The organism is Izhakiella capsodis (genome assembly GCF_900115045.1).
GTDB lineage: Bacteria > Pseudomonadota > Gammaproteobacteria > Enterobacterales > Enterobacteriaceae > Izhakiella > Izhakiella capsodis.
This window is the reverse complement of sequence record NZ_FOVC01000002.1, coordinates 440,167-497,837: the sequence shown is the minus strand read 5'-3', so window position 1 is coordinate 497,837 and position 57,671 is coordinate 440,167. Positions and strand designations below refer to the sequence as shown.

54 protein-coding genes, 1 tRNA gene and 1 pseudogene (1 of these 56 running past the window's edge) are annotated in these 57,671 nt (G+C 50.6%); 11 read left to right on the top strand and 45 right to left on the bottom strand.

All coding sequences use genetic code 11. The features are described 5' to 3' along the window. From ispG to trmJ, 15 genes are all read right to left on the bottom strand, one after another. Positions 1-413: the beginning of a flavodoxin-dependent (E)-4-hydroxy-3-methylbut-2-enyl-diphosphate synthase gene (gene ispG, locus BM191_RS05685; protein WP_092876002.1), read on the bottom strand. It extends 709 nt beyond the left edge of the window; only the first 413 of its 1,122 coding nucleotides appear in the window; the start codon lies at positions 411-413; the stop codon falls past the left edge of the window. Positions 414-449: 36 nt separating this feature from the next. Continuing rightward, entirely contained in the window at positions 450-1,472 is a 1,023-nt protein-coding gene (rodZ, locus tag BM191_RS05680) for a cytoskeleton protein RodZ (RefSeq protein ID WP_092876000.1), read from the bottom strand. Further along, positions 1,462-2,196, bottom strand: a complete 735-nt coding sequence (pilW, locus tag BM191_RS05675) for a type IV pilus biogenesis/stability protein PilW (RefSeq protein WP_092875998.1) — start codon at positions 2,194-2,196, stop codon at positions 1,462-1,464. Before pilW ends, rodZ begins: the two co-directional genes overlap by 11 nt. A 96-nt stretch (positions 2,197-2,292) precedes the next feature. Beyond that, a complete protein-coding gene (locus BM191_RS05670) occupies positions 2,293-3,459 on the bottom strand; it encodes a bifunctional tRNA (adenosine(37)-C2)-methyltransferase TrmG/ribosomal RNA large subunit methyltransferase RlmN (protein ID WP_092875996.1) in 1,167 nt (388 codons plus the stop codon). A 201-nt stretch (positions 3,460-3,660) separates the two neighbouring features. Next, positions 3,661-4,092 (bottom strand): nucleoside-diphosphate kinase, encoded by a 432-nt coding sequence (gene ndk / locus BM191_RS05665; RefSeq protein WP_092875994.1) that lies wholly within the window; start codon positions 4,090-4,092, stop codon positions 3,661-3,663. Between the two features lie 603 nt (positions 4,093-4,695). After that, a complete protein-coding gene (gene sseB / locus BM191_RS05660) occupies positions 4,696-5,466 on the bottom strand; it encodes an enhanced serine sensitivity protein SseB (protein WP_092876182.1) in 771 nt (256 codons plus the stop codon). Between the two features lie 48 nt (positions 5,467-5,514). Beyond that, positions 5,515-6,801, bottom strand: coding sequence for an aminopeptidase PepB (pepB, locus tag BM191_RS05655; protein WP_092875992.1), 1,287 nt, complete (start codon positions 6,799-6,801; stop codon positions 5,515-5,517). Positions 6,802-6,932: 131 nt separating this feature from the next. Continuing rightward, entirely contained in the window at positions 6,933-7,268 is a 336-nt protein-coding gene (fdx, locus tag BM191_RS05650) for an ISC system 2Fe-2S type ferredoxin (protein WP_092875990.1), read from the bottom strand. A 3-nt stretch (positions 7,269-7,271) separates the two neighbouring features. After that, on the bottom strand, positions 7,272-9,122 hold the full coding sequence (gene hscA / locus BM191_RS05645; protein WP_092875988.1) for a Fe-S protein assembly chaperone HscA: 1,851 nt from the start codon (positions 9,120-9,122) through the stop codon (positions 7,272-7,274). A gap of 12 nt (positions 9,123-9,134) precedes the next feature. Further along, a complete protein-coding gene (hscB, locus tag BM191_RS05640; protein WP_092875986.1) occupies positions 9,135-9,650 on the bottom strand; it encodes a co-chaperone HscB in 516 nt (171 codons plus the stop codon). Between the two features lie 75 nt (positions 9,651-9,725). Then, positions 9,726-10,049 (bottom strand): iron-sulfur cluster assembly protein IscA, encoded by a 324-nt coding sequence (gene iscA, locus BM191_RS05635; RefSeq protein ID WP_092875984.1) that lies wholly within the window; start codon positions 10,047-10,049, stop codon positions 9,726-9,728. Positions 10,050-10,065: 16 nt separating this feature from the next. Further along, positions 10,066-10,452, bottom strand: coding sequence for a Fe-S cluster assembly scaffold IscU (iscU, locus tag BM191_RS05630; RefSeq protein WP_092875982.1), 387 nt, complete (start codon positions 10,450-10,452; stop codon positions 10,066-10,068). A gap of 24 nt (positions 10,453-10,476) precedes the next feature. Beyond that, positions 10,477-11,691: an IscS subfamily cysteine desulfurase gene (locus BM191_RS05625; RefSeq protein ID WP_092875980.1), complete on the bottom strand. Its 1,215-nt coding sequence runs from the start codon at positions 11,689-11,691 to the stop codon at positions 10,477-10,479. A gap of 88 nt (positions 11,692-11,779) precedes the next feature. Further along, positions 11,780-12,280: a Fe-S cluster assembly transcriptional regulator IscR gene (gene iscR / locus BM191_RS05620; RefSeq protein ID WP_092875978.1), complete on the bottom strand. Its 501-nt coding sequence runs from the start codon at positions 12,278-12,280 to the stop codon at positions 11,780-11,782. A gap of 106 nt (positions 12,281-12,386) precedes the next feature. Then, complete coding sequence (gene trmJ / locus BM191_RS05615; RefSeq protein ID WP_092876179.1) at positions 12,387-13,112, bottom strand: tRNA (cytosine(32)/uridine(32)-2'-O)-methyltransferase TrmJ; 726 nt, start codon at positions 13,110-13,112, stop codon at positions 12,387-12,389. Positions 13,113-13,571: 459 nt separating this feature from the next. On the opposite strand from trmJ, the gene suhB reads away from it, so the two are divergent. Continuing rightward, the gene (gene suhB / locus BM191_RS05610; RefSeq protein ID WP_092875976.1) at positions 13,572-14,375 is read left to right on the top strand and encodes an inositol-1-monophosphatase; all 804 of its coding nucleotides are present in this window, start codon (positions 13,572-13,574) and stop codon (positions 14,373-14,375) included. 52 nt (positions 14,376-14,427) lie between these two features. Here suhB and BM191_RS05605 read toward each other — a convergent pair whose 3' ends face one another. From BM191_RS05605 to glyA, 3 genes are all read right to left on the bottom strand, one after another. Further along, complete coding sequence (locus BM191_RS05605) at positions 14,428-15,411, bottom strand: nickel/cobalt transporter (RefSeq protein ID WP_092875974.1); 984 nt, start codon at positions 15,409-15,411, stop codon at positions 14,428-14,430. Next, entirely contained in the window at positions 15,402-16,025 is a 624-nt protein-coding gene (locus BM191_RS05600; RefSeq protein ID WP_230479530.1) for a DUF1007 family protein, read from the bottom strand. Before BM191_RS05600 ends, BM191_RS05605 begins: the two co-directional genes overlap by 10 nt. A gap of 809 nt (positions 16,026-16,834) precedes the next feature. Next, positions 16,835-18,088, bottom strand: a complete 1,254-nt coding sequence (glyA, locus tag BM191_RS05590) for a serine hydroxymethyltransferase (protein WP_092875968.1) — start codon at positions 18,086-18,088, stop codon at positions 16,835-16,837. Between the two features lie 334 nt (positions 18,089-18,422). Between glyA and hmpA the strand changes: the two genes are divergently transcribed. After that, positions 18,423-19,622 (top strand): NO-inducible flavohemoprotein, encoded by a 1,200-nt coding sequence (gene hmpA / locus BM191_RS05585; protein ID WP_092875966.1) that lies wholly within the window; start codon positions 18,423-18,425, stop codon positions 19,620-19,622. A 159-nt stretch (positions 19,623-19,781) separates the two neighbouring features. Here the strand turns inward: hmpA and glnB are convergent, their stop codons facing one another. The 5 genes from glnB to purL form a co-directional block, all read right to left on the bottom strand. Continuing rightward, the gene (glnB, locus tag BM191_RS05580) at positions 19,782-20,120 is read right to left on the bottom strand and encodes a nitrogen regulatory protein P-II (RefSeq protein ID WP_092875964.1); all 339 of its coding nucleotides are present in this window, start codon (positions 20,118-20,120) and stop codon (positions 19,782-19,784) included. A gap of 127 nt (positions 20,121-20,247) precedes the next feature. Next, positions 20,248-21,582 (bottom strand): two-component system response regulator GlrR, encoded by a 1,335-nt coding sequence (gene glrR / locus BM191_RS05575; RefSeq protein WP_092875962.1) that lies wholly within the window; start codon positions 21,580-21,582, stop codon positions 20,248-20,250. A 2-nt stretch (positions 21,583-21,584) separates the two neighbouring features. Then, a complete protein-coding gene (locus tag BM191_RS05570) occupies positions 21,585-22,298 on the bottom strand; it encodes a hypothetical protein (protein WP_092875960.1) in 714 nt (237 codons plus the stop codon). Then, positions 22,295-23,728: a sensor histidine kinase gene (locus tag BM191_RS05565; RefSeq protein ID WP_092875958.1), complete on the bottom strand. Its 1,434-nt coding sequence runs from the start codon at positions 23,726-23,728 to the stop codon at positions 22,295-22,297. The genes BM191_RS05570 and BM191_RS05565 overlap by 4 nt, the downstream gene beginning before the upstream one ends. Positions 23,729-24,351: 623 nt before the next feature. After that, positions 24,352-28,242: a phosphoribosylformylglycinamidine synthase gene (purL, locus tag BM191_RS05560; protein ID WP_092875956.1), complete on the bottom strand. Its 3,891-nt coding sequence runs from the start codon at positions 28,240-28,242 to the stop codon at positions 24,352-24,354. Between the two features lie 274 nt (positions 28,243-28,516). On the opposite strand from purL, the gene mltF reads away from it, so the two are divergent. Continuing rightward, positions 28,517-29,974 carry a membrane-bound lytic murein transglycosylase MltF gene (gene mltF / locus BM191_RS05555; protein ID WP_092875954.1) on the top strand — a complete coding sequence of 486 codons (1,458 nt, stop codon included), beginning with the start codon at positions 28,517-28,519 and terminating at the stop codon, positions 29,972-29,974. A gap of 1 nt (position 29,975) precedes the next feature. Here mltF and tadA read toward each other — a convergent pair whose 3' ends face one another. The 3 genes from tadA to murQ all read right to left on the bottom strand — a co-directional run bounded on the left by tadA (position 29,976) and on the right by murQ (position 32,622). Next, complete coding sequence (tadA, locus tag BM191_RS05550) at positions 29,976-30,464, bottom strand: tRNA adenosine(34) deaminase TadA (protein WP_092875952.1); 489 nt, start codon at positions 30,462-30,464, stop codon at positions 29,976-29,978. A 133-nt stretch (positions 30,465-30,597) separates the two neighbouring features. Further along, positions 30,598-31,236 (bottom strand): phosphatidylglycerophosphatase C, encoded by a 639-nt coding sequence (gene yfhb / locus BM191_RS05545; RefSeq protein ID WP_092875950.1) that lies wholly within the window; start codon positions 31,234-31,236, stop codon positions 30,598-30,600. 444 nt (positions 31,237-31,680) lie between these two features. Beyond that, positions 31,681-32,622 carry an N-acetylmuramic acid 6-phosphate etherase gene (gene murQ, locus BM191_RS05540; RefSeq protein WP_092875948.1) on the bottom strand — a complete coding sequence of 314 codons (942 nt, stop codon included), beginning with the start codon at positions 32,620-32,622 and terminating at the stop codon, positions 31,681-31,683. Between the two features lie 166 nt (positions 32,623-32,788). On the opposite strand from murQ, the gene BM191_RS05535 reads away from it, so the two are divergent. Beyond that, positions 32,789-33,628 carry a MurR/RpiR family transcriptional regulator gene (locus BM191_RS05535; protein ID WP_092875946.1) on the top strand — a complete coding sequence of 280 codons (840 nt, stop codon included), beginning with the start codon at positions 32,789-32,791 and terminating at the stop codon, positions 33,626-33,628. Positions 33,629-34,461: 833 nt separating this feature from the next. On the opposite strand, the pseudogene BM191_RS17070 reads toward BM191_RS05535, so the two are convergent. Further along, a pseudogene (locus BM191_RS17070) lies at positions 34,462-34,629 on the bottom strand (IS4 family transposase); the annotation flags it as partial. Between the two features lie 333 nt (positions 34,630-34,962). Between BM191_RS17070 and BM191_RS05525 the strand changes: the two are divergent. Next, on the top strand, positions 34,963-35,223 hold the full coding sequence (locus BM191_RS05525; protein ID WP_092875944.1) for a YfhL family 4Fe-4S dicluster ferredoxin: 261 nt from the start codon (positions 34,963-34,965) through the stop codon (positions 35,221-35,223). Here the strand turns inward: BM191_RS05525 and acpS are convergent, their stop codons facing one another. From acpS to rpoE, 11 genes are all read right to left on the bottom strand, one after another. Beyond that, on the bottom strand, positions 35,224-35,604 hold the full coding sequence (acpS, locus tag BM191_RS05520) for a holo-ACP synthase (RefSeq protein WP_092875942.1): 381 nt from the start codon (positions 35,602-35,604) through the stop codon (positions 35,224-35,226). After that, positions 35,604-36,332, bottom strand: coding sequence for a pyridoxine 5'-phosphate synthase (pdxJ, locus tag BM191_RS05515; RefSeq protein WP_092876177.1), 729 nt, complete (start codon positions 36,330-36,332; stop codon positions 35,604-35,606). The genes acpS and pdxJ overlap by 1 nt, the downstream gene beginning before the upstream one ends. Positions 36,333-36,411: 79 nt before the next feature. Next, positions 36,412-37,140 carry a DNA repair protein RecO gene (gene recO, locus BM191_RS05510; protein WP_092875940.1) on the bottom strand — a complete coding sequence of 243 codons (729 nt, stop codon included), beginning with the start codon at positions 37,138-37,140 and terminating at the stop codon, positions 36,412-36,414. A gap of 7 nt (positions 37,141-37,147) precedes the next feature. Next, on the bottom strand, positions 37,148-38,053 hold the full coding sequence (gene era / locus BM191_RS05505) for a GTPase Era (RefSeq protein ID WP_092875938.1): 906 nt from the start codon (positions 38,051-38,053) through the stop codon (positions 37,148-37,150). Then, entirely contained in the window at positions 38,050-38,730 is a 681-nt protein-coding gene (gene rnc, locus BM191_RS05500; RefSeq protein WP_092875936.1) for a ribonuclease III, read from the bottom strand. The genes era and rnc overlap by 4 nt, the downstream gene beginning before the upstream one ends. 112 nt (positions 38,731-38,842) lie before the next feature. Next, complete coding sequence (gene lepB, locus BM191_RS05495) at positions 38,843-39,817, bottom strand: signal peptidase I (RefSeq protein WP_092875934.1); 975 nt, start codon at positions 39,815-39,817, stop codon at positions 38,843-38,845. A 32-nt stretch (positions 39,818-39,849) separates the two neighbouring features. Then, a complete protein-coding gene (gene lepA / locus BM191_RS05490; RefSeq protein WP_092875932.1) occupies positions 39,850-41,649 on the bottom strand; it encodes a translation elongation factor 4 in 1,800 nt (599 codons plus the stop codon). A 241-nt stretch (positions 41,650-41,890) separates the two neighbouring features. Then, entirely contained in the window at positions 41,891-42,358 is a 468-nt protein-coding gene (gene rseC / locus BM191_RS05485) for a SoxR-reducing system protein RseC (protein ID WP_092875930.1), read from the bottom strand. Next, positions 42,355-43,308: a sigma-E factor regulatory protein RseB gene (gene rseB / locus BM191_RS05480; RefSeq protein WP_092875928.1), complete on the bottom strand. Its 954-nt coding sequence runs from the start codon at positions 43,306-43,308 to the stop codon at positions 42,355-42,357. Before rseB ends, rseC begins: the two co-directional genes overlap by 4 nt. Then, on the bottom strand, positions 43,308-43,952 hold the full coding sequence (gene rseA, locus BM191_RS05475; protein ID WP_092875926.1) for an anti-sigma-E factor RseA: 645 nt from the start codon (positions 43,950-43,952) through the stop codon (positions 43,308-43,310). Before rseA ends, rseB begins: the two co-directional genes overlap by 1 nt. Before the next feature lie 28 nt (positions 43,953-43,980). After that, positions 43,981-44,559 carry an RNA polymerase sigma factor RpoE gene (gene rpoE, locus BM191_RS05470; protein ID WP_092875924.1) on the bottom strand — a complete coding sequence of 193 codons (579 nt, stop codon included), beginning with the start codon at positions 44,557-44,559 and terminating at the stop codon, positions 43,981-43,983. A 460-nt stretch (positions 44,560-45,019) separates the two neighbouring features. On the opposite strand from rpoE, the gene nadB reads away from it, so the two are divergent. Continuing rightward, the gene (nadB, locus tag BM191_RS05465; RefSeq protein WP_092875922.1) at positions 45,020-46,630 is read left to right on the top strand and encodes an L-aspartate oxidase; all 1,611 of its coding nucleotides are present in this window, start codon (positions 45,020-45,022) and stop codon (positions 46,628-46,630) included. On the opposite strand, the gene trmN is transcribed toward nadB, so the two are convergent. Continuing rightward, the gene (gene trmN, locus BM191_RS05460) at positions 46,627-47,364 is read right to left on the bottom strand and encodes a tRNA(1)(Val) (adenine(37)-N(6))-methyltransferase TrmN (RefSeq protein ID WP_092876175.1); all 738 of its coding nucleotides are present in this window, start codon (positions 47,362-47,364) and stop codon (positions 46,627-46,629) included. The two genes, nadB and trmN, sit on opposite strands and share 4 nt — an antisense overlap. 132 nt (positions 47,365-47,496) lie before the next feature. Between trmN and srmB the strand changes: the two genes are divergently transcribed. Continuing rightward, a complete protein-coding gene (srmB, locus tag BM191_RS05455) occupies positions 47,497-48,828 on the top strand; it encodes an ATP-dependent RNA helicase SrmB (protein WP_092875920.1) in 1,332 nt (443 codons plus the stop codon). Positions 48,829-49,013: 185 nt separating this feature from the next. Here srmB and grcA read toward each other — a convergent pair whose 3' ends face one another. After that, on the bottom strand, positions 49,014-49,397 hold the full coding sequence (gene grcA, locus BM191_RS05450) for an autonomous glycyl radical cofactor GrcA (RefSeq protein ID WP_092875918.1): 384 nt from the start codon (positions 49,395-49,397) through the stop codon (positions 49,014-49,016). Positions 49,398-49,657: 260 nt separating this feature from the next. Between grcA and ung the strand changes: the two genes are divergently transcribed. Then, positions 49,658-50,341 (top strand): uracil-DNA glycosylase, encoded by a 684-nt coding sequence (gene ung / locus BM191_RS05445; protein ID WP_092875916.1) that lies wholly within the window; start codon positions 49,658-49,660, stop codon positions 50,339-50,341. A gap of 36 nt (positions 50,342-50,377) precedes the next feature. On the opposite strand, the gene grpE is transcribed toward ung, so the two are convergent. Beyond that, on the bottom strand, positions 50,378-50,974 hold the full coding sequence (gene grpE, locus BM191_RS05440; RefSeq protein WP_092875914.1) for a nucleotide exchange factor GrpE: 597 nt from the start codon (positions 50,972-50,974) through the stop codon (positions 50,378-50,380). Between the two features lie 122 nt (positions 50,975-51,096). On the opposite strand from grpE, the gene nadK reads away from it, so the two are divergent. From nadK to bamE, 3 genes are all read left to right on the top strand, one after another. Continuing rightward, entirely contained in the window at positions 51,097-51,975 is an 879-nt protein-coding gene (nadK, locus tag BM191_RS05435) for an NAD(+) kinase (RefSeq protein WP_092875912.1), read from the top strand. Positions 51,976-52,061: 86 nt separating this feature from the next. Further along, complete coding sequence (gene recN, locus BM191_RS05430; RefSeq protein ID WP_092875910.1) at positions 52,062-53,723, top strand: DNA repair protein RecN; 1,662 nt, start codon at positions 52,062-52,064, stop codon at positions 53,721-53,723. Positions 53,724-53,920: 197 nt separating this feature from the next. After that, a complete protein-coding gene (gene bamE / locus BM191_RS05420) occupies positions 53,921-54,268 on the top strand; it encodes an outer membrane protein assembly factor BamE (protein ID WP_092875906.1) in 348 nt (115 codons plus the stop codon). A 77-nt stretch (positions 54,269-54,345) separates the two neighbouring features. Here bamE and luxS read toward each other — a convergent pair whose 3' ends face one another. The 4 genes from luxS to BM191_RS05400 form a co-directional block, all read right to left on the bottom strand. Beyond that, on the bottom strand, positions 54,346-54,861 hold the full coding sequence (gene luxS / locus BM191_RS05415; RefSeq protein WP_092875904.1) for an S-ribosylhomocysteine lyase: 516 nt from the start codon (positions 54,859-54,861) through the stop codon (positions 54,346-54,348). Positions 54,862-55,012: 151 nt separating this feature from the next. After that, positions 55,013-56,611: a glutamate--cysteine ligase gene (gshA, locus tag BM191_RS05410; RefSeq protein ID WP_092875902.1), complete on the bottom strand. Its 1,599-nt coding sequence runs from the start codon at positions 56,609-56,611 to the stop codon at positions 55,013-55,015. A 157-nt stretch (positions 56,612-56,768) separates the two neighbouring features. Beyond that, the gene (yqaB, locus tag BM191_RS05405; RefSeq protein WP_092875900.1) at positions 56,769-57,335 is read right to left on the bottom strand and encodes a fructose-1-phosphate/6-phosphogluconate phosphatase; all 567 of its coding nucleotides are present in this window, start codon (positions 57,333-57,335) and stop codon (positions 56,769-56,771) included. Between the two features lie 258 nt (positions 57,336-57,593). Continuing rightward, positions 57,594-57,670: transfer RNA gene (locus BM191_RS05400), tRNA-Arg, on the bottom strand. Position 57,671: the final 1 nt, after the last annotated feature.

Below are 57,671 nucleotides of genomic sequence, written 5' to 3'. Positions count from 1 at the left end.
GCGTTTACGCCAATCCGAATAGGGATGTTTTTATCACGTGCACAATCTACGACCTGGCGAATGCGTTCATTATTACCAATGTTACCAGGATTAATGCGTAAGCAGTCAACGCCATACTCCGCCACTTTTAGCGCAATACGATAATCAAAATGGATATCAGCAACCAGCGGCACGTCAACCCGCTGTTTGATAAACCGGAAGGCCTCAGCTGCGTCCATGGTCGGAACCGACACGCGGACGATATCGACACCAACCCGTTCAAGAGATTTAATCTGGTTTACCGTAGCATCCACATCCGTGGTGCGGGTATTTGTCATTGACTGGACGGCGATGGGTGCACCATCGCCAACTGGCACCTTGCCGACGTAAATACGCGTTGATTTACGCCGAATAATGGGTGCTTCATTATGCATAAAGACTCTCCATAATTACTCGTAAAAAACTGGGACTCAATGAGCGCCCAGTGTCAAACGAGCAACCTGGTTGCTACGAATAAAACGACTCAAATCCACAGGCTTGCCTGCAAACTGGATACTAACCGCAGCTGGCGCACCGATTTTCAATCGATAAGGCAGTTTACCAGCGAGGCTAAGTTTGTCACCGCTGTGCTGTATGCCATTGAACAGTTTTTTGCCTGATGCATCAGTAACATCCAGCCAGCAATCGCTATTGAAATTAAGGACTAAGGCGTCAGAGATCGCATTAGACGTTGCCGCACTGACAGTTGCCGGGATATTCTGCGGCGCGTTTGCCGCAGCAGCAGCGTTATTGTTCAACGCCTGACTCGGCGGTACAACGGCCGATACGCCATTATCGCTGTTAGTGCTGGCGTCTGCAGCAGTCTGAGCCTGTGGTGCCGAAGTCTGACTGGCAACTGTTGGTGGCATTGGCGCTGAGTTTGAGCTGTCCGCTACGCTATCGGCCGCACTAGTGTTTGCAGGTGCTGAAGAAGACGCTGGCGAGCTGCTGCTGACATTACTGTCAGAAAGCGCGATTGACGGATTATTAGCGCTGCCGCCGTCATTATGCTGGCCGAGAGAGATCAGTTCCTGCTGAGCAGCCTTGTGGTTTTGCCACCACCAGGCACCCGTCAGTCCCACGATCACAAACAGCACCAGCCAGGTGAAAATCATTAACCATCCATCGCGTTTCTTACGCCGCTTGCCCAAAGAAAAACGTTGCATCGGCTCAACTTTTGCAGCTCTGACCGGTGTCTGTTTGGCGAGCATTGGCAGCAGTTCCTCTTCTGGTACGTGGACCAGTCGGGCATAGGAACGGATGTAGCCACGTATAAAAGTCGATGCCAGTTCGGCAGACGAATTGTCTTCCTCAATATCGCGAATTGTCGAAAGTTTAAGACACAGACGCTCGGCGACATTTTGCTGAGTCAGTCCCATGATTTCACGCGCTATACGCAGGCGTTCACCTGTGGATTGTACTGCTGAGTTATCTTGATTGGCTTCAGTATTCATTAGCTAAATATTGCTGGTATTGTAACGATTGTGGGAACCCTTGCGCCAACTGTACAGCGTAACGTTGAACATCACGACTGCGCCCTGCTAACGCGGCGAAACGAATCTGTAACCATAAACTCTCAGCCGTAGCCGGAGCCTGGCGCTGATAAATATCCAACAAAAGGCGGCTTTGTTCAAAGTCTCCCTGATTAAACCGTTGGCTAGCTTCGGCCAGCATCAGAGACCCTTTGTTCACATCCGCTTTTACTGCCTTAGCAAATGCCTGTCGGGCAAGTGCTAATTTTTGTGCCTTCAGATAACAATAACCTGCATTGTCGTAACTGTCTGCTCTGGCACCCATCTGGGCGCTTTGCAATGCCGCGGTAAACTGCTGTTGTGCGGCTTCATACTGCCCTAATCTGCAGAGAAACGCACCGTAATTATTAAGCACATAGCCGTTGAACGGTGCGATTTTCAGCAGCTTGCGATAACGCATCTCCGCAAGGCGGGTATTACCCTGCAACTGCGCGTAACGCGCCTGAGCAAGTTGGACCCGGTAGTCACCAGGCGACAAACGCTCAGCCTCGTCAAGATTCAGCGCGGCCGCCGATAGCGAGTTGCGTAACATTAGCGCCAATCCCAGTTGCAAACGCGTTTCAGCCAGTGCCTTGCGTTGTTCACTATGCTGACATCCATTCAGCATAGCGCAAAGCAGTATCAGTCCTTGAATTTCTTTACGCATTGCGCCTCCTGCTTTGCATTCTTGCAATAAATGCTACTGCAAAGCACCGCAGCGGCAAACACCGCTGGCCGAAAGGGGGCTAATCGTTGCGCGCTTTCAGAGCGCCTTCACAGAAATCGCTTCACCGCTCAACTTTTTGCGTATCGTACGTTTCGTACGGTCGATAACCTCACCCGCTAACTGACCGCAGGCAGCATCAATATCATCACCACGTGTCTTACGCACAATAGTAGTAAATCCATATTCCATCAACACTTTAGAAAAACGATCAACCCGACTATTCGAACTACGACCATAAGGTGCGCCAGGGAACGGGTTCCAGGGTATCAGGTTGATTTTACAAGGGGTATCTTTCAGCAACGCCGCCAGCTCGTGAGCCTGATCGGTACTGTCGTTTACGTGATCGAGCATTACGTACTCAACCGTTACCCGCCCCTGGTTAGCATTAGACTTCTCAAGATAGCGCTGTACGCTCGCAAGAAATGTATCAATATTATATTTTTTATTAATTGGCACGATTTCATTGCGGATAAGATCATTCGGCGCATGAAGAGAGATAGCCAGAGCAACATCAATCATATCACCAAGCTTATCCAATGCCGGCACCACGCCAGAAGTGGAGAGCGTAACGCGTCGTTTAGAAAGACCAAAACCGAAATCGTCCAGCATAATCTCCATCGCCGGGACTACATTAGTCAGATTCAGAAGCGGTTCGCCCATTCCCATCATCACCACGTTGGTGATCGGGCGCTGGCCGGTAATACGCGCTGCACCGATGATTTTAGCTGCACGCCAGACCTGACCGATAATTTCCGCCACGCGCAGATTACGATTGAATCCCTGCTGTGCCGTCGAGCAAAATTTGCACTCCAGCGCGCAACCTACCTGTGAAGAAACGCAAAGCGTCGCGCGATCATCTTCCGGAATGTAGACCGTTTCCACCTGCTGATCACCAACCTGCAACGCCCATTTTATCGTGCCATCAGAGGAGCGCTGCTCCATCGCAACTTCCGGAGCCCGAATCTCCGCGATATCCTTTAGCTTGCCGCGCAGCACCTTATTGATATCGGTCATTTCATCAAAATCGTCACAGCAATAGTGATAAATCCACTTCATAACCTGGTCGGCGCGAAATGGTTTCTCGCCAAGCGCGGTGAAAAACTCGCGCATTTGTTGACGATTGAGGTCCAACAGATTGATTTTAGTTTTAGCTTCAGGAAGGACAAATGCGTCTGACGAAGGCGTCACAATGCGTTCTGACATAATATTCTCTGGCCTCGTTATTACACGTTATGGCGCTGCTAATGGCGTGAAAAGAGACGCCCCCACTGGGCACGCCGGGCTCAGTGGGGGCGGGTGCGTTGATTGTACAAGCCCGAAGTTCAGGGCGAAAGATGCTGGCATGAATAAATTGTAAAGGTGATTAATCTTTCCCTGCACAACGCATCAACTTAAACCTGAGTATCAGCGAGTACGCGGGCAGATTTCACCTTCACCAAAAAAGTAGGTGATTTCACGCGCAGCCGAATCAGTTGAATCTGAACCGTGGGTGGCGTTTTCTGTAAAGCTGTCTGCGTAGTCGGCTCGCAGGGTACCTGCCAGAGCATTGCTGGGATTCGTGGCACCCATAAGATCACGATGACGCTGAACGGCATTTTCACCTTCCAGCACAGAGACGACTACCGGACCGGAAGTCATGAACTCGACCAGGCCGTTGAAGAACGGGCGGTCTTTGTGCTCAGCATAAAAACCTTCGGCCTGTTCTTTCGTCAGATGTAACATCTTAGTTGCGATAATTTTAAAGCCTGCCGTTTCAAAACGGTTAAAAATGGCACCAATTACGTTTTTTGCCACCGCATTGGGTTTAACGATGGAAAAGGTACGTTCGATTGTCATATTGACCTCTGTCTTAACTAAAAATTATGCCGGTTCCTCCGGCCTTGGAATCGGCGCAAATTATAGGGGGGGATGTCGCGGGCTGCCTATCGGAATTTTAAGCACTCAGTGAAAAAACATGATCGATATCTCAACAAGCCGGTCACAATTTTTTGATACTTGCCAGGGATGAAATTAAGTAAGGCCAGCCATCGCGTGATATCGATCACCAGCTCATACAGATTGGCATCCGGCGTAACATCCGCATGAAGGAAAAGTGCAACAACGCTATTAGCGCTAATTGCCTCTGAATGATCCCTGACGCCGGTATAAAATAATCAGGCCTCATCATCAAACCGACCACGCCCCCGCATCGGAGACTCAAATAAATAACTCCGCCATCAGGCGTCATCTCATCAATTCAGTGAGCAAACGCTGATTATCATGTCAATGTGATCTACGTGGCTACCGGCATCAACATCAACCTGGCTAATGACGCTCATCGTTATTTTCGCCTGAAAAACCTTGCTGGTTACTACATCGGGCTGAAAAATCAGCCCGGTAATGAAAATGCGAGAACTCTACGTCTGCTCAAGCGGAAGGCGCGTATATTGCCAAGGCGGCTCAGACCATCTTCACTTTGATATCACGCAAAAAGCTCCCCCAGCGCCGCTCATAAAACGGCGTGATGTGAGCAGTAAAGAAGTGGCTGATCCCACTTTCGCCCTCTTTCACTTCACACAGGTCGATGACGGCATCGTCATTAAGGGTATCCGCTGCTACCTGGCCTGCCGCATTAATAATCGCTTCAATCTCCTGATCGGCCTCAATACCGATCAGGAGATTGGCCGGCCCACCACGGTTTTCTTTCATCGAGGCAACAAAAGCACGGCGTACCTGCTTATATTTTGCAAACAGCTGCGTCAGTGAATCCACCATTTGTGCTGGCGGTACGGCCACTTCAGACAGCAACAGGCTGTTATTACCTTCAAGAACGCTAAGCTGTGTCAACGCGCTGCCCTCCTCGCCCAGCAAGTTGGCAATTTCGCGCGCAGAGAACTCCTTACCCGCAGGCAACGTCGGATTGAGGAACAGGGTTTCACCCTGGGTTAGCTCAAACAGCGTACGCGTCGGCATAATCAAATAAGGTTGCTCTTTACTTACTGCCTTTACCATCGCGGTCTCTGAGGTAAAAAATGGAATGACACTTTCACCACTTTCCTTTTCCCAGTGCTGAAGGTCGACCGCCGAATCAGCGTCGATAAACGCCTGCTGGCTTTCGCCGGGTACCAGAATGCTGGACGCCATCAGCAGCTGAAAAAATTCAGGGCGGTGTGCTGGCTCAGTGGTAGCCAGACTAAGCACTTCCTCCAGACGATCATTTCTCAATTTCATACCAATCACTCAGCGGAGGCGCCACATACCACGCGGCGCCTGAACAAATTATTTCAGCAATAGATTAGCCAGCGTGCGCACGCCAAGTCCTGTCGCACCTGCGGACCACTGCTCCACCGCTGATTTGCGATAAGTTGCGGAGCAATCAATATGCATCCAGCCCTTTTGATACTGGCTAACAAAATGGGACAGAAAACCGGCTGCAGTGCTGGCACCGGCGGTGTGAGCACCACTGGCGATATTACACAAATCGGCAAAATTAGAAGGCGTATGACTGCGATGGAAATCAGCCAGCGGCAGACGCCAAAAAAGTTCATTCTCGCTGGCAGCAGATTCCAGCAGGCGAGCAGCTAAAGGATCATCGAAACTGAACAGCGCATGATAATCATTACCAAGCGCCGTTTTAGCCGCGCCGGTTAATGTAGCGGCGTCAATCAACAACTCCGGCTGCTGCTCACTGGCGTCGATCAGGCCATCGGCCAGCACCAGGCGCCCTTCCGCGTCGGTATTCATCACCTCAACAGTTTTACCGTTACGATAGCGAATGATATCACCGAGGCGGAAAGCATTGCCGCTAACCATATTGTCAGCACAGCAGAGATACAGCTTGACGCGTTTTTGCAGTCCACGACGAACAGCCAACGCCAGTGCGCCACTGAGCGTAGCCGCACCGCCCATATCCGATTTCATGGAATCCATTGAGCTGCTGGGTTTTAGACTGTAGCCGCCTGTATCAAAGGTGATGCCTTTACCCACCAGGCAGGCATGTACCGGGGCGTTGTCATCGCCGCCGGGATTATAATCAAGCGCCAACAGCACAGGAACACGCGTCGAGGCACGGCCAACAGTGTGAATCCCCATATAGCCCTGTTCACGTAACGCTTCGCCTTTGGTAATGCGGTAGCTCACCGCCTTGCCGCCAACGGCACAGAGCAAATCAACAGCGCGGCTGGCAAGCTGCTCAGGGGCAAGATCTTCGGCCGGAGCATTGATAATATCACGCACCCAATCGACAATTTTCAAACGGTTATTCAGTTCAACACGCTGCTTATCATCAAGCGAAGGCCAGACAACGTGGCGTTCCCCTTTAGGCCCACGAAAGCCCTGCCAGAAGGCCCAACAGCGTTCGAGATCCCAACCTTCGCCACGCAACGCCACCTGCTTTAAATCCTGGCTATCAATTTTGCGCGCTGCTCGCTGAATCACTGCCAGCGCGTCTCCCGCAGTGAGATGAATAGTGACGCTTTGATCGCCAATACTCATTGTGGCTTTTTCACCCCAGCGATCATCAGCCGCCTGATTAGTGAGTTGAACATTCATCGTTTGACTGGTCATCACAGTATCCTTATTGGTATGCTCAGTGAGTAAGTCAGAGTAACAGCGTTAATGCTTCACTGAGCGATCGGCGCCTGACGTCTGTGCATAAAAAAAGGCCGATTTATCCGGCCCGTGATCAATTTTTGCGCTTAGTGTTCGCGCGCATGATTGATGGTATAGCGGGGGATCTCTACCACCAGATCCTCATCGGTGACCCTGGCCTGGCAGCCCAGGCGACTCTCCGGCTCCAGCCCCCATGCTTTATCCAGCATATCATCCTCATCTTCGCTACTTTCTGCCAATGAGTCAAAACCTTCGCGCACCACGCAGTGACAGGTCGTGCAGGCACAGGACTTTTCGCAGGCGTGTTCCAGTTCAATGCCGTTACGCAGCGCAACTTCAAGAATAGTTTCGCCGCTACCAGCATCAAATACGCCACCTTCAGGTAGTAGCTCCTGATGGGGTAAAAAAACAATTTTGGGCATGGTTTAAACCTCATCAACAGATTGTCCGGCCAGCGCACGACGTATTGATTCGTCCATGCGACGCGCAGCAAAATCCTGAGTTACTTTGTCGAGTTGTTGTACAGCCGCGTCAATGTCGGCGGCAGAAGCACCATTAAGCTTTGCGCGTAACTCCAGCTGTGTCTGGCGGATCAGATCCCGTTCAACCTGCGTCAGCAGGCTTCCATCTTCAGCCAGTGCGCCGTCGAGGCTTTGCAGAATGCGCAGCCCCTCCACTTTTTGCTCGGCCAGTTTACGCGCCTGCATATCATCACAAGCGTAGGTCATTGATTCGCCGATCATATCGGCGATTTCACCGTCTGTCAGGCCATAAGAGGGTTTGACCTGAACAGCGGCGGCAATGCCGGTGGTTTTTTCCGTCGCTGTAACGTTAAGTAAGCCATCGGCATCAACCTGAAAGATAACGCGAATGTGAGCGCCCCCTGCCGGCATTGCTGGAATACCACGCAGCGTGAAACGCGCAAGCGAGCGGCAATCAGCGACCATTTCACGTTCGCCCTGTACGATATGCATGCTCATCGCCGTCTGCCCGTCTTTAAAGGTAGTGAACTCCTGCGCACGAGCAGTGGGAATAGTCGTATTGCGCGGCACCACTTTTTCTACCAGCCCACCCATCGTTTCAAGCCCCAACGAAAGCGGGATCACGTCCAGCAACAGCATGTCGCTATCGGGCTTATTCCCCACCAGAATATCCGCCTGAATCGCCGCACCAATAGCCACTACGCGATCGGGGTCAATGGCAGTTAAGGGCGTGCGGCCAAAAAAAGCACCCACTTTTTCGCGCACCTGTGGCACGCGGGTTGAACCGCCAACCATAACCACTTCCAGCACTTCATCGACGCTGACGTCGGCATCTTTAAGCGCACGACGACAGGATAGCAGCGTGCGCTTAATCAACCCGTCGATTAGCGCATTAAATTCGCTGCGCGTTATTTCACCCTGCCAGTTGCCAACCTTCACCAGGGTACAATCGGCGTCGCTCAAGGCAACTTTAGCCGCTGCTGCGATATCCAGCAGCTGACGCTGTAAACGGTGATCCTGACGATCGTGCAACCCGGTCTTATCCCGCAGAAGATCTGCCAGCAACTGGTCGAAGTCGTCGCCACCCAGCGCGGAATCCCCCCCGGTAGCCAGCACTTCGAACACGCCACGACTCAGGCGCAATACGGAAATATCAAAGGTTCCGCCGCCCAAATCGTAAACGACGATTACACCCTCTTTACCTGAGTCCAGGCCGTAAGCGATAGCGGCGGCGGTCGGCTCATTGAGCAACCTCAAAACGTTAAGTCCGGCAAGCTGTGCCGCATCTTTCGTTCCCTGGCGCTGTGCATCATCAAAATAGGCAGGCACGGTAATCACCACGCCATCCAGATCGCCACCCAGCGAGCTTCGCGCGCGCTCGGCCAGCACAGTGAGTATCCGGGCGGAAACACTGACCGGGTTAACGCTACCGCCGGCAGTAACCAGCAGTGGCAAATCATTTTCACTGGATTGGAGCTGATAAGGTAAATGCGGATAACGCTGCCGAATATCCGTCAACGTACGCCCCATCAGACGCTTCACTGAGCTAATGGTATTAACCGGATCAAGCGAGGCCTGATTACGGGCTTCCCAGCCAATGCGAAGCCTATCTTTTTGGTAGTGAACAACAGAAGGCAGTAAATGCCGGCCTGACGCGTCTGGCAGCGTTTCAGCCTGTCCGCTTTGCATCGTCGCAACCAGTGAATTGGTGGTCCCCAAATCAATACCAATCGCCAGCCGGCGTTGATGGGGAGGGGCTGACATTCCCGGTTCGCTAATCTGTAATAACGCCATAAATGCTTCTCATTATATATCAAGCAGCTGTTCTTCAAGCATTTCTGCCTGGGCGCGCAGTTTAGCGATAAAACGTAACTTACGCACGCTATCAGCAGCCTGTGGCCAGTTTTGCTCTGCCAGCTGATCGCGCATCTGGTTGTGCCTGGGAGCTGACATGCCGTCAAGCCGCTGCATAAAGTCGTAGAGTGCGGCGTCATCCTGCTGCTGTTCGATGGTTTCCAGCTCTTCACGCATGGCGAGCTGCTCGAACAAAAAATCGGTGTCGTGCAGCGTCTGCTGTTCATTATTGATATCGATGCCGTGCAGGCTGAGCAGATACTCGGCGCGTGGAAGCGGCTTTTTCAGCGCCTGATAGGCCTGATTAATCGTTGCCGCCTGCTGTATCGCTTGCAAACGCTCATTTTCGGGACGAGTAGCAAAACGATCGGGATGAAACTGACGTTGCAGCTCCTGAAAGCGGGCAGCCAACTTAGCGCTACTAATTTCAAACGACAACGGCAAACCAAATAGAGAGAAGTAATCCATAAAAGACTCAAAACGCAGTGTGATCAGATAAATCGCCCCGCATAGAGCAGAGCGATAGATTAACGACGAGGCTGGTCAGACGCTAAAGCTTTCACCGCAGCCGCATTCGTCTTTTATATTGGGATTATTAAATTTAAAGCCTTCGTTTAATCCCTCTTTCACGAAGTCGAGTTCGGTGCCGGCAAGATAGATCAGACTTTTACCGTCGATGATCACTTTAACGCCTTTATCTTCAAAAACCCGGTCCTCAGGCCGCACTTCATCAACGAACTCCAGCACGTAAGCCATACCGGAGCAACCTGACGTACGCACGCCAAGACGAAGACCGACGCCTTTCCCACGGTTTGCCAGAAACGCGTTAACGCGGGTCGCTGCCGTGTCGCTTAATGTAATCGACATCTGTCAGCCTCCTTGATTAGCCAGCGTTCTTTTTATTCTTATAATCTGCCACCGCCGCCTTAATGGCATCTTCTGCCAGAATAGAGCAGTGGATTTTTACCGGTGGAAGCTCCAGCTCTTCGGCGATAGCCATATTGGTAATGCTTTGCGCTTCCTCCAGTGATTTTCCCTTAACCCATTCAGTAATCAGTGAACTGGAGGCGATGGCAGAACCACAGCCATAAGTTTTAAAACGTGCATCTTCGATAATGCCCGCGTCATTAACCTTGATTTGCAGTTTCATTACGTCGCCACAGGCGGGAGCACCGACCATACCGCTGCCGATTGAAGGATCGCTGTTATCAAAAGAGCCGACGTTGCGCGGATTCTCGTAATGATCGATAACTTTTTCACTGTAAGCCATTGTCTCGTCTCCTGATGCCAGAAATTAGTGATGTGCCCATTCGATAGCGTTAAGATCGACGCCAGCTTTAAACATCTCCCATAGTGGGGAGAGGTCGCGCAGACGACCAATAGACTGATGTACGAGGTCAATAGCGTAGTCGATCTCTTCTTCGGTGGTATAACGCCCCAGGGAGAAACGAATAGAGCTATGCGCCAGCTCATCGTTCATGCCCAGCGCGCGCAGGACATAGGAAGGTTCAAGGCTGGCTGACGTACAGGCTGAGCCAGAGGAAACGGCCAGATCTTTCAGTGCCATGATCAGTGACTCACCTTCAACATAGTTGAAGCTGACATTCAGGATGTTCGGCGCCCCTTTTTCAAGGTCACCGTTGAGATAAACTTCTTCGATTTCTTTCAGACCATTCCAGAGACGGTCGCGTAAGCCACGCACACGGGCAACTTCACTGGTCATCTCCTCTTTTGCGATGCGATACGCTTCACCCATACCAACGATTTGATGAACTGGCAGCGTGCCTGAACGCATACCACGTTCATGACCGCCTCCGTGAATTTGAGCCTCCAGACGAATGCGCGGCTTACGACGCACATAAAGCCCGCCAATACCTTTCGGGCCATAAATTTTGTGGCCGGAGAAGGACATCAGGTCAACTGGTAGCTCCGCCAGGTTTATCGCAAGTTTACCAACGCTCTGAGTCGCATCTACGTGAAAAATGATGCTACGCGCACGACAGAGCTCACCAATCGCGTTGATGTCCTGCACCACACCGATTTCATTATTCACGTGCATTAAAGATACCAGCACAGTATCGTCACGCATCGCGTTCTCGATAGTTCGAAGATCGATAATACCGTTGCTCTGCGGTGACAGGTAGGTGACCTCGAATCCCTCACGCTCGAGCTGACGGCAGGTATCCAGCACCGCTTTGTGTTCGGTTTTACAGGTGATGATGTGCTTACCTTTCTTTTGGTAGAACGTCGCCGCGCCTTTAATGGCCAGATTATCCGACTCGGTCGCTCCCGAGGTGAATACGATTTCACGCGGATCGGCACCAATAAGCTCAGCTATCTGATTGCGTGCAATATCAATCGCCTCTTCGGCCTGCCAGCCAAATCGGTGAGAGCGAGACGCGGGATTACCAAAAGTGCCATCGAGGGTGAGAAATTGCATCATCTTCTCGGCCACGCGCACGTCCACCGGCGTCGTTGCGGAGTAGTCCAGATAAATCGGTAGTTTCATTGCTCTTAAACTCCGTACATCGCTTCAATACGTATCAATAGTTATTATTTCGCCCGGCATCGGGTCCGGGCTGATGTAATCAAAAACTTCAGGCGCGTAAATTATTTACGGTAATGGTTTCCTGCAAGCGCCCCTTCGGGACGACACGGAGGGTTTCATTATTCTGGCGGTCGGCAACGTCAAGAATCTCCTGATTATTCACCAGTTCGGCCAGTGTAATATTATTAAGAAAATCGCTGATGCGCTCGCTGAGATCGCGCCACAGGACATGAGTCAGGCAGCGTTCACCGCCCTGGCACCCCTCTTTACCCAGGCATTTAGTGGCATCCACCGACTCATCAACGGCAGTGATAACCGCGCCAACGGCGATTTCATCTGCCCCACGCCCCAGCAGATAACCGCCGCCGGGCCCACGCACGCTGGCCACCAGGCCATTTTTGCGCAGGCGAGAGAAAAGTTGCTCAAGATAAGAGAGTGAAATCCCTTGACGTTCAGAAATATCGGCCAACGGCACCGGACCTTCATGGGAGTGCAGCGCAACGTCAAGCATGGCGGTAACGGCATAGCGTCCTTTGGAAGTCAGTCTCATAATATTTTCGCAACCTCGTTCGTGTCCGGGATGGACGTAATTAACGGCTGACAGTTTGGCATTCCTGAGTATTTTGGTCAACTATTTAACCAAGTAAAATACTCAACTATTCGGGTTCTCTTTTGGCGAACGAAGCCAGCATACCGCGCAGAATATTTAGCTCATCACGTTCAGGCCGGGCCCGGGTGAACAGCCGTCGAAGTTTGCTCATTACTTGCCCGGGATTGACTGGGCGGATGAAACCGCTTTGCAACATCATCTGCTCAAGATGCTGATAAAAACGCTCCAGGTCGTCAACCAGCGGATAAGGCGAAGCCTCCCAGGCTGACTGCTCTTCATTCTGCCCCGCCAGCCATGCCATGCGAACTTCATAGCTGATAACCTGTACCGCCATGGCAAGATTCAACGAGCTGTATTCAGGATTCGCATGAATTGATACGTGATAATGACACTTTTGCAGCTCATCATTAGTTAAGCCAACGCGCTCACGACCGAATACCAGCGCCACTGGTGCCTGCTGTGCTTCCTGCACGCTTTTAATGCCGCACTCACGGGGATCAAGCATCGGCCACGGCAGGGAGCGCGACCTTGCACTGGTTCCCACTACCAGACCACAACCAGCGATAGCATCATCGAGATTATCAACGATCTTTGCTGCACCAATCACATCGCTGGCACCTGCTGCCAGCGAAATTGCCTGCGAGTCAGGTTTAACCAGTGGATTCACCAGATAAAGGTGGGTTAATCCCATCGTCTTCATTGCACGCGCAACAGAGCCCATATTGCCAGTGTGAGAGGTTTCCACCAGTACGATACGAATGTTTTCCAACATAGCCTTCAGCAGAGGTAAGAAATAATCGGCGCATCGTAACATAAAACAGGACATGTTCCGATCGCGCTGCTATACTTTGCGGCGGTAAAATTTCGCCGGTTGCACATTCTGATCGCAAGCTTGCTGAATCAAGGCGATGCCAAAGAGTTGCCGGATTAACTTTAACCAACAAATTTCTGACTTCGCGTCGAAGCGAGGCGGCATAAAAACCTGCCATGAGAGCATACACTACTCTGTGTTCACAGGGATTTTACGCAGCCATTGCCGCTTCATGGCGAAGAAAATTACCCGTTATTTTTTACAGACCATTCTCGTTTTGCAGCAAAGCGGCATGAGGAATCAGCCGTGTAAACATACATCAGTATGCGATCACGGTGATCATGCGTAGCCAATGCTGTTACATGGCGAAAATGTCAGTAAAAACGTTCTTTAACATTCAGCGAGTGAGAGACTCCCATCATGCATCCAATGCTCAACATTGCCGTGCGCGCTGCACGCAAAGCCGGAAACGTAATTGCCAGAAGTTATGAAACGCCTGACGCAGTTGAAACCAGTCAGAAAGGCAGCAATGACTTTGTTACTAATGTTGACCATGAAGCCGAACGCCAGATTATTGAGGTAATCCGCAGATCCTATCCGCAGCACACCATCATCACAGAAGAAAGCGGCGAGCTGGCAGCACAAGACCAGGACATACAATGGGTAATCGATCCGCTGGATGGCACAACTAACTTCATTAAACGTCTGCCCCACTTCTCTGTATCCATCGCGGTACGTGTTAAAGGTCGCACCGAAGTTGGCGTGGTGTACGATCCGATGCGTAACGAACTGTTCAGCGCCGTTCGCGGCCAGGGCGCCCAGCTTAATGGTTATCGCCTGCGTGGTGGTAGCGCGCGCGACCTGGATGGCACGATCCTCGCCACCGGTTTTCCGTTCAAAGTGCGTCAGCATACCCAAAGCTATTTCAATGTTGTCAGCAAACTCTTCACTCAGTGCGCGGATTTTCGCCGCTCCGGCTCGGCAGCGCTGGATCTCGCTTATGTTGCCGCCGGACGCGTTGATGGTTTCTTTGAAATCGGGCTGAAGCCCTGGGATTTTGCAGCCGGTGAATTGCTGGTGCGCGAAGCGGGTGGACTGGTCACAGATTTCATCGGAGGTCATAATTTCATTACCTCCGGCAACCTGGTGGCAGGTAATCCTCGCGTAGTAAAATCAATACTGGCAAATATACGTGATGAACTCAGCGACGCGCTGAAGCGATAATTTTTTATGTAGGGTAAATCCCCCCAAAGTAGCCAGTGGGGGGGTTATTCATTCAGAATATCGGCCGGATACCATTAGACGCCATCGGCTGTGCCGAAAGCCAGAGAATGCTGGCGGCAATTATCAGCAGTGCTCCCCCAAACAGGCTCAGGCAAGCGAAAAAAACCGGCTGAGGCGTCGACGATCTGCAAAGTTTTATCGCCAGCACTCGCGAACTTTGTACCAGTATCGCCAGAGACGATACGCTGAGCGCCGTACCGATAGCCATGACCATCGCGGAAACTATCCCCCACCAGTAGACGTTCATCACTTTTGCGAACAGCAGCATCATAATCGCACCGGAGCAAGGACGCAGCCCCATTGACAACACCACCAGCACTTTGGTTTTCAGAGTCACGGCTTGCGCCAGCTGTGCCGCATCTGGTACGTGTTTATGCCCGCAGCCGCAATCAGCATGATGTTTGTGACCCGGCTCGGACTTGGCAATACGCTGAAATCGCACCGGCCGCAACGCTCTTTGCAGAAGCCTGATCGCTTTGAAACACAGCACTGTTCCCAGCAGCCCCACCAACAGATAACTAGCTTTCTCCAGCCAGTAGCTACTGATATGCAGCTGACGCGAAGAGAGCTGTAAAATGCTCAGCATCAGCGTGACCAGAAATATAGCCACACAGCCCTGGAGCAGCGCAGCGGCAAACGTGAGCTGCAGACTGTTTTTCAGACGTGTCGGGTGCGTGGCGAGGAATGCGCTAATCACCACCTTTCCATGCCCTGGCCCAAGCGCGTGCAACACGCCATATATCAGGCTGAATCCTACCAGCGCCATGCCAGCCTGTTTCCGGTGAATAGTGAGCTGCTGCAATAACGCGGTCATTTGCTGATTTAAACTGCGCTGCCATTGCATACTTTGCAACAAAACTTGCGGCCAGAAATACCACAGCGCAATCACCAGCAGAACCAATATAGCGGCGGTGAGAAGCAGAGGCCACCGGCTGGCAGCTGATGCGTGCGATTTTGGATTGAGAATTACTGACATGTCAGAGTCACCGTCTGAGCAAACTGGCGGCCAAGATCAACATCTGCCGGCGGCGCATCGGCCTTGTCGAGTGAAAGCGCATAGTTCTTCAACGCACTATTGACCGCAGGAGTGTGCAAGTCAAAACGGCAGCGCGCTTTCAGCGCATCGGGTAACTGGAGGTCATCGGGGCTATCGTAATACATATCAACAAAATAGGTCGGATCGAAGGTTACAAACGTATACTGTTGTCCGGCCAGCGGCTGTGGCTTTGCCAACGGCAGAATAAATGTCAGTACGGCTTTAGCGCCGTGGCGATACAGCCGGTATTCCGGCGGTAGATTAACAAACTTAACCCGCTTTCCCTGATGCCAGAACTCGCTAAAATAATGCTGTCCCAGCACGTTCGCCATCACCTCTGCCGCAAGCTTTTTCCACACTACCGAATCGGGTTTGGCGTCACCGGCATCGTACAGCAGATCCGCCGAGGTTATCTCATCCATAGTCCAGACCATACTCAGTCCGGTCAGCTGATCATCTTTTACCACCGGCTTGGCATTCATCACGATAAAGCTGTGCGGATGTGCCTGCACCCTATTCGGCAACCCAGCCAGTATGAACAGAACGACAAAAATAACGTTATAATATAACAAATGCAATTCACCTTTAACCAATGCGCTTAATAGATCACCGGACTGGCGGCCGTAAAGAAGTCACGCGCGTTATATTTTATAAGGCAGATGCACCCGTGAGGTTCATGGCACGATGATCTTTTCTGCATCCGGCATTACCTCGTGTTCAACAGGCAGAGTCGCGTTCTGGGAGCAACCATCAATTACACTCTACCTCAGTCTGATTTAAACGCGACCGTTTATCTCGTTCATTTATAAAAACCAACAGCCGTTAAATCACAGGATTCGTGTGCTAAAAACTCACGCCCAATAGCCTTTCGGTCTCCAGTTAAGCATGATTCATACTCCCCTGACTCAGCGATGGAAAACGTCATTTTCGTTAACGATTCAGGATAGCCTTACAGAAAAGTTTAACGCACTATATCCGCACCGATAAAAACACACGTAACAGCACTGTATCTCCCGGCATGTAATTTTGACGTTTGCTTTTCACGTGAATAAATCACTGCTGCCGATCTGATTCAGGGGAATATCCGACAAGATAAACAGGCAGAACTTCAGCGATATAAACTACACTGCTCCCCTTACAACCCTAAACCTACCGACGTTAAGGCCTGGCAATATAAGCGAGCGCCTGAGGTCATCGTGCTGGCCGTTCCCGATGCAATCCGCGGCCCCTTTCCCCTCGACGGAATTCGCTTTCGCGGCGTGATTATCACCAACAGCGAATACGCGCACCGTCTGACTGATGACCAATAGTAATAAGGCGCCTGAACGGCGCCTTATTGTCAGAGATAAACCAGCGGATGCTATCAGGCATACACCGGAAAGCGCTCGCAAATATCGAGGACTTTTTGCTTGATACGCTCAATATTGGCTTCATCATTGATATTGTCGAGCAGATCGCTGATCCAGCCAGCCAGCTCACGTACTTCAGCCTCTTTGAAGCCGCGACGGGTAACCGCCGGCGTACCAATGCGAACGCCCGAAGTAACAAACGGACTTTTCGGATCGTTTGGAACGCTGTTCTTATTAACCGTAATATTCGCCCGGCCAAGTACAGCATCGGCCTCTTTACCGGTCAGGTTTTTATCTACCAGATCCAGCAGGAACAGATGGTTATGCGTCCCACCTGAAACCACGTTATAGCCGCGACTCAGGAATATGTCGACCATCGCTTTAGCGTTTTTGGCAACCTGCTGCTGGTAAACTTTAAATTCTGGCTCCATCGCTTCTTTAAACGCCACGGCCTTACCTGCGATGACGTGCATGAGTGGCCCCCCCTGACCACCGGGGAAAACGGCTGAGTTTAGCTTCTTATACAGCTCTTCATCGCCGCCTTTCGCCAGAATCAGGCCACCACGCGGACCCGCCAGGGTTTTGTGAGTCGTAGAAGTAACGATATGCGCATGCGGGACAGGATTAGGATAGACGTCGGCTGCGATCAATCCTGCCACGTGTGCCATGTCCACAAACAACCAGGCACCGACACTATCAGCTATCTCACGCATTCTCGCCCAGTCACACACACCAGAATAGGCAGAAAAACCACCGACGATCATTTTTGGCCGATGCGTTTTGGCCAGTTCAGCCAGCTCCTGATAATCAATTTTACCGCTGTCATCAATGCCGTAAGGCACCACGTTGTAGAGTTTACCGGAAAGGTTAACAGGGGAACCGTGAGTCAGATGGCCACCGTGCGCCAGGTTCATTCCGAGGATAGTATCACCAGGCTGAAGCAGCGCGGTATATACCGCAAAGTTAGCCTGCGAACCGGAATGCGGCTGCACGTTGGCATAATCTGCACCAAACAGCGCTTTCGCGCGATCAATGGCCAGCTGCTCAACGATGTCTACATACTGGCAGCCGCCGTAATAACGTTTGCCCGGATAACCTTCCGCGTATTTATTGGTCAACTGCGAGCCCTGGGCTTGCATAACTCGTGGGCTGGTATAGTTTTCTGAAGCAATCAGTTCAATGTGCTCTTCCTGGCGCACCTTTTCTTGCTCCATTGCCTGCCATAATTCGGCATCATAATCGGCAATATTCATCTCACGCTTTAACATCCGCTTCTCCTGGCTCAGCTAACTCATTAACGGCAGTGAATCTTTGTCTGCAATAGACATGCTCAACAGTTTAAACGGTTTGTCGGGGGATGAATAGTTTCATAACTCGCTTTTTACGCAAACGATTGTCTTCAACCATAACAAGGAATTGGCTGAAATTTTATCTGTGATGTTAACCGTATATTTATTCATTCACTCCGTGCAATTTCTTCACGTTTTTATAGCAATTGCAGGCAGCAAAAAGAGCGCTTTTTTTGCAGGGTTATTTACAATCTGATCCCCCGGGCAATAACATATATAAAAAATACATGTTATTAGTTGCGGAGGAACCACCATGTTAGACGCTCAGACAATTAAAACCATCAAAGCCACATTGCCGTTGATACAGCAAACCGGACCAGACCTTACGGCCCACTTCTATAACCGCATGTTCACTTATAATCCGCAGCTGAAAGACATTTTCAACATGAGCAATCAGCGTAATGGTAATCAGCGGGAAGCGCTGTTCAACGCCATTTGTGCTTACGCTGCCAATGTTGACAATCTTGGCGCACTGGGACCAGCGGTAGAAAAAATCGCCCAAAAGCATACCAGCTTCGCTATTCGCCCTGACCAGTATCAGATCGTCGGCACGCACTTGCTGGCAACTATCGAAGAGATGCTTAATCCTGGCAATGAAGTACTTGAAGCCTGGGGTAAAGCGTATCAGGTGCTGGCAGGCGTATTTATCCAACGCGAAGAAGAAATATATCAGTATAACGAGCATCAACCCGGTGGGTGGCGCGGCACGCGCGCTTTTCGCATAACAGATATCCAGTCACGAAGCAGCGTGATTAAAAGCTTTGAACTGCAACCCGCAGACGGTTTGCCCGTTGAGTCTTATAAGCCTGGTCAGTATATCGCCGTCTGGCTAAAAGAAACGGGCTTCAGTAACCAGGAAATTCGTCAGTACTCGCTGACACGTGCGGCCGACGGGAAAAGTTATCGTATCGCCGTCAAATATGAACCACAGGGCACCGTCTCCAGCTGGCTTCACCACCATGCACAGGAGGGTGATAGCCTGGATCTGGCCCCACCGGCTGGCGACTTTTTCATACAGGCCCAGCCTGATACGCCAATAACATTGATTTCTGCCGGGGTTGGTCAGACCCCAATGCTGGCGATGCTGCACAGCCTGGCGAATAAAAAACACATGGCGCCGGTTGTCTGGTTACATGCAGCGAAAAACGGCGAGGCGGATGCTTTCTCTGAAGAAGTTACGCAGATCGGTGGCCGGTTGGCGCGTTTTGATAAAGCCATCTGGTTCAGTCAACCGGGCGTAGGCGACCGGGGCCTATATCAGCATCTGGGGCATATGCGTTTGCAAAATGTGGAAAGGCTCATCAGCGCACCGGGAATGCAATTTTACTTCTGCGGACCGCTGGGCTTTATGCAGTCTGTCGCACAGCAGCTGGGCGAAATGGGCGTTGATTCTTCGTGCATGCATTATGAAGTATTCGGCCCGCATAAAGTCCTGGCAGAGACGATGAGCTAATCCGCGTTAAACGGAAGAGTAGACTGCTGGCATACCCTTATACACCCCATGCACAGCACGCCATCGATCTCAGGTAAGGGACGCCCTAAGCTTCCTGCTAAGCAGCAAAAAGGCGCGAACATCGCGCCTTTTTCACATTTGATTACGCAAGAACAGCTATCAGATAGCCTCTTCGTCCTCTTCACCTGTGCGGATTCGAACCACACGAGCAACATCAAAGACAAAAATTTTACCGTCACCAATTTTACCCGTCTGAGCGGTCTGCATAATAGCCTCAACACAGGTTTCAGCGATATCGTCTGCCACCACCAGCTCAATTTTCACTTTGGGCAGAAAATCAACCATATATTCCGCGCCGCGATAAAGTTCGGTATGCCCTTTCTGGCGACCAAAACCTTTAACTTCGGTGACGGTCATCCCGGTGATACCTACTTCTGCCAGCGCCTCACGCACGTCGTCAAGCTTGAATGGCTTAATAATTGCGTCAATCTTCTTCATAACAGACCCTTTTTATTCCCGCGCCGCGTGAAGGATAGCCAACAGATATCATGTAGTCTGATTCCGCCGCGCGAGCTGTCTCTTTATTTTCCGGCAATTAAGCTAGCATAAAACAAAACTGAAATAACTATTCTTTGAACTCCGCCGCATCCAGCTCGTGGCGCGCCAGTAGCTTATAGAATTCGGTACGATTACGACCGGCAAGCCGTGCCGCGTGCGTAACATTTCCTTTCGTCATCTGCAAGAGCTTACGCAAATAGTTAAGTTCGAACTGATTGCGCGCCTGAGCGAAGGTGGGCAACACCGTAATTTCGCCTTCCAGTGCCTGCTCCACTAACCGTTCACCAATGACAGGGGCCGAACTCAGGGCAACACACTGCTCAATCACGTTAACCAACTGACGCACATTACCAGGCCAGTTACCCGCGATCAGACGTCTCATAGCATCGGTGGAGAAGCTGCTTACAAACGGCTTATGGCGTTTAGCAGACTGCTTCAGCAAATGTGCGGCCAGCAGGGGAATATCTTCAGCACGTTCACGCAATGTTGGCAACCGCAGGCTGACAACGTTCAGACGGTAATAAAGATCCTCGCGAAACTCTTTTTGCTGCATTTCCATAACCAGGTTGCGATGGGTCGCGGAAAGGATGCGTACATCAATATCTAAATCGTGATTGCTACCCAGAGGCCGCACCTTCCGCTCCTGAAGCACGCGCAATAACTTTACCTGCAACGCCTGTGGCATGTCGCCGATTTCATCCAGAAATAACGTTCCGCCCTCGGCGGCCTGAAACAACCCTTCGCGCTGGCTGACCGCGCCGGTAAATGCGCCCCTGGCATGACCAAAAAGCTCAGACTCAAGCAGTTGCTCCGGTAACGCACCACAGTTAATCGCAATAAAGGGATGACTGGCTCGTTGACTTGCCGCATGGATCGCCCGGGCCAGCACTTCTTTACCGGTTCCGCTTTGGCCATTAATCAATACGCTGACGTCTGATTGCGCTACCATGCGCGCCTGCTCCAGCAGCCTTAACATTATCGGGCTTCGCGTAACGATAGATTCACGCCAGGCGTCATCGCTCGCCGGTGCCGAGTGCGCCAGCGCTTCATCAATCGCTTTATATAATGCGTCACGATCCACCGGCTTGGTGAGAAAGCTAAATACGCCTTTCTGGGTTGCTGCCACCGCGTCGGGAATTGAGCCGTGAGCGGTGAGGATGATCACCGGCAGACCCGGATGTAAGCTCTGAATCTCGGCAAACAGCGCCAGACCATCCATTTCGTCCATACGCAGATCGCTGACCACCAGATCAATTTTCTCCCGCTGTAACAACCTTAACGCTTCAATGCCATTCATCGCAGTTGCGATCTGAAAACCTTCGCTGGTAAGGCGCATTCCCAGCAGTGTTAATAAGCCAGGATCATCATCAACCAGGAGCAGGCGCGCGGACTTTTTGATCATGGCTAGGGTTTGCCTCCAGTGGCGTTGTCAGGGATAGCGGCATCGGGACCGTCCCTGTTGTGGTCGTTATCAGAACGTTCAGCAGCACGACGACGAGTGGAAAGCTGACGTTCAATATCCGCCAGCGAATTTACCTTACGCTGCGTTTGTGCCAGCACCTGTTTTAAAACCCGCTGTTGATGACGCAGCACATCAAGCTGGCTGGCACTTTTTTGTAGCAGCCGGGTATAGCGTGAATGTTCTTCGGCAAGTTGCCATTCAGCCGCCTGACGATCGTTCCAACGTGGGATCAGCGGTCGCACCGCCAGAGGATAATCACCCCGGAACGCATCAAGATGGCGGATACCGGCACGACGCTCAAGCGGCGTTATATTGCCATTGTCTATTAAAATGCTCTGTTTAAAAGCGCTCTGCCAGTTCGACTGTGGCCAATTTCCCGCTTCGGCGCGAGCATCGGCTGGGGCCAGACCTGCGGCGCAATCCAATACGTGCAGCCAGTAACGTGGCCTGTTTAGCACATGATTGTTATTCGTCGCCCAAACAGTATTGCAGGGGATGTTATCAGAATTCATGACGTTGATTTCCGACGCTGCTGGCGCAGGAAGCGATGCAATGCCCTCCCCTTGCGGTTGGGCACGACAAGCGCTCAGAGCCAGAAGCGAAAGTATTGCAGCCCGGGGCCGTTGAGACCAGGTAGCCATCTTATGGTCATTCATGTTGTATCATCCCCGGCAGCTGAAAGCTCAATCTGGAAACAAACATCAGCGTCCTTTCTCTCAACCAGGCGCAGCTCACCCTGCAGACGCCGCATGCAATCCTGCGCAATACTCAGCCCTAGTCCGCTGCCCTTAACAGCACCTTTACGGTGCGCACTTCCTTGCCAGAACGGTTCAAAAATCATCGCCTGTTCATCGGCGGGGATACGGCGCCCGGTATTAGCAATCTCGATAAACAGCCGCTGATTTTTTTCAAAGCTATGGATCCAGATGGTAGCGGACTGTTTTCCATAGTGCACGGCGTTGGAGTACAGGTTGTCCAGTACGCGACTTAACAGCGTTGGTTCAGCCAGGCAGTAAGATGTTGTCAGATTGATTTGCGTCTGAATCAATTTTGCCCGCGCAGGCAAGCTGTGTGATGACACAACCATTTCAATCAGCTCAGAGAGGTTTACCCGACTGCGGATGACCGGCCCGTCTGCAAGCTTTCTATTGTAATCCAACAGCTGTTCGATTAGCTGCTGTAAATGTCGGCTACTGTTGTCGAGAATTGCCACGACATTACGCTGGTCAGCTGTAAGCGGTCCGGCGACTTCATCTGCCAACAGCTCCGTACCTTCGCGCATACTGGCGAGTGGCGTTTTCAATTCATGAGAAATATGGCGTAGAAACTCATGACGCTGTGACTCCAGCCAGTTAAGCCGCTCGCTCAGCCAGATAATTCGCTGGGCCAGCGACTTAATCTCACGCGGTCCATTAAAGGCATTGCTCTGACCAGGTGCGCGCCCTTCTCCGAGACGATTGATCATACGCTCCACGCCTTTAACCGGACCGATAATCATGCGGGTGAACAATGAAACTAATCCCAGCGTAACTGCAAACAAGATCAACGCCTGCCAGCCAAAAAATTGACCGCGCTCGGCGATAGTCCGCTGCAATGCCAGACCTCGGGAAAAAACCACATTGCGCGTAGCCTGAACCTGCTCGATGTTAGACTGTGAAAATATCTCCAGCGTCTGTGATGCCAGGCTGAGGGGGGCATTTTTTGCACACTGCAAGGTATCAAGCTTTAACAGCAGTTGGCGTAGTTTTACCGTCTGATTGCTGTCCGGCTGTAAGACCGCCTGCTCATCCAGCATATGGGTATAGCGGGTAAATTGCGTGTGATAAAGTCGAGCCAGAAGCGCGTCGCCCAGCACGCAGTACTGACGGTAACTGCGCTCCAGCTCCAGCGCGGTACGCGCCATCGCCTCGCTGCGACGAATATCATTAAACGTGCTTCTGTTGATACTCGCCGCCTGCTGACTCAACACCGAAAAGCTTTGCCACGCCTGCCAGGCCAGAATGACCAGAGGAAGCAATACCAGAATAAAGGCCAAAAGCACCAGCTGGCGCAGTGATCGGGGAAAGATTCGCCATTGCCTGAACATGCCAGCCCTCCGAAGTTAACGCTATGATGCTACTGGAGTGCCGCGTCGTAGTGAAGCCCGTGACAAAAGAAAACGGCATAACGTTAAGGTTATGCCGCTGTATTTACGCCGCGCAGGGCGACGTATATGAATAGATGGTGCCTAACTCAACGTTGCGTCCAATGCTTGATAACGACCCGAAGGCACGCTTATCGGTCTGAAGGACGACAGGCACCGTTTTGTGCTTTATTCATTTTTTATAAGCACTTAAGCCGGGCTTTATAAACAGGAGAATAAGCAACATCATCCTTTTAAGCAAAATCGATGCCATCTTTCGAAAAAAATATAACATACTGATTTTAATTTAAAAAATTACAACTTTTATTTGGTAGTGGCGAAAAACTTTTTGACCGGCCTGACAAGATGTCATCTTATGACGACAAAATTCAATTAAAATTAATATCTATTTTAAAAACAATGTATTAAATGTCGCCTCCGAATGACACTGCCAAACCGAATTCGTCACCTGAAGGCAACAGATTCAGCCTGCACATTTTGTGCACATCCTCATGGCTGATACTTAGCGCCACTAACCATCACAGCAAAGACATTAACGCTGACAAAAGCCAGCGTTAATGTCATCATTAGCCTAACTGCCTGCGCGCATTGCGGAACAGACGCATCCAGGGTCCGTCCTCACCCCACTCCAAAGGGTGCCAGGAGTTGCTGACGCTACGGAAAACGCGCTCCGGATGCGGCATCATAATAGTGACTCGCCCGCTTTCGTTAGTGAGTGACGTAATGCCGTTTGGCGAACCATTTGGGTTAGCCGGATAATTTTCAGTAACCTTACCAAAATTATCCACGTAGCGCAGTGCTACCAGCCCTTTCTCCTCCAGCGCTGCAAGATGCGCGCCATCTCGCATTTCGGCATAGCCTTCGCCGTGTGACACCGCGATGGGTATCCGTGAACCAGCCATCCCTTCTAACAGGAGCGACGGCCCGGCCGCGACCTCAACCAGGCTGAAGCGAGCTTCAAAACGTTCAGACTGATTACGTACAAAACGCGGCCACAGATCGCTACCGGGGATCAGATCGCGCAGATTAGACATCATCTGACAACCATTACAGACGCCGAGCGCCAGCGTCTGCGGACGGTGAAAAAAAGTTTCAAATTCATCGCGCACGCGGGTATTAAATAGAATCGATTTTGCCCAACCTTCGCCCGCACCCAATACATCGCCGTAAGAGAAGCCCCCACAGGCGACCAGCGCCTGCATATCATTCAGACCACGCTGCCCCGACAGCAGATCGCTCATGTGAATATCGATAGCCTCAAAACCGGCACGATGAAAGGCAGCCGCCATTTCCACGTGAGAGTTAACGCCCTGCTCGCGTAAAACCGCCACTTTCGGTCGTACGCCTTTGACAATATAGGGGGCCGCAACATCCTCATTGAGGCTGAAACTGAGAGAGACGTTAAGACCCGGATCGCAGTCATCTTTCTTCGCCTCATGTTCCTGGTCGGCACACTGCGGATTGTCACGCAGTCGCTGCATCTGCCAGGTGGTTTCTGCCCACCAGGTACGTAACGTAGTACGGCTTTCGCTGTAGATTGTAGAGCTGCCAGCCGTGATAACAAAACGATCGCCCGACAGGGCTTTCCCCAGATAGTGTACACACTCCGCAAGGCCACTGGCGCCGAGGATCTGTTCAACCGCAGGCCGTTCGGAGGCACGAAGCTGAATGACCGCCCCCAGCTCTTCGTTAAACAGAGCTGCCAGATGATCGGCGCCGAGCGAAGCGATATCCACCTCAAGAGCACAATGACCGGCAAAAGCCATTTCCGCCAGGGTAACCAGCAGGCCGCCATCGGAACGATCGTGATAGGCGAGCAGCCTCTCTTCGCTGACCAGCTTCTGCATGGCTTCAAAGAAAGCGGCCAGTTGCGCGACGTCACGCACATCGGCTGATTGGTCACCCAACTGACGATAAACTTGCGCCAGCGCGGTGGCACCAGTCGCGTTAAAGCCCTTACCAAGATCAATTAACAACAGCACATTATCTTGATTGGCTACCAGCTGTGGCGTCACAGTACGCCGCACATCCTCAACGCGGGCAAAGGCGGTGATGACTAATGATAGCGGTGCGATCATTTCACGTACCTCAGCGCTCTCATGCCAGCGGGTTTTCATCGACATTGAGTCTTTGCCGACGGGAATAGTGATCCCCAGAGCCGGGCAGAGTTCTTCACCAATAGCTTTCACCGCCGCATACAAGCCGGCATCTTCACCGGGATGACCCGCAGCGGCCATCCAGTTAGCGGAGAGCTTTATACGCCGCAGTGAACCAATCGCCGTAGCGGCGATGTTCGTAATCGCTTCACCAACAGCCAGGCGCGCAGAAGCTGCATAATCGAGCAGTGCCACCGGTGCGCGTTCACCCATCGACATGGCCTCGCCATAATAGCTATCGAGGCTGGCAGTGGTAACCGCGCAGTTTGCTACAGGGATCTGCCAGGGGCCAACCATCTGATCGCGTGCGACCATACCGGTTACGCTGCGGTCACCAATCGTCACCAGGAACGTTTTTTCAGCCACGGCGGGTAAATGAAGAATGCGTTTCACCGCTTCTTCCAGCGTAATATCATCCCTTCTAAGCGCTTCACCCTTGACGGTCTGACTGACCACATCGCGCGTCATTTTAGGTGTTTTACCCAACAAAACGTCCAGCGGCATATCGATGGGTTTATTGGCAAAGTGGCTGTCAAACAACGACAGATGCCGTTCCTTCGTTGCCTCACCAATCACCGCATAGGGCGCACGCTCTCGCTGACACAGCTCAGCAAATAGCGCCAGCTTGTCTGATGCAACAGCCAGAACGTAACGCTCCTGAGATTCGTTACACCAAATCTCCAGCGGGCTCATTCCTGGTTCATCGCTAAGAATATCGCGCAAATTAAAACGACCACCACGGCCGCCATCACTGACCAGCTCAGGCATTGCATTGGAAAGCCCACCGGCGCCAACGTCATGGATAAACAGAATCGGGTTCTCTTCGCCCAATTGCCAGCAGCGATCGATGACTTCCTGACACCGTCGTTCCATTTCCGGGTTATCACGCTGTACCGACGCAAAATCCAGGTCAGCATCCGACTGACCGGAAGCCATTGATGACGCTGCACCGCCGCCCAGACCAATATTCATCGCCGGTCCTCCGAGGACAATCAATTTAGCTCCTACGCTGATTTCCCCTTTTTTAACGTGTTCAGCGCGGATATTCCCCATGCCGCCAGCGATCATCACCGGCTTATGATATCCGCGTAACTCGACGCCATTGTGGCTGTAAACTTCTTCTTCGTAGGTGCGAAAATAACCGTTCAGCGCCGGACGGCCAAATTCATTATTAAAAGCGGCGCCGCCCAGCGGGCCTTCCAGCATGATATCCAGCGCGCTGACAATACGATCGGGCTTACCAAAGTCCTGCTCCCAGGGCTGTTCAAATCCCGGAATACGCAGATTTGAAACCGAAAAACCAACCAGACCTGCTTTGGGTTTGGCACCGCGCCCGGTAGCGCCTTCATCGCGGATCTCACCGCCGGAGCCAGTTGCTGCTCCAGGCCACGGCGAAATCGCGGTCGGGTGATTATGGGTTTCCACCTTCATCAGGATATGTACCTGCTCCTGATGAAAGTCGTAGCGTTTAGTCTGATGATTGGCAAAAAAACGGCCAACCCTGGAACCTTCCATTACCGCTGCGTTATCGCTGTACGCGGAAAGAACATGGTCAGGCATATGTTCCCAGGTGTTTTTTATCATTTTAAACAGCGATTTCGGCTGTTGTTTGCCATCAATAATCCAGTCAGCATTAAAAATTTTATGGCGGCAATGTTCAGAGTTGGCCTGGGCAAACATATAAAGCTCGATGTCGTTCGGGTTGCGTCCCAATTTTTCAAACGCGACCTGTAAATAATCGATTTCGTCCTCGGCCAGCGCCAGTCCCAGTTTGCGGTTTGCCTGTTCAAGCGCGCTACGCCCTTGCCCCAGCACGTCAACACTTTGCAGCGGCTGTGGCTGATGCAGTGCAAACAGCTGCTGTGCCTGTTGCAGTTCGCTGAAGACAATTTCCATCATGCGATCGTGAAGCAACACGCTAAGCTGCTCCCACTGCGCCGCATCTAGCTGTGGCGCACTGACATAAAAAGCCAGACCGCGCTCCAGTCTTTTCACCGGAGACAGACCGCAGTTATGCGCAATATCGGTTGCTTTAGAAGACCAAGGAGAGCGTGTCCCCGGCCGGGGCGTTACCAGCAGCAGGCGACCGGTCGGCGCATGTTCTGCCAGTGAGGGACCATATTTTAAGATTTCTATCAGGCGGTTGTGCTCATCATCGCTGAGCGGCCGGCTAACATCGGCAAAGTGGACGTACTCGGCATAAATATCATTCACCAGCAGGTCAGCATCCCCAAACCGGGTCAGTAATTTATTAATTCGGAAGGCCGATAAAGCGGGCGAGCCACGCAGAATTTCAATCATCAAGAGTCTCTCGTCTTCTATGCACCGGGAGCGGCGCTGCATTGTGCGCAACAACAAGGAAAGCGGGCATAGTATAGAGAATCCACACGGGCAACGAAACCGTTTGCGCTGATTTTATACGGAGGACAAATTGACTAAAAATCACACAAAATATGCTGAATTAAGTTGCGGATATAAGTATTGTTGCGCAGAATGCTCCACGCTCAGGAAGATTATAGACAACTAATACTGCCGCTTAAGGTGGAAACCTGAGGAAATTTCGAGAGATAACTATTTGAAACGCCTTAAAATTAATTATCTGCTGGTGGGAGTGATAACGCTGCTACTGGCGCTGGCATTATGGCCGTCAATCCCCTGGTATGGCGGATCGGAGGACCGGATTGCGCAGATAAAAGCGCGGGGAATGTTAAGAATGAGCACCCTCAATTCTCCGCTGACTTACTACACTATCAATAATGTACCGGCGGGTCTGGATTATGAGCTGGCGAAGCGTTTCGCCGCTTATCTTGGCGTCAGGCTGCACGTCACCGTTCGTTCCAATCTCAGTGAACTGTTTGACGACCTTGAAAATAACAGAGCCGATATCCTGGCCGCAGGTCTCATTTATAATAATGAACGCCTGACCCACTTCCGCGCAGGCCCTGGCTACTATTCTGTTTCGCAGCAGCTGGTTTACCGTATCGGTAAACCCCGTCCGCGAACCTTGGGGGATCTCAAGGGGCATCTGGCCGTTGCTTCCGATTCCGCTTACCTCTCCAGTCTGCGTAACGCAAAGCAGAGCGAATATCCCGATCTTGACTGGGCAATTTCCACCGATCAAGCGCCACAGGCTTTGTTACAGGCCGTCGCCGACAGCAAACTGGATTATACAATCGGCGACTCTGTCACTATCGGCCTGTTACAACGTGTTCACCCACAGCTGGCGGTCGCCTTCGACGTGTCAGACGAAGAACCGGTCACCTGGTATCTGCCACGCGATGAGGATGATAGCCTCAACGCGGCACTGCTTGACTACTTCAACATGCTGAATGAACAGGGCACGATGGCGCGTCTGGAAGAAAAATATCTCGGTCACGTAGGCACCTTTGACTACGTTGACACCCGTACCTTTCTCAAAGCAATTGATGCCATTTTGCCGGACTTCAAGCCGCTGTTTCAGCGCTATGCCCGACAGATAGACTGGCGCCTGCTGGCGGCGATTTCCTATCAGGAGTCGCACTGGAATCCGCAGGCCACGTCGCCTACTGGCGTGCGCGGCCTGATGATGCTGACGCGCAACACGGCTGAAAGTCTGAACGTTGCTGACCGCACCGATCCTGAGCAGAGCATTCGTGGCGGCAGTGAATATCTTGAAAGGATGATGGAAAAAGTCCCCGATAGTATTCCAGAGGACGAGCGCATTTGGTTTGCGCTGGCGGCTTACAATATAGGTTATGCACATATGCTGGATGCACGCAAGCTCACCGCAAAACAGAAAGGCAATCCTGACAGCTGGGCCGATGTGAAAATACGGCTACCAATGCTGAGTCAGAAGCGCTATTACAGCCAGACGTCCTATGGCTATGCTCGCGGCCATGAAGCCTATAACTATGTAGAGAATATCCGCAAATACCAGCTCAGTCTGGTGGGTTATTTACAAGAGCAGGAAAGGAAAGTCGCCCAGCAATCGGCGCTGGAGGCCGCACTTGGCGGTGGATATCCGGCGGTTAAAGCCGAAGTGGCAATGAACTGATCTAAAACGACGGGCTTCGTCCGGTCTTTTTCTGGTCACGGCGCATACGAAAAAAATCGCTCAGCAGAGCAGCACATTCCATGCCGAGTATGCCGGAACTGATCTCTACCTGATGATTCATACCCGGATGTCTCAATACGTCGAGCAGCGATCCTGCCGCGCCGGTTTTTTGATCGCTAGCACCATACACCAGGCGACCTATGCGGCTATGTACCATGGCACCGGCACACATAGTGCAAGGCTCTAATGTTACGTACAGTGTGGCATTCAGAAGACGGTAGTTTTGTCGTGCTTTACCCCCCTGGCGCAATGCCATGATTTCAGCATGAGCGGTCGGATCGTGCTCGCCTATTGGTCGGTTCCACCCTTCTCCAATGATGTTATTGTCGTGTATCAGTACTGCGCCAACCGGCACTTCACCTGCCTGCCAGGCGCGCTGTGCAAGCTGCAGTGCATAGCGCATCCAGTGCTGGTCTCGTTGGTCTGTCACTATCGGCTCCGATTGAAAAACGCGGAATTATACCTGATATGCTCCGTATACCAAGCCCCTTGCAGCGTCGCAGAACATCAGGAAAGTTATCCCGGCTGGATAGCTGGCTCGCGAGCCCAGATCGCGTTTTTGCTTATTCAAGCTGCTGTAGTTCACCATCCGGCGTTACGCGCCAGCGATGCTGGCAGAAAAACAGCAGTGGATTATCCTGATTGCTATCGCTGTATCCGCTATAGAGATGTAGCGGCACGCCTATCTGCTCTTCCAGCTGTGCAACCTTTTCCCGGCCCAGGCAGCGCAAAAATAATATTCTGCCACCCCAGGCTCGGCCCATTTGACTGGCAATCAGCTTGACGCGCGGGAGGAAAGCTGAATCGTAATAGACCTGTTCTACCAGTGACTGCGGTGAGCCGGTTATCAGCCAGACATCAGCATCGGAGCTGTTTAAATATTCTATCAGGCGCTGCTGCACGACCGGAAACGCCACCACGCGCTGACGAAACCAAAGGGCAAACTCCGCTTCATGCTGACGCATCTTGCTTTCACTGTGTCCAAACGTAATTGACCAAAGTAACAAGCTCATCGGCCAGCGCGCCGCGCGCCCTTTGAACATCAACCCCACGCCAACGACAGGCAGTAGCGGTATCACTAATAACAAGTTGAGCGGCTGGCGACGCAGCACGTAACGCATGAAGCTACCGAACATGTCCTGCCGATGTAGCGTGCCATCGAGGTCGAAAAAAACGACCCTCCTTGCGTCAAAACTGCTCAAGCCTCACTCCTCAGGATCTCCAGGTACGATTAATCGGCTGAGAATAAACCCTGCGACAGCAGAGCAAACCCGCCTTCATAAATAACTAACCATTTTAACACCGCCCATAGTCAGCGCCAGCGGCAAAACTGAAACTCCAAACGTAATAAGATTTAGAACGTGTGATTAAGATACTTTAGCCACCGGAATGCTGGGATGAATGGCCTTATTTACCGCTGCGTATACCTAAATTGTTCGCACGGCTACAACGATCCGGGAACGCTTGCCCTGACCGATCATATGCAAATGCCGCCTGCACTGACGCACATCCCGTCAATGCCCTACACGCCTTTGTGTATAGCCGGTCGGGCAGCCTCCATCGTACAGCTCTAGCGCTTACGGTTGAAACTGTTTCCAGCCGCGCGATGTTTCCACCACTCCAGCCAGATGCCTGAAAGCAAAGCTTTATCCCGTTTGTGATGGCTTTCCATTCGCGCACTCCTTTGGCGATGTATGCGCCGCCAGCGCCGCTCGCAGAAAACCGCGGTGGGACTGTAAACGCGCAATAGCTTCCTGAGCGCTAATTCCCGCCAGCACCATCAGGATCGCCGTTTTGACATTATTTTCGCACTCACTTAGCGCAGCGTTAGCCTTTTCAGGATCACAGCCGGTCGCCTCAATCACCATACGGCTCGCACGATACAGTAGTTTGATATTAGTGGCTTGCATATCGACCATCAGATTCTGATATACCTTGCCGTATTTCACCATTGCTCCGGTTGAAATCATATTCAATACCAACTTTTGCGCGGTACCCGCTTTCAGCCGGGTTGATCCTGTCAATGCTTCCGGACCAACCAGAGGTAAAATAGCAATCTCCGCTTCGCAGGCAATGGGTGACTCCGGATTGCAGGAAATAGCTGCGGTAACGCAACCCTGTTGGCGTGCATAGCGCAGCGCACCAATAACGTATGGTGTGCGTCCCGAGGCCGCCAGGCCGACAACCAGGTCATTGGCCGTTAACCCAATGGCTTGAAGGTCATCTACGCCAAGCTCGGGTTTATCCTCAGCACCCTCAACCGCCTGGGTGATGGCACCTGGGCCACCGGCTATCAGGCCGATCACCCGATCGGCTGGAACACCGAAGGTGGGGGGACACTCAGCTGCATCTAGCACGCCCAGACGCCCACTGGTTCCGGCGCCAATATAGATGATGCGCCCACCGGCAGCTAACGCCTGTGCGGCGGCGTCCACGGCTTGAGCGACAGCTGGCAGCGTCTGGCTGACGGCCTGTGCCACTTTCGTATCTTCACGATTAAAACAGCGAACCATCTCAAGCGTAGTAAGATTGTCCAGATCCACGGTTTCGACGTTACGCGTTTCAGAAAGTAACGATGCTAAATTCATTTGTCCCCCAAGAATTTTTAATTCTATAATTGATTTAATATACGAATATTTTATTCATCACGCAGCATCCTTTTTCTTTGTATAAACCTGTATCACAATCTGAATGGCGTTAGCCGCCAACGCTCCACCGTTTTGCAAAACAATAATAATTTGATGAGGAGACAACATGAGTGCCCTGCTACGCATCCGCCAGCTTTATCCACGACTGGCTGCGAACGAGCGCCGCCTGGCGGATTTTCTTCTCACACAGCCCGATGAAGCCCGACACCAAAGCTCTCAAAGACTGGCAGAATCAGCCGGCGTCAGTCAGTCAAGCGTAGTTAAATTTGCGCAAAAGCTTGGCTATCGTGGTTTCCCGGCGCTAAAGCTGGCGCTGAGTGATGCGCTGGCAGATAAAAGCGCGGTAATGGTTCACAATCATATTCTTAGCGATGATCCCTTAAAGCTGGTCGGTGAGAAACTACTGACGGAGAAAACCTCCGCAATACGTGCAACTCTGGACATCAACAGTGAAGAGAAATTACTGGAGGTTTTGCACCTGCTGAAAGATGCACATCGTATCGTTATGGTAGGAATAGGTGCTTCCGGCCTGGTCGCAAAAGATTTTTCGTGGAAGCTGATGAAAATCGGTATCAGCGCTGTGGCTGAACAGGATATGCATGCTCTGCTGTCCAGCGTACAGGCCCTGACTCAGGGTGATGTTCTGCTGGCCATCTCCTACAGCGGCGAACGCCGGGAGATCAACCTTGCCGCACAAGAGGCCAAACGCTGCGGCGCCACCGTTCTGGCATTTACCGGCTTTACCCCTAATACGTTGCAACAAAGCGCTCACCACTGTCTGTATACGGTAGCAGAAGAGCAAACCACACGTAGCGCGTCCGTCTCCTCCACGGCCGCGCAGCTGGCATTAACCGACCTGTTGTTTATAGCCTTAATCCAGCGCGATCCTGAACGCGCTGGCCATCATATTCGTCACAGTGAAGCACTGGTAAAAAAACTGCTCTGAATGAGCACTCGCGCGGGCTATTTATTTTTTGGACATTGAACACGTTATTTATCTCCGACGTTGTGACATTAGCCGCTGTCATGTCGGTCAACGTTGTAAAGACACCGACAGCATAGCGCGAGGAGCGTTGTCGCAAAAATCACATCAGCAACATCGGTGAGCAATTGAAATAACTACTTATAAAACTGAACATTAAATAGCGCTCAGGCCTGGCCTGACTATTTACAGTAACCCAAACATCCCTAACAAAAACTGCATTTTAAAATTGCAAAGATCAGCTTACACCGGTGCAGTTGCTGATAGGCGATCGAAGCTATTCCTCCTTACAGCGTTCGGCACATGTTAATTAATACGCCCTGTCGTTACCCTTCAACTTGGCTTTAACCAAGCCAGTCCTGCTGATAGTAGTCAATCTATTAGTTTATTGGCATGCCCATCGCACATTCAACGCCTGTAACTCTTTTAAAAAATCTGAAAAACACGTGACACGATGATCGCCGGGTTCAATCACCATCGCGTAATCGAACGCTATCCGCATGTCTGCTATTTGCATAAAACCAACCTAATAACGGTATAGACATAAAGTATTTATAAATAAACGATGACAATTGAACGAGATTTTTGACGTCTGGCAGGATACAGAATGAGAAGGAGATTTATCCCGTGAGCAGAAGGTGTTGTTTATGAGGGGTATATTTGAAAAGCATTGCATCAATCAGTTGTCCGGCAGATTATCAGCATAGCAGGCTTACAGCTGCTGACAGCCATCGCAAACGTTAATCGTTTAGCTAATTGTTGAGGCGGTTGTAATGAGGGCTCCCCATAAATCAGCGCTAATAAACTAACACCCTATTCTGATAGGTTCTGGCGAAGTGATTAAGAGCGGCGCTCAGCTTCGTTAGCTTTAAAATTAGCCGAGAGTGTCGCAGGAGCTTCTCCACTACAGTCAGATACGAGATGATCCGCCGTGACTTAATGCTGTTGTCCTGGTATCTCAGATGTCACCCCTGATTTTTTGCCGCAGTAACACAGATATGCATGTGTGAGCCTGTGTAAGACGGCTTACATCCTTCCCAACGCTATGAAGCGCTCAAAAAGCGTCATCATTGGGCTTGTCAGGGTTCTGTGTTACAGTGCGCAGCATTAACTATGACAGGCTCGCACATGGGGTTTTTAGGGGGATGATTTTCGGTCTGTGTTGCGGTTTTGTGTTACGCAAGTGAGTGTATCGGTGTTTTTTATACTGTACAAACCCACAGCTAGCTAACCATCATAAGAAATACAAATTGTATATAACCATCTGATTTTAGTAGATAAAAAGGGCAGTAACTGAAATGGCGTTACTCATTACTAACAGCTGCATTAATTGCGACATGTGTGAGCCTGAATGCCCAAATCAGGCAATCGCTATGGGCGATCTTATCTACCAGATAGATGCCGCACGCTGCACTGAGTGTATCGGATTTTATGACAGCCCGACCTGTCAGAAAGTATGCCCAATAGATAAGACCATTATTGTCGATGCCCGGCACCCTGAATGCCAGGCGGAACTATGGGAGAAATTTGTCATTTTACAGGGCGTAGCCCCCGCCTGATTAATCTTCGATGATTACCGTGGCGCAGGCATAGTGGCGTTCGTCAGCCAGGGTAACGTGTACACGATGTACGCCTATTTTTTCGGCAATAACGGCCGCGTGCTCAAAGAAGCGTAATCCCGGCTTACCTAATGCGTCGTTATAGACTTCAAATTGATTAAACGCCAGACCGCCACGAATACCGGTGCCAAATGCCTTTACCGCAGCCTCTTTGACTGCGAAGCGCTTGGCAAGAAAGCGAACCGGCTGCTGATGCGTCTGGTATTGCTGCCATTCACCGGTACTCAGCACCCGCTGTGCCAGACGATCACCGCTGCGGGAGACCACGCCTTCAATACGGGCGATTTCCACGATATCAATACCCAGACCGAGAATAGCCATCAGCGACGGGCTTCACGCATCAGCGTTTTCATTTCGGCCACCGCCTGCGTCAGCCCACAAAACAGCGCTCGTCCAATGATGGCATGACCAATATTCAATTCGTGCATTTCCGGTAGCGCCGCAATCGGCATCACGTTGTGATAGTTCAGACCGTGACCGGCGTTAACCTTCAGCCCTTTGCTCGCCGCATAAGCCGCCGCTTTGCCGATACGCTCAAATTCCGCCTGACGCACGTTGCCTTCGGCATCGGCATAAGCTCCCGTGTGAATTTCAATCAAGGGCGCTCCGGTATCGACGGCTGCGTCAATCTGACGATAATCAGCATCGATAAACAGCGATACCAGAATGCCGGCCTGATGCAGCTGGCTTACCACCTGGGTCATTTTTTGCACCTGGCCGGCCACGTCCAGACCACCTTCAGTGGTCACTTCCTGACGCTTTTCAGGCACCAGGCAACAAAAGTGAGGTTTGATCTCACAAGCGATGGAGACCATCTCATCTGTCACGGCCATTTCGAGATTCATACGGGTCTGAATTGTCTGGCGCAGAATGCGCACGTCACGATCAGTAATATGACGGCGGTCCTCTCTCAAATGCACAGTAATGCCGTCTGCGCCCGCCTGCTCAGCAGAAAAAGCGGCCTGAACAGGATCGGGATAATGCGTGCCACGGGCATTACGCACGGTAGCAATGTGATCGATATTTACGCCCAGTAATAAATCAGTCATAGCGTCCTCAGCATTGGCGAACAGAGTCATAAGTTTACAACGATACGCCACATACCGGTATGGCCCGACGCTAGTCTTCTTAAATTGGCGGGATATCTGCTTTTTTTTTCGGCAAAAACTGGCGAAACAGCTCCTGACTCTTGAGCGGCTTGCCACCAAGGAAGGGTTTGAGTGCCAGACGCGTGAAGCGCTTTGCCGCTCTGAGGCTATCGGCATCAGGAAACTCACCCTGCGCCATCGACTGCAAATGGTAACCGGTAAAGCTGCGATTGTTGATTACCAGACTGGCGGTAAATCCCCTTTCCTCACGGTAGCTGTAAGTCATATCAGTCGTTACCGCCGCACCGCTTCCTGCACAGTGAAGAAAATCAACCCCGTATCCAAGCTGACCAAGCAGCGCAAGCTCAAAGCGGCGCAAGATAGGTTCAGGCGAACCATCATCGGCAGCCAGTGCCTGAATGCAATGCAGGTAATCAAAGAAAAGTTCGCTGAACGGGGTTTCGTACTCCAGCACGCGTGACAGCAGCTCGTTGACGTACAAGCCACAATAGAGGGTTTTTCCGGAAAGCGGCAGAGCGAGAGAGACTGCCTCCGCGCTGCGCAGAAATTTCATCTCGCCGCGTCCACCCCAGCGCACCAGCAATGGGGTAAACGGTTGCAGCGCTCCTTTTAACCGCGAGCGCCTCGCCCTGGCGCCTTTTGCCAGAATGCGCACGCGGCCATTATGCTCAGTGAACAGATCGAGCAGCAGGCTTGTCTCGCTCCAGGGGCGACCATGCAGAACGAATGCACGCTGCCAGCCTTCCATAAGCAAATTAGAGATCGTCTATGTAACCGAGGCTGCGCAGCGCACGTTCATCATCCGCCCAGCCGGACTTCACTTTGACCCAGAGTTCAAGATGTACTTTGCTATCGAACATCTCTTCCATGTCTTTACGGGCTTCAATGCCAATGGTTTTAATTTTCGCCCCCTTATTGCCGATCACCATCTTCTTCTGCCCCTCGCGCTCGACAAGGATCAGTCCGTTAATATCAAAACCGCCGCGTTCGTTAGGCTTAAACTGCTCAATTTCAACAGTAACGGAATAGGGAAGCTCCGCACCGAGAAAGCGCATGAGTTTTTCACGAATAATTTCTGATGCCATAAAGCGCTGGGAGCGATCGGTTATAAATTCTTCTGGGAAATGATGTTCAGCCTCGGGCAGACGCTTGCGCACGATTGCAGCAATAGTATCAACATTTTTCCCATTTTCGGCTGAAATAGGCACTACATCGACAAAATCCATTTTCTGGCTTATCTGCAGAATATGCGGTAGTAATATGGACTTATCGTTAATATTATCGACTTTATTAATCGCCAACAAAACCGGGACCCTACCCGCTTTGAGCTTGCTAAGAACCATCTCGTCATCGTCGTTCCAGCGCGTGCCTTCCACCACAAAAATAACCAGTTCGACATCGCCTATTGCGCTACTGGCGGCACGGTTCATCAGACGATTTATCGCCCTTTTTTCTTCAATATGCAAACCGGGGGTATCAACATAAATCGCTTGATATTCCCCATCCGTATGGATCCCCATAATGCGATGACGAGTGGTTTGTGGTTTGCGTGAAGTAATCGATACCTTCTGCCCCAGAAGCTGGTTCAGTAAGGTAGATTTACCAACATTCGGACGACCTACAATGGCAATAAAGCCACAGTGCGATGTTTGTTTGTTCATTCAATTCCCAGCTTAATCAACGCCTGTTCAGCTGCCGCCTGCTCAGCTTTACGGCGGCTGGAACCAACGCCCACGACTGGCTCGCCCATGCCGCTAACCAGACAATGAATAGTGAATTCCTGATCGTGCGCTTCGCCTCGTACCTGCACCACCAGATAAGATGGCAATGGCAGATGACGCCCCTGCAAATACTCCTGCAAGCGCGTTTTTGGATCTTTTTGCTTGTCACCTGGACTTATCTGCTCCAGTCGGGAGGCATACCAGTTCAGGATCAGCTTTTCAACGTTTTGAATATCGCTGTCTAGAAATATTGCGCCGATCAGCGCCTCAACCGTATCTGCAAGGATTGATTCGCGACGGAAACCGCCGCTTTTTAGCTCACCCGGACCGAGACGCAGACATTCGCCTAATTCAAATTCCCGTGCGATTTCCGCCAGCGTATTACCGCGCACCAAAGTAGCCCGCATGCGGCTCATATCCCCTTCGTCAACGCGCGGAAAGCGATGATAAAGCGCATTAGCAATCACATAGCTAAGAATCGAGTCGCCGAGAAACTCCAGCCGCTCATTGTGCTTGCTGCTGGCGCTACGGTGCGTTAATGCCTGCTGTAACAGCTCGTAATGAATGAAAGTATAGCCCAGCTTACGCTGAAGGCGATTAATGACGATGGGGTTCATGTGCTACCAATCTGTTAATGCGTCATGTGATCTGCATATGAAACGGGGCTGAAAAACAACACTATCAGTTTCGTGTGCAGTGGCTCCCTAAAGGGAGCCACTCCTTTACATTTTAATGCAACCCGCCGATACGGCTAAAACGGATGCCTGTCGGCCATTCACCCGGCTGCTTTTCAAAGCTCATCCAGATAGCAAACGCCTTGCCAACCAGATTTTTTTCCGGGACGAACCCCCAGTAACGGCTGTCATAACTATTATCGCGGTTATCACCCATCATAAAATACATGCCTTTTGGCACGACCCATGTTGCTTCCGGCTCACCAGGCTGGTGATAATAGCCACTCGTCTGGCCCTGCGCTTCAGGGATAAGCAAGATATGATGGGTTACATTACCCAGCGTCTCGCTTCTCTCTGCCAGCCGCAGGGCGCCAGGAATATTATCCCCAGGCGGTCGCTGGTAAAAATTGCTGCTGGTTTCATCACCGTCGCTGCCACCGAAGGTTTCAACAAAGTTGCTGGGTTGCACGTCAGAATAGGTGATCGGCAGAGTCTTCTGACAAGTATTATTGTCACCGCAGCCTGGGAAAACGGTCAACGTTTTCGCCAGCGGATCGTAGGTAATACGGTCGCCAGGCAAACCAATTGCGCGCTTAATATAATCTTCATTCGGGTTTTTAGGAAACCTGAAGACCACGACATCACCACGTTTTGGATGGCCCGTTTCAATTAGCGTGGTGTGAGTGATAGGATCTTTAATGCCGTAAGCAAATTTGTTCACCAGAATAAAGTCGCCGACCAACAAGGTTGGCATCATTGAACCAGACGGAATCTGAAAAGGTTCAACGATGAACGAGCGCACGAAAAACACCACAAACAGCACCGGGAATACCGATACCGCCGTTTCAATCCAGCCTGACTGTTTCGCCACCTTACTCAGCTCGGCATTATCCAGCTTCCCACCCGCCTGTATTTGCGCCTGTTCACGTCTGGCACGACGTGCGGGAGCTAACTTAACTTTGTCCACACACCAAATTATCCCTGTTACCAGGGTCGCAATCGCCAGAATTAGGGCGAACGTATTTGCCATCTATCTTTCCTCTCGGCCACCCACAGGCGGCATCATTTATTTTCTTTACCCACATGCAAAATCGCAAGAAATGCTTCCTGAGGCAGTTCGACATTACCCACCTGCTTCATGCGCTTTTTCCCTTCTTTCTGCTTTTGCAGCAACTTTTTCTTACGGCTGACGTCACCGCCATAGCATTTCGCCAGAACGTTCTTACGTAGCTGCTTGACCGTAGAGCGCGCAATAATGTGATTGCCTATAGCCGCCTGAATAGCGATATCAAACTGCTGTCGCGGAATGAGATCTTTCATTTTTTCAACCAGCTCACGGCCACGATATTGCGAATTGTCGCGATGGGTGATCAGCGCCAGCGCATCGACGCGCTCGCTATTAATCAAAACATCCACCCGCACCATGTCGGAAGACTGAAAACGTTTAAAATTGTAATCCAGAGATGCATAGCCGCGTGAAGTTGACTTCAGGCGGTCAAAAAAGTCCAGCACCACTTCGGCCATCGGAATTTCATAAGTCAGCGCCACCTGATTACCGTGATAAACCATATTCGTTTGCACGCCGCGCTTTTCGATGCATAGCGTTATCACATTGCCGAGAAACTCCTGCGGCAACAGCATATGACATTCAGCTATAGGTTCGCGTAGTTCTTCAATATTATTCAAGGGCGGCAGCTTAGAAGGGCTGTCAACATAGAGCGTTTCACCAGCGGTAGTCTGCACCTGATAAACCACCGTTGGTGCCGTGGTGATCAGGTCAAGATCATATTCCCGCTCAAGGCGCTCCTGAATGATTTCCATATGCAGCAAGCCGAGAAAACCACATCGGAAACCAAAGCCCAGCGCGGTAGAACTTTCCGGTTCATAAAAGAGTGAAGCGTCGTTCAGGCTAAGTTTACCCAGCGCATCGCGAAAGCTTTCGTAATCGTCGGAGCTGACCGGAAAAAGGCCGGCATAAACCTGTGGTTTCACTTTTTTGAAGCCTGGCAGCGCCTTCTCTGCGGGCTGGCGTGCTAACGTCAGGGTATCCCCGACAGGCGCACCAAGAATATCTTTGATCGCGCAGACCAACCAACCAACCTCACCACACTTGAGTTCGGTACGATCGATCTGTTTAGGCGTGAAAATACCGAGTCGGTCAGCGTTATAAGTCTGACCTGTGCTCATAACTTTTATCTTATCGCCTTTACGCAGAACACCGTTTTTAATGCGAATAAGCGACACAACGCCAAGATAATTATCAAACCACGAGTCGATGATCAGCGCCTGCAATGGTGCATCCGGCTCCCCCTTCGGCGGTGGAATATCACGCACCAGACGCTCAAGAACGTCCGGAACGCCAACGCCAGTTTTGGCCGAGCAGCGTACAGCGTCGGTCGCATCGATACCGACGATATCTTCAATCTCTTCAGCAACGCGGTCGGGGTCGGCAGCGGGCAGGTCAATTTTGTTAAGGACCGGTACAACTTCCAGGTCCATTTCCATCGCGGTGTAGCAGTTAGCCAGAGTTTGTGCCTCAACCCCCTGACCCGCATCGACCACTAACAACGCACCTTCACAGGCAGCGAGTGAACGGGAAACCTCGTAGGAGAAGTCAACATGCCCGGGCGTGTCGATAAAATTGAGCTGGTATGTTTCACCGCCAGGCGCGTGATAATCAAGGGTAACGCTCTGTGCCTTGATGGTAATACCGCGCTCGCGCTCTAAATCCATTGAATCAAGAACCTGGGCAGCCATTTCGCGCTCGGTCAAACCGCCACAAATTTGAATCAGTCGATCAGATAGTGTGGATTTACCGTGGTCGATGTGTGCGATGATAGAAAAATTGCGTATATTCTTCATTTATATGAATTTTTTCGCGTAAGATTACGTTGAAGACTTGTTGATGGAAACGATATAGTCACGTTATTAATCTCTCCCATCAATATTGAGCACGCATCTTACACTGTTACCCTGTTTCACGAAAGAATTCACGCCGATAAGAGTGCATCAACATGATACGTTCTACAGTCACAAGAAAGGGCCCGCGAAGGTAAAGATACAACTATGCCGAGACCAAACATGGATATGGTGCGGATACAGGCTAGCTTTCAGGCATTTCGACGCGCAGGGCATCCGGAGGTAACGCTACGCTCAAAATAACAGGCTGGAAATCCGCGCGATGCCCGATTAAGGTAGCAATACCTCTCGCAACGATAAATCCGCCGAGCCCCCCCAGCAACGCGCCACATGCTGCGGCCAGGTCGCTATGGAACAGCATTTGAAAAAGGCCGGCGATAATAAACAAACCGGCAAGTGGGGTCATATAAACCAGTAGCGCGGAGCCTAAAAGACTCTTTTCGGCGATTCCCAGCTCAATACGTTGCCCGGGCTGAAGTGGTTCAGGGCTGTTAATTTGCATCACGTGGGCGTTTTTCGGGCCAAGTTTATTCAACAGATGGCTGCCACAGCCTTTACGTGCAGAGCAGCTGCTACAGGACGTTTTAATTTCAGAGTGCAGCGTCGCCACACCATCGTGCCAGCCAACCACCGTAGCCCATTCTCGCATCATGGCTTCGCTCCAAGAGATACACTGTCGGCGATACGTTTTGCCGTGGAAGGCGGCAGCTCTCCCACCACTGTAATTTCTGTATTGTTGCGCACTTCAGTCTGAATGGTACACCAGCCATTACGCAATAACTGTGGCACGCTGTTCTTATCCGCCGGGCTGATATTAACGGAAAAACTAAATAAACCGTCAGAGTACAACCGTGATTCGACCGGTTTATTCAGCGTCGGAATATCACGTCGGCTTTGCGATACTTCCTTTACTCCCTGAGGCAACCAGCCTACCTGCCAGCTGAACATCTGTTTTTTAGCCGGTGGAAGTGAAAGCGAAGGTGGCATGTTAGCTTTAGTCAGACCTTGCATCACTTTACGAATGCCATCATCCACAGCAAAACTGATCACCCGATACTGTTCAAGGGTCTCACCACTGCGATCAAGCATATCAACTCGTAGCGGCAACTTAGTGTCGGTATCTATCCAAACAATAAAGCTATAGCGGGTTCCATCACGAGCCACAATACGAATCACATCGCAAACCTGATCGGCAACACGGGCACGGCCTACCGGTATGAAATCGTAACTGCTGCTAAGGCGGTTGAAATCACCATATATGACTGAAGGCAGCGTATCGATAATGCGTCCGCCAGAAAGCGTAAACGGCTCAAGGCCGGCCTCGAAGTAGCTAATTTCATTACCACGTTGAATAATTTCACGACGCGGGCCATCCATTTGCAGAAGCTGTGCGTAGGTTTTATTGTCAATTACTGCATGACGATAGCGCAGAGATTCGATTCCCATGCGGGAAACGCTAATAAAGGCAAGCTCATAATTGAGGGACTGGCTGGCCCGCTCCATCTGTTGCAATAACGCCCCTGGCGTTGTTTGCGCCGAGGCAACAGAAGGATATAGCAGGCAACCGGTCAAAAGAGTGACGGCATACCAGAATTGCTTCATTACTGCTGCTGATTTCCTAACGATTGGGTTCCAGGTACCTGAACTGCAGCAGCCTGATGAGCGGTATCCGGCTCAATCTGCAGTTGCTCAGCGTGTAAACGGCGCTGCAGTTCATAATCCTGCAATAGGGCATTTGCCAGACGGTGTTGACTTTGTAGCTGCCCGTTTACACCGATATTTTGCGGAACGCCGTAGCTAACCGGGGAGGCCTGACCCATCATTGGTAACGTGTTAAAAACCGGAGAGTCAGACGGGCTATGGTTGTCTTTAGCTGGCTGATTATAGTGCTGAACGCCAACAATCACTGCTAGCGAAACGCAAGCCGCTACACCAACCTGCGTAATTTGCGCCGCCCAAGGGCGAACTTTATACCAGAAAGGCATGCGTGCCCATGAAGTTGGTTCAGGCTGAGACTCAGGGATAAGAGATGTTACATTTCTTTTGGGTTCCTGTTCAATAGCAGCCGCAACGCGGGCAGAGATATCGAAGTGGATGACTTCGGCGACATCCCCACGCAGGGTGTCACGGATAAGATGGTAACTCCGCCAGCTTCGCTGCAATGTTACGTCACCGGACAAGGCTGCTATCGCCTCATTGTCGAGAGCTTCACCATCCATGAAAGCGGAAAGTTTCTCTTTCTGCATGCTTTAGTACCCTTCCTGTGCCCGCCATTTAATGGCGTTGAATGAGCGGTTGGACCTTATTATCAATTGCTTCACGCGCCCGGAAAATCCTCGAACGGACAGTACCCACCGGGCAGTCCATAACAGCAGCTATCTCTTCATAGCTCAACCCATCAAGCTCGCGTAAAGTGATTGCCATCTTTAAGTCTTCCGGTAATGACTCAATAGTGCGAAATACAATCTGTTTCAATTCTTCGGACAACATTAAGTTCTCTGGGTTCGAAATTTCTTTTAGCGCCCCCGCGCTCTCGAAGTTTTCTGCATCAATCGCGTCAACATCGTTGGATGGAGGGCGTCGTCCCTGAGCAACCAAATAATTTTTCGCCGTGTTGACGGCGATCCTGTAAAGCCAGGTATAGAAAGCGCTATCGCCACGGAAAGAATCTAACGCCCTGTAAGCTTTAATAAAGGATTCCTGGACCACATCGGGCACATCACCAGAGGGAACGTACCGGGCTACAAGGCTCGCCACTTTATGCTGATAGCGCACCACCAGAAGATTGAATGACCTTTTATCTCCTTTCTGAACCCGTTCAACAAGAACCTGATCCGTTAACTGCTCGCTCATCCGAGGTAATATCTCCCCAAATATCTAATAACGCCTGGTGAAACCGTCAGTAATGACATGTCCATATTGAGCAAGCATAAGCTTTGATTGGTCATTTTACGGAAAGTTCCTAAAGGCATATTTTTCTCCAGTCAACAGCACGTTTTGCCCCAGGCGCTTTAATTGGTTTGGATTGAGCCTGATAGTGCCGGACTTTTTACGCTCAGCCGGCTTGCATCATTAGCCTGACGTCGCCCGCAGGGTACATTAACAAGCACGTTTTTTCACCTGCTAATATCTGATTAGCAAAAAAGTTCGCAATAATAAACATTAACTAAAAATAGCAAATAAATCTGTCAATTTCCGCCATCTGCGTGACCGTGATGCTTTTAATAAGAAAATTGTGAAAATTTTGGGGATTTCACTGCAGCTAATGGGGTGATATTCTCATCACACCTTGTGTTTAGTAAACTAAACAAAAATGAAATCTTGTGATCACCGTTGTGATGTTTTGATTATTGGAAGTGGCGCGGCGGGTTTATCGCTGGCGCTCCGGCTTGCACCTTCTTATCGGGTAATCGTAGCCAGTAAAGGTGCGCTTAATGAGGGCTCAACTTTCTACGCTCAAGGCGGCATCGCAGCAGTTTTTGACCAGGCAGATAGCATCGAATCTCACATCGAAGACACGCTAACGGCTGGTGCTGGTTTGTGCGATCGTAGCGCCGTCACATTTATCGCCAGCAATGCGCGACATTGCGTACAGTGGCTGATTAATAACGGCGTGTCTTTCGATAAAAACGCAGGTGGCGTCAGTGGACAGCCTTATCATCTGACCCGTGAGGGCGGACATAGTCATCGTCGCATCTTGCACAGCGCAGATGCGACCGGACATGCGGTTGAGACAACGCTGGTTAGTCTTGCCCTTTCACAGCCCAATATCCAGTTGCTGGAGCGCTTTAATGCCGTTGATATTATCACCAGCGACAAAGCCGGCCTACCCGGATCACGACGCGCAGTTGGCGCCTGGCTGTGGAATCGTCAGCTTGAGCGCGTTGAAACTTGCAGCGCCCGCTCCGTTATTTTAGCAACAGGCGGCGCAGCAAAAGTCTATCAGTACACCACGAATCCTGATGTCGCCTCTGGCGATGGCATTGCGATGGCATGGCGAGCAGGCTGCCGGGTGGCTAACATGGAATTTAACCAGTTTCACCCTACCTGTCTGTTTCATCCTCAAGCGCGTAACTTTCTGCTCAGTGAAGCGCTGCGTGGTGAGGGTGCATTGCTCAAGCGTCCGGACGGTTCCCGCTTTATGGCTGACTTTGATCCACGTGGCGAACTGGCACCTCGCGATGTCGTAGCCCAGGCAATTGATTACGAAATGAAGCGGCTTGGCGTCGACTGTATGTACCTGGATATCAGCCATAAGTCGGCAGACTTTATCCGTGGTCATTTCCCGACTATTTATCATAAACTTATAAGCTTAGGTCTTGATCTGACCAGCGAGCCAATCCCGATTGTTCCCGCCGCCCATTACACCTGCGGCGGCGCTGTGGTCGATAACCAGGGTCAGACGGATGTGGCCGGACTTTACGCCATCGGTGAGGTTAGTTACACCGGCCTACACGGCGCTAATCGCCTGGCCTCAAACTCATTACTTGAATGCCTGGTTTACGGGTGGTCAGCCTCGCAAGCGCTTATCTCCACTCTGCCGCACTTATCCGCTCCCGCCAGGTTACCGCCATGGGATGAAAGCCGCGTAGATGATTCTGATGAGCGAGTTATCATCCAGCACAACTGGCATGAACTTCGACTGTTTATGTGGGACTACGTAGGCATTGTACGATCAACGAAGCGACTGGAGCGTGCGCAGCGTCGGATTCAGTTATTGCAGGCGGAAATTGCCGAATACTATGCCAACTTCCGCATTTCTAATAACCTACTTGAATTACGTAATTTGGCTGAGGTGGCAGAGCTTATCATCAAGAGCGCCTTACAGCGTAAGGAGAGTCGCGGGCTGCACTATACGCTGGATTACCCGCAGACGTTGGCACATGCCCGGCCAACTGTTTTGACGCCGGATTTTAAAGCTTAACTTAACAGATAAAAATCCTGCGTCAGGCCGCGCCAGGCTGTCGAATAGTGGTTATTACTGTCGCGTATAATCAGGCGGTCGGAAAAGGTGTTACCTGCGCAAGGTGAGAACGCCAGCATCACGCGCGTAGGTAATTTATTCTCCTTCTCAGCAACGTCAGTACGTAATCGCAGATGTAAGCCCCTGCACTTCGCCATAGCGATCAGCTGTTCAGCTGAGTTCTCCGGCAGGATAACAGCAAGAAAGCCTTCATCACTCAGCAGGCGTCCTGCGCAAATTAAGAGTGCTTCATGGTCAAGGTGGCCGGTGTAGCGCGCTTTTTCACGTGCGCTGCTGGCACAAGCCACGCCTGGCGCAAAATAAGGTGGATTACTGACAATCAGTTGATAGTGTCGGTCACACTCTGCCGCCCAGTTAATCACATCGTCCTGATAAACATTAATACGCGCAGCCCACGGTGATGCCTGCGCATTATCTTTCGCCTGCTGCGCAGCATCAGTATCCAGCTCAACAGCATCGACCTGAACTACAATACCTGTTCGTTGCGCTAACATTAGTGCGATCAATCCACTACCAGTGCCAATATCAAGAATACGCTTAACGTTGGCTAACGGCGCCCAACTGCCCAGTAAAACGCCATCGGTACCGACTTTCATAGCACAGCGATCGTGCGCAACGAAAAACTGTTTGAATGTGAAGCCGTTACGACGCAGCACACTTTTCTTTTGCGACATTTGCATGACCCGATGAAAAACCGGCGTTAGCATAAAGTAATCTTTCGTGCAGTAAAAGTCGGCACTCTGACACAAACAGATGAACATCCTGCGCAATCTGTCTATAATCGGCGCCCTAAACTGAGGTAGATTATGACGGCAACCACTTTTTCCGAACTTGAGCTCGACGAGAGCCTGTTGAAAGCACTGCAGGATAAAGGCTTCACGCGCCCTACGGCGATTCAGGCCGCGGCAATTCCCCCAGCGCTTGAAGGTCGCGATGTTCTTGGCTCAGCGCCTACTGGCACCGGTAAAACGGCAGCCTATCTGTTGCCAGCATTGCAGCATTTGCTCGATTTTCCACGTAAGAAATCCGGTCCACCCCGCATTCTAATTCTAACGCCGACTCGCGAGCTGGCGATGCAGGTTGCCGATCACGCTCGTGAACTTGCTGCGCACACGCATCTGGATATCGCCACTATTACCGGCGGCGTTGCCTATATGAACCATGCAGAAGTGTTCAGTGAGAATCAGGACATTGTGGTTGCCACCACCGGACGCCTGCTGCAATACATTAAAGAAGAAAACTTCGACTGCCATGCGGTGGAAACACTGATTCTGGATGAAGCAGATCGCATGCTGGATATGGGGTTTGCTCAGGATATAGAACATATCGCCGGGGAAACCCGCTGGCGTAAGCAAACTTTGCTATTTTCCGCCACGCTTGAAGGCGAAGCTATACAGGACTTTTCCCGTCGTCTGCTTAACGAACCGATTGAGATTGATGCCGATCCGGCGCGTAGCGAACGTAAAAAAATAAACCAGTGGTATTATCGCGCCGATGATCTCAAGCATAAAACCGCGCTATTGATACACCTTTTAAAACAGCCGGAAGTCACGCGCGCCATCGTTTTTGTACGCAAACGCGAGCGCGTACACGAACTCTGTCAATGGCTACGCGAAGCCGGTGTCAACACCAGCTATCTTGAGGGTGAGATGGTACAGGCAAAACGCAATGAGGCGCTAAAACGTCTGGTTGATGGCCGGGTTAACGTACTGGTAGCGACCGATGTTGCTTCGCGAGGCATTGATATCCAGGATGTCAGCCACGTATTTAATTTTGATATGCCGCGCACTGCCGATATCTATCTGCATCGTATTGGCCGCACGGCTCGTGCGGGGCGCAAAGGAACGGCACTCTCTTTGGTCGAAGCACACGACCACCTGCTGCTGGGAAAAATAAGCCGCTATATCGAAGAACCCCTGAAATCCCGCACCGTGGATACACTACGCCCGGGGACGCGTGTACCCAGCGTTAAACTGAAAGGTAAGCCATCTAAAAAGGCACAAGCAAAGCGGAAAGAGAAAAAAGAGAGTGAAGTCGCTAAAAAGCGCATTAAGCTTCGCCATCGTATAACCAAAAACGTTGGCAAGCGCCGGAAACCGAGTGATCCAGCTATTGGCTGTGATGCTGAACAATCGTAGAAAGAAATAAAAAAACACCCCATCGTGGGTGTTTTTTGAATTTAAACGTTTTTTTAATCAGCGAGTGATATTTTACTGCCAGAGTTATCCAATCAACAAAAAATCACAGGAGCAGAAATTACTCCTGCGGTTTTTCAGAAGGTAAATTGATTCATTTTCCGAAGCAATTTCAACCAGGTTTAACTTTATAAGTTCTCTGTGAAGGTTCTGGTAATTACGTCACGCTGCTGTTCAGGCGTCAGCGAATTAAAACGCACTGCATAACCTGAAACACGAATGGTTAACTGTGGGTATTTTTCCGGATTTTCGACCGCATCAAGTAAGGTTTCCCGACGCATTACGTTTACGTTAAGGTGCTGACCACCCTCCACACGTACCTGCGGTTTGACTTCCAGCGGCACTTCACGATATTCGAACTGGCCTAAATCACTCACAGCAAAGATTTGATCTTCGTTGTAATCGCTGCGCGCACATACGCAGCGTACTTCCTGTTTATCGTTATCCAGTAGCCAGAATGAGTCTATCAGACCGGGTTTTGCTGCTTTTGTAATCTGAATACCTGTAATCATCACTATCTCCAACTCGGGCCTGCCCCCAATAATTCAGGCGTAGCCTCGTTAAATACTCATTATGTTATATACTCCGGCAAATATTGCTCCTTGATGCAGATCAATCCAATTTGCAACGCAAAAAAATGCGAAAGACAACTTATTGATTCAAAACAAAAAATAATAATAAAAAAATTAATAAAATTTCAATTTTTTTTGTGGTTTCCGCCCGAAAAAATTGCCGCTAAGCTAGCGATCAATAATTTGACGAGGATATGGCAATGGTAAATACACTTACCTGGCACGATGTGCTGGCCAGCGAGAAAGAGAAGCCCTACTTTATTCAGACCATGCGTGCCGTCGCACAGGAGCGTGCCAATGGAATTACGGTGTATCCACCCCAGCAGGATGTATTCAATGCGTTTCGCTACACCGAGCTCGGCGCAGTAAAAGCCGTTATCCTCGGTCAGGATCCTTATCACGGCCCTGGTCAGGCTCATGGCCTGTCATTCTCCGTACGACCAGGCATTGCCCCCCCGCCTTCGCTGATCAATATCTATAAAGAGCTGGAAACGGACATTGTCGGCTTTTCACGTCCGGCCCATGGTTATCTGGAAAGCTGGGCGCATCAAGGGGTACTGCTATTGAATACCGTGTTAACCGTCGAGGCTGGTAAGGCTCATTCGCACGCGCGATTTGGCTGGGAAAGGTTTACTGACAACGTCATCGCGTCTATCAATGAACATTGTGAGGGCGTAGTATTTTTGCTTTGGGGTTCACATGCGCAGAAAAAAGGAAGCATGATAGACAGACAGCGCCATCACGTTCTGCGGGCACCACATCCGTCGCCATTGTCTGCGCATCGTGGCTTTTTTGGTTGTAAACATTTCTCGCAGGCAAATGCCCTGCTGGAGAGGCAAGGAGAAATACCAATAGACTGGATGCCACGATTGCGCGACGCCTGAAGAAAAACCTCCCGCCCAAGTGACGGGAGGTCATATTCAGCTTTTTGCTTTCGCAACGGCAACCATAGCCGGGCGTAACAGGCGGCCATTAAGCGTATAGCCGCGCTGCATGACCATAAGCACATGGTTAGGTTCTACTTCATCAGATTCCATCATTGACATAGCCTGATGCACATCTGGATTGAAAGGAACCTTCACATCACCAACCACTTCAACGCCAAATTTACGCACCGCAGACAGCAGCGACTTCAGCGTTAACTCCACACCTTCGATCATTGCTGCCAGTTCAGGATTTTCTTTATCAGCAACTTCCAGCGCGCGTTCAAGGCTATCGATTACCGGCAGCAGCTCGTTGGAAAACTTCTCCAGCGCAAACTTATGTGCTTTCTCTACGTCCAACTCAACACGGCGTCGAATATTTTCAATTTCAGCCTGGGCGCGCAACTGAGCTTCACGAACGCCTCCCTGAGCCTGAGCCAGCTGGGCTTCCAGTTCAGCAATACGCCCGTCGCGCGGATCCACTTCACTTGCAGTCTCAACGCTATCTGCGCTTGTGGTTTCCGGCCGGGTTTGCTCCATCTCGATATCATCTGAGGCTTGCTCGTTTGGTGTATTCTGTTCTTTACTACTCATGAATTTCTCCGCGTTTGTGCTCAATTCTCGCTGGTTCGCTTATTATGGGGATCAGAATTGCAGTTTCAAGGGATCCGGTCTTCATGACCGGATCATATGTCCAGTAGAAGGATACCAGCCTGATGAATACGCATTTTACCTGCATCGGCATAGTAGGACACCCGCGCCATCCTACGGCGCTCACGACTCATGAAATGCTTTATCTCTGGCTCACCAGTAAGGGTTACGAAGTAATCATTGAGCAACAAATTGCACGCGAACTCAATCTGGGCAACGTCAGAACCGGCTCTTTATCAGATATTGGTCAGCAGGCCGACCTGGCGGTGGTGGTAGGTGGCGATGGCAACATGCTTGGCGCTGCGCGGGTACTGGCACGTTATAACATTAAAGTCATCGGTATTAATCGTGGCAACCTGGGTTTCCTGACCGATCTTGATCCGGACAACGCTCAATGTCAGTTGGCCGATGTGCTTGAAGGCGAGTATTTTGTCGAATCACGCTTCCTGCTTGAAGCAAAAGTTTTTCGCAAAGCGCGCGCATCGCGACGCGGCACCGCGATCAATGAGATCGTACTGCACCCCGGTAAAATCGCCCATATGATTGAGTTTGAAGTATATATCGATGAGAGTTTTGCTTTTTCTCAGCGTTCTGACGGCTTGATAATTTCAACGCCAACCGGCTCCACCGCTTATTCTCTATCCGCCGGGGGACCAATCCTGACCCCTTCACTTGAAGCTATCGTACTGGTGCCGATGTTTCCGCACACTCTCTCCGCTCGCCCTTTGGTAATTAATAGCAGCAGCACTATTCGCCTGCGTTTCTCACATATAAGAACCGATTTAGAAATCAGCTGCGATAGCCAGATTGCTCTGCCTATTCAGGAAGGTGAAGAGGTGTTGATTCGCCGTAGCGTGGATCGACTCAATCTCATACATCCCAAAAATTATAATTATTTTAATACACTTAGCTCTAAATTAGGCTGGTCAAAAAAATTGTTTTAATTTTCGATCTGCCCTCTTTACTGTATAAAAATACAGCCTATACTGTATAAAAAACCACACATGAGTTTTTATACAGGAATTAAATTATGCTGGCACAACTGACCATCAGCAACTTTGCAATCGTTCGCGATCTGGATATCGATTTCCAGCAGGGCATGTCTGTTATAACCGGTGAAACCGGCGCGGGTAAATCTATTGCCATCGACGCGTTAGGGTTATGTCTCGGTGGGCGTGCTGAAGCTGATATGGTGCGTCAGGGTGCTAGTCGCGCTGATCTGTGTGCTCGCTTTTCTTTGAAAGATACACCATCAGCACAGCGTTGGCTGAGTGACAACCAGCTTGATGACGGAAGTGAATGTCTGTTGAGACGCGTTATTAACAGTGATGGTCGCTCGCGTGGCTTTATTAACGGAACTGCCGTCCCGCTGTCGCAACTGCGCGAGTTAGGACAAATGCTGATTCAAATTCACGGGCAGCACATGCACCAACTGTTGCTAAAGCCTGAATACCAAAAGCAGCTGTTGGACGCCTACATTGGCGAACCCGCTCTGATGAATGAGATGGCCTGCACTTACCAAAGGTGGTACCAAAGCTGCCGCGAGCTGGCTCAGCATCAACAGCTAATGCAGGATCGGAAAGCGCGTACCGAGCTATTGCACTATCAGCTAAAAGAGCTGAATGAATTTTCACCGCAAAGCGGCGAATTTGAACAGATTGATGAAGAGTACAAGCGGTTAGCTAACAGCGGCCAACTGCTCTCAGTTAGCCAGCAGGCGCTGCAACTCATGGCTGAAGGCGATGGAAATACGCTACAAGGCCAGCTATATGCTGCCCGACAGAGCATAAGCGAGCTGACTACCCTGGATGACAAGCTCAGCAGCGTTTTAACTATGCTGGAAGAAGCAGCGATCCAACTCTCTGAAGCGACTGATGAACTACGGCATTACTGTGACCGTCTTGATTTAGATCCTAATCGTCTGCATGAGCTGGAACAGCGTATTTCCCGCTACGTTTCACTTGCGAGAAAGCACCACGTCACGCCGACAGAGCTCCCCCTCCTGTATCAGCAGCTGCTGACTGAACAGGAAGTCCTGGAGCAACAACAGCAAGCGCAATGTGACCTTAGCGAGTCAGTCGAACGTTATCATCACGAAACTCAGCGCTGTGCAGTAAGCCTTTCTCAGCGCCGTCAACAGTATGCTAAAGAGTTAAGCGATTTAATAAGCGAAAGTATGAACCAGCTCTCTATGCCACATGGCAGGCTGCAAATTGAGGTGAGTCATAATCCAGAACGCTTAACTTCAGCAGGCGCTGATCGTATCGATTTTTTGGTATCAACGAATCCAGGACAGCCGTTGCAGTCGCTGGCGAAAGTTGCCTCGGGTGGTGAACTGTCGCGAATCGCACTGGCAATACAGGTTATTACCGCCCGTAAAATGGATGCCCCTGCATTAATTTTTGATGAAATCGATGTCGGTATTAGCGGTCCCATCGCGGCTGTAGTAGGCAAAATGCTACGCCAGCTCGGTGAATCAACTCAGGTAATGTGCGTCACCCATTTACCGCAGGTCGCCGGATGCGGGCACGTTCATTTCTTCGTCAGTAAGCATACAGATGGAGAAATGACAGAAACGCACATGCAAGTACTTGATAAAAAAACTCGTTTGCAAGAACTTGCGCGTTTACTGGGCGGCAGTGAGGTTACTCGCAACACGCTAGCGAATGCGCGGGATCTACTGGCAGCATAACGATGTCCAATATGATGTCAGCTTAGTTTTTCTTGTCTCCGCGACACTTTTTTCGCCTTCAATGTCTGATGGTTATTCTGAAAAGGTTTTCAACAACCGAAAGGTCTATTATTATCGGCAGCTTATTCGCTGGTTCATTCGCCAGAACATTAGCCTGATGTACCAGCCGCTTTTGCTCAAAAAGGAACGTTATTGATATGTGCTGCAAAATGCTGACTGCTGCTACAGCGGTAATGCTAATGATGACTGCGGGCTGTTCTACATTGGAACGCGTGGTCTATCGTCCTGATATCAACCAAGGCAACTATCTGGTCGCGAGTGACATAGCGAAAGTTCATACGGGTATGACACAACAGCAGGTAACTTATATACTTGGTTCTCCATTAATGACCGATCCCTTCGGCAGCAGCACTTGGTATTATGTTTTTCGTCAGGAGCCTGGTCACAAGCCAGTTACCCAACAAACGCTTAAGCTAACTTTTGACAGTAATGGCAATCTTACGGCTATCGACAACAGACCTCGGCTGACCAGTCAGAAGAACTGATAGCAGAAGCCCGTAAGAACATCGCTTAAAACGATCTACTTACGGGCTTCTGCCTGTATGGCAAAATGTCAGAAAAACTAGATGTGCAATTCTTTTAGTTTATCTTTAGGCAATGCCAGGTCCTCGTTGTGATTTATACCAACGTCATGGCTCAGAATATGATTTGCAATCTCCTTGGCTTCAGCAAGTGAATGCATCTGATATGTGCCACACTGATATACGTTCAGTTCCGGTATTTTATTTTGATCTGTTACTTTAAGAACATCACGCATCGCCTCTTTCCAGGCGCTTGCAACTAGCTTTTCATCCGGTGTGCCAATCAGACTCATATAAAAACCCGTACGGCATCCCATGGGAGAGATATCAATGATCTCTACACCATTCCCGTTCAGGTGATTGCGCATGAATCCTGCAAACAGATGTTCAAGGGTATGGATACCACGTTCTGGTAACACTTCTTTGTTGGGTTTGCAGAAGCGAAGATCGAAAACGGTGATGGTATCTCCATGGGGAGTTTTCATGGTCTTTGCTACGCGCACAGCAGGTGCGGCCATGATGGTATGGTCAACGGTAAAACTGTCCAGCAATGGCATTTGGTCACCTCAACTAAAAATTATTTATTAAACGATGAACTTTTACGATCACCGTCGGTCTGAATATATGAAAGACGCGCATTTGTTATCATCATCTCATCCCTGTCAACTGAGATGCTAATTTGGCCACAGTAGTGTGGCCTTTTCTTTTCTATACTCTGCTTGCCAAATACTCGTCAAAACCGAGTGTGTCACTCGCTTCAACTTCTTCCTGCTTAATACGTGAATTTCTCGCCTCTTGGAGAAAGCTATTTGGTGTAAAGATTTCAAACGACTCTTCTGACAGCATGTGACGATATTCTTCTGCTAGCGCCAGACCAGTATCGACAATTCCGCCCTCTTTGATCGCATCAAGGATGCGCGCAGAAAAAGTCAACTCCGGTTCATCAAAGTAGGCGACCAATGAATCACACACCTGTTGATAGTCAGTTCCACCCCGTATTCCATCAAGAATGACTGCCACAGCGTGGAAATCGTCGAAAAGCGCTCTACCCATATCGGCCAGCGGATGCTGGTTTTCCTCACAGCCGGCACTCATTAGCAAGCCTGGTTTGCGACCTTCCAAAACTATTCGATTCCAGTTTTTACGCGTGCAAAACAGTTCGTCACTGCTCATATCCGGCGCCTCAGCCAGAGCACACCAAATTAAAAAGAGATCGAGAAAACGGACCTGATTCGCATCAATTCCAATCGGTGAAAAGGGGTTAATGTCCAATGAGCGAACTTCAATATATTCAATGCCACCACGTAGCAACGCATCGGAAGGCGATTCACCGGGAAGACTAACACGCTTTGGCCGCACCGGCGCGTAGAGCTCATTTTCAATCTGCAGCACGTTATCATTAAGCTGCAGCCAGTTACCCAGATCGTCCTTAACGCCAATGGCGGCAAACTCTTCTGAAGGGGTTTTGATCGCACGTTTCAGCCCATCAACGTAGTCTTGAAGATTGTTAAAGATAATGCCAAGACCGTTTTGTGATTTAGTGGTGTAGCCCAAATCGCTTAACCTTAACGAAGTGGCATAGGGCAAATAAAGCATACCATTACGTTTCTCAAATGGCAGTGTACTCTCTTTACCCAGTAAAAAGGACTGGCATACAGCAGGCGATGCGCCAAAAAGGTACGGAATTAACCAACCAAAGCGATAATAATTGCGAATAACGCGCAGATAACCGGCTGAGATGGCCTCTTTGCCACTTTCCGCATCCTTGATCCCCGCCCATGCCTGCCAGAATCCGAGTGGAAGCGAAAAATTAAAGTGAACTCCGGAAATGATCTGCATCAATGCACCATAGCGATGCTGCAATCCAGAGCGATAAAGCGTTTTCATCCTGCCAATATTGGAGCTACCGTACTGCGCAAGTTCGATATGCTGCCCCTGTTCAACAAGACAAGGCATACTGAGAGGCCACATACGTTCATTACCCAGTTCTCTGGCGGCATGACGGTGTATATCACGTAAACATGTCAGTAAAGCATCAACGTCATTGTCAACCGGTGTGATGAACTCGAGCTGTGTCTCGGCAAAATCAGTAGTAATCCATTTATGGGTAAGCGCAGAACCGAAGGCCTCTGGATGCTTGGTTAAAGCAAGGTGTCCATCTGTTCGCACACGTAAGGTCTCACGTTCAACACCTCGCCCAATGCCCTTCAATGCTCCCGGATTGGCTTGTAACCAGGAAAGCGCCTGTGATACATCAGGGATCAATGCGTCCTCCCGTTCTATGAGTAATTTATTTTTGTCACGCATAATATTAACCGCAGCATTGCGGTTTAGCTAATCAATGTGACTACCCCAATCTTTTTGACTGATTATTGCAGCTGTCGTACAAACCCATACGGCGATTATCTGCAAGGCTACTGTACGTTGTTTGCTGTGCACTACTCGTTTGCGCCTGTAAAACAACTTACAACAGACGTACATCCACAACGTCCATCCCTGCGGCTTGCGCAGCCTGAATGCCAAAATCAGCATCTTCAAATACCACGCAGCGCTCAGGCGTTACGCCTATAAGCTGGGCACAGCGCAAAAAAGTTTCTGGATCAGGCTTATGTGACTTAACATCATCTGCACCGACAATAGCCTCAAAATACTCATGCAAGTCAAGACGGCGCAATAAAGCATCAGCCATTGCATGCTCGCTGCCGGTGCCAATAGCCATCGGGCGACGGCCTTTATAACTCTTAACCACATTTACCAATGGCAGCGGCTGTACCGCTTCTAGCAACATACTTTTAACTAATTCGGTTTTTTCACGGGCCAGTGAATGAGGGTCTCGGTCGACGTGATTCCAACTGAGAATAGCCTGAGCGATTCGCCAGCAAGGTGAACCGTTTAAGCCAATCGCCGCTTGTTCATCAAAATGCATATCGTAGCGAGCCAGTACAACTTGCCATGCTTTACGATGAGTATGTTCAGTATCCAGAAGGGTGCCGTCCATATCAAATATCAGGCCTGCGTAGTGGTCGTACATCTCTTCCGCTCTTTAATCAAACGAGTACATATTTTAACTTACTTAGCCTGTATTGTCGCTGTAAGCATGGATCAGCAAATGCCTTATACACAACGGGGGATTCTTGGACATCAAAGCAGAAAACGTACTCTCAGTCATATCTGAAAACATGAATTAAAAATTCACCGTGGCGCTTGCCGATAAGTTTCCGCAGAGAGGTAATTCAGGTGAGCTTGCCATCAGAATAGAGAAAATCAATGATTGATGATGAGCATAAGATGGCGCATCCGGGAGGATTCGAACCTCCGACCGCTCGGTTCGTAGCCGAGTACTCTATCCAGCTGAGCTACGGATGCA

What these genes read in the sequence shown, in the direction of transcription:
- lepA (WP_092875932.1), bottom strand. Translation starts at nt 41,649, where the DNA reads ATGAAGAATATACGCAATTTTTCTATCATCGCACACATCGACCACGGT.
- ung (WP_092875916.1), top strand. Translation starts at nt 49,658, where the DNA reads ATGGTAAATACACTTACCTGGCACGATGTGCTGGCCAGCGAGAAAGAG.
- yqaB (WP_092875900.1), bottom strand. Translation starts at nt 57,335, where the DNA reads ATGTACGACCACTACGCAGGCCTGATATTTGATATGGACGGCACCCTT.
- nadB (WP_092875922.1), top strand. Translation starts at nt 45,020, where the DNA reads ATGAAATCTTGTGATCACCGTTGTGATGTTTTGATTATTGGAAGTGGC.
- sseB (WP_092876182.1), bottom strand. Translation starts at nt 5,466, where the DNA reads ATGAAATTGAGAAATGATCGTCTGGAGGAAGTGCTTAGTCTGGCTACC.
- trmN (WP_092876175.1), bottom strand. Translation starts at nt 47,364, where the DNA reads ATGTCGCAAAAGAAAAGTGTGCTGCGTCGTAACGGCTTCACATTCAAA.
- BM191_RS05570 (WP_092875960.1), bottom strand. Translation starts at nt 22,298, where the DNA reads ATGAATGACCATAAGATGGCTACCTGGTCTCAACGGCCCCGGGCTGCA.
- BM191_RS05605 (WP_092875974.1), bottom strand. Translation starts at nt 15,411, where the DNA reads ATGTCAGTAATTCTCAATCCAAAATCGCACGCATCAGCTGCCAGCCGG.
- recN (WP_092875910.1), top strand. Translation starts at nt 52,062, where the DNA reads ATGCTGGCACAACTGACCATCAGCAACTTTGCAATCGTTCGCGATCTG.
- iscU (WP_092875982.1), bottom strand. Translation starts at nt 10,452, where the DNA reads ATGGCTTACAGTGAAAAAGTTATCGATCATTACGAGAATCCGCGCAAC.
- BM191_RS05670 (WP_092875996.1), bottom strand. Translation starts at nt 3,459, where the DNA reads ATGTCAGAACGCATTGTGACGCCTTCGTCAGACGCATTTGTCCTTCCT.
- rseB (WP_092875928.1), bottom strand. Translation starts at nt 43,308, where the DNA reads ATGAAGCAATTCTGGTATGCCGTCACTCTTTTGACCGGTTGCCTGCTA.
- acpS (WP_092875942.1), bottom strand. Translation starts at nt 35,604, where the DNA reads ATGGCTATTCTCGGTCTGGGTATTGATATCGTGGAAATCGCCCGTATT.
- srmB (WP_092875920.1), top strand. Translation starts at nt 47,497, where the DNA reads ATGACGGCAACCACTTTTTCCGAACTTGAGCTCGACGAGAGCCTGTTG.
- grcA (WP_092875918.1), bottom strand. Translation starts at nt 49,397, where the DNA reads ATGATTACAGGTATTCAGATTACAAAAGCAGCAAAACCCGGTCTGATA.
- rodZ (WP_092876000.1), bottom strand. Translation starts at nt 1,472, where the DNA reads ATGAATACTGAAGCCAATCAAGATAACTCAGCAGTACAATCCACAGGT.
- fdx (WP_092875990.1), bottom strand. Translation starts at nt 7,268, where the DNA reads ATGCCCAAAATTGTTTTTTTACCCCATCAGGAGCTACTACCTGAAGGT.
- nadK (WP_092875912.1), top strand. Translation starts at nt 51,097, where the DNA reads ATGAATACGCATTTTACCTGCATCGGCATAGTAGGACACCCGCGCCAT.
- glnB (WP_092875964.1), bottom strand. Translation starts at nt 20,120, where the DNA reads ATGAAGAAGATTGACGCAATTATTAAGCCATTCAAGCTTGACGACGTG.
- iscA (WP_092875984.1), bottom strand. Translation starts at nt 10,049, where the DNA reads ATGTCGATTACATTAAGCGACACGGCAGCGACCCGCGTTAACGCGTTT.
- trmJ (WP_092876179.1), bottom strand. Translation starts at nt 13,112, where the DNA reads ATGTTGGAAAACATTCGTATCGTACTGGTGGAAACCTCTCACACTGGC.
- gshA (WP_092875902.1), bottom strand. Translation starts at nt 56,611, where the DNA reads ATGCGTGACAAAAATAAATTACTCATAGAACGGGAGGACGCATTGATC.
- pdxJ (WP_092876177.1), bottom strand. Translation starts at nt 36,332, where the DNA reads ATGACTGATTTATTACTGGGCGTAAATATCGATCACATTGCTACCGTG.
- rseC (WP_092875930.1), bottom strand. Translation starts at nt 42,358, where the DNA reads ATGATGCGAGAATGGGCTACGGTGGTTGGCTGGCACGATGGTGTGGCG.
- iscR (WP_092875978.1), bottom strand. Translation starts at nt 12,280, where the DNA reads ATGAGACTGACTTCCAAAGGACGCTATGCCGTTACCGCCATGCTTGAC.
- hscB (WP_092875986.1), bottom strand. Translation starts at nt 9,650, where the DNA reads ATGGATTACTTCTCTCTATTTGGTTTGCCGTTGTCGTTTGAAATTAGT.
- bamE (WP_092875906.1), top strand. Translation starts at nt 53,921, where the DNA reads ATGTGCTGCAAAATGCTGACTGCTGCTACAGCGGTAATGCTAATGATG.
- murQ (WP_092875948.1), bottom strand. Translation starts at nt 32,622, where the DNA reads ATGAATTTAGCATCGTTACTTTCTGAAACGCGTAACGTCGAAACCGTG.
- BM191_RS05625 (WP_092875980.1), bottom strand. Translation starts at nt 11,691, where the DNA reads ATGAAACTACCGATTTATCTGGACTACTCCGCAACGACGCCGGTGGAC.
- grpE (WP_092875914.1), bottom strand. Translation starts at nt 50,974, where the DNA reads ATGAGTAGTAAAGAACAGAATACACCAAACGAGCAAGCCTCAGATGAT.
- hmpA (WP_092875966.1), top strand. Translation starts at nt 18,423, where the DNA reads ATGTTAGACGCTCAGACAATTAAAACCATCAAAGCCACATTGCCGTTG.
- BM191_RS05525 (WP_092875944.1), top strand. Translation starts at nt 34,963, where the DNA reads ATGGCGTTACTCATTACTAACAGCTGCATTAATTGCGACATGTGTGAG.
- glyA (WP_092875968.1), bottom strand. Translation starts at nt 18,088, where the DNA reads ATGTTAAAGCGTGAGATGAATATTGCCGATTATGATGCCGAATTATGG.
- glrR (WP_092875962.1), bottom strand. Translation starts at nt 21,582, where the DNA reads ATGATCAAAAAGTCCGCGCGCCTGCTCCTGGTTGATGATGATCCTGGC.
- hscA (WP_092875988.1), bottom strand. Translation starts at nt 9,122, where the DNA reads ATGGCGTTATTACAGATTAGCGAACCGGGAATGTCAGCCCCTCCCCAT.
- BM191_RS05565 (WP_092875958.1), bottom strand. Translation starts at nt 23,728, where the DNA reads ATGTTCAGGCAATGGCGAATCTTTCCCCGATCACTGCGCCAGCTGGTG.
- lepB (WP_092875934.1), bottom strand. Translation starts at nt 39,817, where the DNA reads ATGGCAAATACGTTCGCCCTAATTCTGGCGATTGCGACCCTGGTAACA.
- suhB (WP_092875976.1), top strand. Translation starts at nt 13,572, where the DNA reads ATGCATCCAATGCTCAACATTGCCGTGCGCGCTGCACGCAAAGCCGGA.
- recO (WP_092875940.1), bottom strand. Translation starts at nt 37,140, where the DNA reads ATGGAAGGCTGGCAGCGTGCATTCGTTCTGCATGGTCGCCCCTGGAGC.
- rseA (WP_092875926.1), bottom strand. Translation starts at nt 43,952, where the DNA reads ATGCAGAAAGAGAAACTTTCCGCTTTCATGGATGGTGAAGCTCTCGAC.
- pepB (WP_092875992.1), bottom strand. Translation starts at nt 6,801, where the DNA reads ATGACCAGTCAAACGATGAATGTTCAACTCACTAATCAGGCGGCTGAT.
- purL (WP_092875956.1), bottom strand. Translation starts at nt 28,242, where the DNA reads ATGATTGAAATTCTGCGTGGCTCGCCCGCTTTATCGGCCTTCCGAATT.
- pilW (WP_092875998.1), bottom strand. Translation starts at nt 2,196, where the DNA reads ATGCGTAAAGAAATTCAAGGACTGATACTGCTTTGCGCTATGCTGAAT.
- rpoE (WP_092875924.1), bottom strand. Translation starts at nt 44,559, where the DNA reads ATGAGCGAGCAGTTAACGGATCAGGTTCTTGTTGAACGGGTTCAGAAA.
- luxS (WP_092875904.1), bottom strand. Translation starts at nt 54,861, where the DNA reads ATGCCATTGCTGGACAGTTTTACCGTTGACCATACCATCATGGCCGCA.
- ndk (WP_092875994.1), bottom strand. Translation starts at nt 4,092, where the DNA reads ATGACAATCGAACGTACCTTTTCCATCGTTAAACCCAATGCGGTGGCA.
- BM191_RS05535 (WP_092875946.1), top strand. Translation starts at nt 32,789, where the DNA reads ATGAGTGCCCTGCTACGCATCCGCCAGCTTTATCCACGACTGGCTGCG.
- rnc (WP_092875936.1), bottom strand. Translation starts at nt 38,730, where the DNA reads ATGAACCCCATCGTCATTAATCGCCTTCAGCGTAAGCTGGGCTATACT.
- era (WP_092875938.1), bottom strand. Translation starts at nt 38,053, where the DNA reads ATGAACAAACAAACATCGCACTGTGGCTTTATTGCCATTGTAGGTCGT.